62 protein-coding genes and 1 pseudogene (1 of these 63 running past the window's edge) are annotated in these 55,271 nt (G+C 64.2%); 37 read left to right on the forward strand and 26 right to left on the reverse strand.

What is annotated here, in order from left to right:
* Positions 1–262 precede the first annotated feature (262 nt).
* From G6N73_RS10970 to fliQ, 15 genes and pseudogenes are all read left to right on the forward strand, one after another.
* Positions 263–1,261: a flagellin N-terminal helical domain-containing protein gene (locus tag G6N73_RS10970; protein ID WP_165027491.1), complete on the forward strand. Its 999-nt coding sequence runs from the start codon at positions 263–265 to the stop codon at positions 1,259–1,261.
* 121 nt (positions 1,262–1,382) lie between these two features.
* Positions 1,383–3,029, forward strand: a complete 1,647-nt coding sequence (fliF, locus tag G6N73_RS10975; RefSeq protein WP_165027492.1) for a flagellar basal-body MS-ring/collar protein FliF — start codon at positions 1,383–1,385, stop codon at positions 3,027–3,029.
* Complete coding sequence (locus G6N73_RS10980) at positions 3,029–3,673, forward strand: hypothetical protein (RefSeq protein ID WP_165027494.1); 645 nt, start codon at positions 3,029–3,031, stop codon at positions 3,671–3,673. The genes fliF and G6N73_RS10980 overlap by 1 nt, the downstream gene beginning before the upstream one ends.
* Positions 3,670–4,911, forward strand: a complete 1,242-nt coding sequence (locus G6N73_RS10985) for a MotB family protein (RefSeq protein ID WP_246251899.1) — start codon at positions 3,670–3,672, stop codon at positions 4,909–4,911. Before G6N73_RS10980 ends, G6N73_RS10985 begins: the two co-directional genes overlap by 4 nt.
* Positions 4,908–6,203, forward strand: coding sequence for a chemotaxis protein MotC (locus G6N73_RS10990; protein ID WP_165027498.1), 1,296 nt, complete (start codon positions 4,908–4,910; stop codon positions 6,201–6,203). The genes G6N73_RS10985 and G6N73_RS10990 overlap by 4 nt, the downstream gene beginning before the upstream one ends.
* Positions 6,200–7,684 carry a flagellar hook-length control protein FliK gene (gene fliK / locus G6N73_RS10995; RefSeq protein WP_165027500.1) on the forward strand — a complete coding sequence of 495 codons (1,485 nt, stop codon included), beginning with the start codon at positions 6,200–6,202 and terminating at the stop codon, positions 7,682–7,684. The genes G6N73_RS10990 and fliK overlap by 4 nt, the downstream gene beginning before the upstream one ends.
* Positions 7,614–8,203: pseudogene (locus tag G6N73_RS11000) on the forward strand (transglycosylase SLT domain-containing protein). The gene fliK and the pseudogene G6N73_RS11000 overlap by 71 nt, the downstream one beginning before the upstream one ends.
* 179 nt (positions 8,204–8,382) lie before the next feature.
* Positions 8,383–9,051 carry a response regulator transcription factor gene (locus G6N73_RS11005; RefSeq protein ID WP_165027502.1) on the forward strand — a complete coding sequence of 223 codons (669 nt, stop codon included), beginning with the start codon at positions 8,383–8,385 and terminating at the stop codon, positions 9,049–9,051.
* 97 nt (positions 9,052–9,148) lie between these two features.
* Positions 9,149–10,408, forward strand: a complete 1,260-nt coding sequence (locus G6N73_RS11010; protein ID WP_165027504.1) for a flagellar hook protein FlgE — start codon at positions 9,149–9,151, stop codon at positions 10,406–10,408.
* A gap of 32 nt (positions 10,409–10,440) precedes the next feature.
* Positions 10,441–11,904: a flagellar hook-associated protein FlgK gene (gene flgK, locus G6N73_RS11015; protein WP_165027506.1), complete on the forward strand. Its 1,464-nt coding sequence runs from the start codon at positions 10,441–10,443 to the stop codon at positions 11,902–11,904.
* Positions 11,905–11,908: 4 nt separating this feature from the next.
* Positions 11,909–12,955, forward strand: coding sequence for a flagellar hook-associated family protein (locus tag G6N73_RS11020; protein ID WP_165027508.1), 1,047 nt, complete (start codon positions 11,909–11,911; stop codon positions 12,953–12,955).
* 5 nt (positions 12,956–12,960) lie between these two features.
* Positions 12,961–13,308 (forward strand): flagellar biosynthesis regulator FlaF, encoded by a 348-nt coding sequence (gene flaF, locus G6N73_RS11025; RefSeq protein ID WP_165027509.1) that lies wholly within the window; start codon positions 12,961–12,963, stop codon positions 13,306–13,308.
* A complete protein-coding gene (gene flbT / locus G6N73_RS11030; RefSeq protein WP_165027511.1) occupies positions 13,305–13,745 on the forward strand; it encodes a flagellar biosynthesis repressor FlbT in 441 nt (146 codons plus the stop codon). The genes flaF and flbT overlap by 4 nt, the downstream gene beginning before the upstream one ends.
* Entirely contained in the window at positions 13,745–14,152 is a 408-nt protein-coding gene (gene flgD, locus G6N73_RS11035) for a flagellar hook assembly protein FlgD (protein ID WP_165027513.1), read from the forward strand. The genes flbT and flgD overlap by 1 nt, the downstream gene beginning before the upstream one ends.
* 190 nt (positions 14,153–14,342) lie before the next feature.
* Complete coding sequence (gene fliQ / locus G6N73_RS11040; protein WP_165027515.1) at positions 14,343–14,609, forward strand: flagellar biosynthesis protein FliQ; 267 nt, start codon at positions 14,343–14,345, stop codon at positions 14,607–14,609.
* A gap of 47 nt (positions 14,610–14,656) precedes the next feature.
* Here the strand turns inward: fliQ and G6N73_RS11045 are convergent, their stop codons facing one another.
* From G6N73_RS11045 to G6N73_RS11055, 3 genes are all read right to left on the reverse strand, one after another.
* Entirely contained in the window at positions 14,657–15,457 is an 801-nt protein-coding gene (locus G6N73_RS11045; protein WP_165027517.1) for an SDR family NAD(P)-dependent oxidoreductase, read from the reverse strand.
* A complete protein-coding gene (locus G6N73_RS11050; protein ID WP_165027519.1) occupies positions 15,454–15,960 on the reverse strand; it encodes a carboxymuconolactone decarboxylase family protein in 507 nt (168 codons plus the stop codon). Before G6N73_RS11050 ends, G6N73_RS11045 begins: the two co-directional genes overlap by 4 nt.
* A 192-nt stretch (positions 15,961–16,152) precedes the next feature.
* Positions 16,153–16,563 carry an MAPEG family protein gene (locus G6N73_RS11055; RefSeq protein ID WP_165027521.1) on the reverse strand — a complete coding sequence of 137 codons (411 nt, stop codon included), beginning with the start codon at positions 16,561–16,563 and terminating at the stop codon, positions 16,153–16,155.
* Positions 16,564–16,968: 405 nt separating this feature from the next.
* Here G6N73_RS11055 and G6N73_RS11060 point away from each other — a divergent pair, with 405 nt between their 5' ends.
* Positions 16,969–17,532 carry a TetR/AcrR family transcriptional regulator gene (locus G6N73_RS11060; RefSeq protein ID WP_165027523.1) on the forward strand — a complete coding sequence of 188 codons (564 nt, stop codon included), beginning with the start codon at positions 16,969–16,971 and terminating at the stop codon, positions 17,530–17,532.
* A gap of 149 nt (positions 17,533–17,681) precedes the next feature.
* Here the strand turns inward: G6N73_RS11060 and G6N73_RS11065 are convergent, their stop codons facing one another.
* Entirely contained in the window at positions 17,682–18,782 is a 1,101-nt protein-coding gene (locus G6N73_RS11065; protein WP_165027525.1) for an adenylate/guanylate cyclase domain-containing protein, read from the reverse strand.
* Positions 18,783–18,912: 130 nt separating this feature from the next.
* Between G6N73_RS11065 and G6N73_RS11070 the strand changes: the two genes are divergently transcribed.
* The 8 genes from G6N73_RS11070 to G6N73_RS11105 all read left to right on the forward strand — a co-directional run bounded on the left by G6N73_RS11070 (position 18,913) and on the right by G6N73_RS11105 (position 25,818).
* The gene (locus G6N73_RS11070; RefSeq protein ID WP_165027527.1) at positions 18,913–19,350 is read left to right on the forward strand and encodes an SRPBCC family protein; all 438 of its coding nucleotides are present in this window, start codon (positions 18,913–18,915) and stop codon (positions 19,348–19,350) included.
* Between the two features lie 189 nt (positions 19,351–19,539).
* A complete protein-coding gene (gene flhA / locus G6N73_RS11075) occupies positions 19,540–21,627 on the forward strand; it encodes a flagellar biosynthesis protein FlhA (RefSeq protein ID WP_165027530.1) in 2,088 nt (695 codons plus the stop codon).
* Positions 21,624–22,376: a flagellar biosynthetic protein FliR gene (gene fliR / locus G6N73_RS11080; protein WP_165027532.1), complete on the forward strand. Its 753-nt coding sequence runs from the start codon at positions 21,624–21,626 to the stop codon at positions 22,374–22,376. Before flhA ends, fliR begins: the two co-directional genes overlap by 4 nt.
* Before the next feature lie 2 nt (positions 22,377–22,378).
* A complete protein-coding gene (locus G6N73_RS11085) occupies positions 22,379–22,762 on the forward strand; it encodes a hypothetical protein (protein WP_165027534.1) in 384 nt (127 codons plus the stop codon).
* Between the two features lie 204 nt (positions 22,763–22,966).
* Complete coding sequence (locus G6N73_RS11090; RefSeq protein WP_165027536.1) at positions 22,967–23,758, forward strand: transporter substrate-binding domain-containing protein; 792 nt, start codon at positions 22,967–22,969, stop codon at positions 23,756–23,758.
* A gap of 25 nt (positions 23,759–23,783) precedes the next feature.
* Positions 23,784–24,452, forward strand: a complete 669-nt coding sequence (locus tag G6N73_RS11095) for an ABC transporter permease subunit (RefSeq protein WP_165027538.1) — start codon at positions 23,784–23,786, stop codon at positions 24,450–24,452.
* Positions 24,453–24,455: 3 nt separating this feature from the next.
* The gene (locus tag G6N73_RS11100; RefSeq protein WP_165027540.1) at positions 24,456–25,115 is read left to right on the forward strand and encodes an amino acid ABC transporter permease; all 660 of its coding nucleotides are present in this window, start codon (positions 24,456–24,458) and stop codon (positions 25,113–25,115) included.
* Positions 25,093–25,818, forward strand: a complete 726-nt coding sequence (locus G6N73_RS11105; RefSeq protein ID WP_165027542.1) for an amino acid ABC transporter ATP-binding protein — start codon at positions 25,093–25,095, stop codon at positions 25,816–25,818. Before G6N73_RS11100 ends, G6N73_RS11105 begins: the two co-directional genes overlap by 23 nt.
* Positions 25,819–25,843: 25 nt before the next feature.
* On the opposite strand, the gene blaOXA is transcribed toward G6N73_RS11105, so the two are convergent.
* Both blaOXA and G6N73_RS11115 read right to left on the reverse strand, forming a co-directional pair.
* Positions 25,844–26,653: a class D beta-lactamase gene (gene blaOXA, locus G6N73_RS11110; protein ID WP_165027544.1), complete on the reverse strand. Its 810-nt coding sequence runs from the start codon at positions 26,651–26,653 to the stop codon at positions 25,844–25,846.
* Positions 26,654–26,850: 197 nt separating this feature from the next.
* Positions 26,851–27,222, reverse strand: coding sequence for a VOC family protein (locus G6N73_RS11115; RefSeq protein WP_246251901.1), 372 nt, complete (start codon positions 27,220–27,222; stop codon positions 26,851–26,853).
* Between the two features lie 153 nt (positions 27,223–27,375).
* On the opposite strand from G6N73_RS11115, the gene G6N73_RS11120 reads away from it, so the two are divergent.
* The 4 genes from G6N73_RS11120 (at position 27,376) to G6N73_RS11135 (ending at position 29,317) form a co-directional block, all read left to right on the forward strand.
* Positions 27,376–27,924: a rod-binding protein gene (locus tag G6N73_RS11120; protein ID WP_343044595.1), complete on the forward strand. Its 549-nt coding sequence runs from the start codon at positions 27,376–27,378 to the stop codon at positions 27,922–27,924.
* A gap of 14 nt (positions 27,925–27,938) precedes the next feature.
* On the forward strand, positions 27,939–28,355 hold the full coding sequence (locus G6N73_RS11125; protein ID WP_165027548.1) for a tellurite resistance TerB family protein: 417 nt from the start codon (positions 27,939–27,941) through the stop codon (positions 28,353–28,355).
* Positions 28,352–28,873 (forward strand): hypothetical protein, encoded by a 522-nt coding sequence (locus tag G6N73_RS11130; RefSeq protein WP_343044596.1) that lies wholly within the window; start codon positions 28,352–28,354, stop codon positions 28,871–28,873. The genes G6N73_RS11125 and G6N73_RS11130 overlap by 4 nt, the downstream gene beginning before the upstream one ends.
* 162 nt (positions 28,874–29,035) lie before the next feature.
* A complete protein-coding gene (locus tag G6N73_RS11135) occupies positions 29,036–29,317 on the forward strand; it encodes an SCP2 sterol-binding domain-containing protein (RefSeq protein WP_165027552.1) in 282 nt (93 codons plus the stop codon).
* Between the two features lie 44 nt (positions 29,318–29,361).
* Here G6N73_RS11135 and G6N73_RS11140 read toward each other — a convergent pair whose 3' ends face one another.
* Positions 29,362–29,976 (reverse strand): GNAT family N-acetyltransferase, encoded by a 615-nt coding sequence (locus G6N73_RS11140; protein ID WP_165027554.1) that lies wholly within the window; start codon positions 29,974–29,976, stop codon positions 29,362–29,364.
* 95 nt (positions 29,977–30,071) lie between these two features.
* Positions 30,072–31,205: an ornithine/lysine decarboxylase gene (gene odc2, locus G6N73_RS11145; protein WP_165027556.1), complete on the reverse strand. Its 1,134-nt coding sequence runs from the start codon at positions 31,203–31,205 to the stop codon at positions 30,072–30,074.
* 546 nt (positions 31,206–31,751) lie between these two features.
* On the opposite strand from odc2, the gene G6N73_RS11150 reads away from it, so the two are divergent.
* From G6N73_RS11150 to G6N73_RS11165, 4 genes are all read left to right on the forward strand, one after another.
* On the forward strand, positions 31,752–33,047 hold the full coding sequence (locus tag G6N73_RS11150) for an amidase family protein (protein ID WP_165027558.1): 1,296 nt from the start codon (positions 31,752–31,754) through the stop codon (positions 33,045–33,047).
* Between the two features lie 4 nt (positions 33,048–33,051).
* A complete protein-coding gene (locus G6N73_RS11155; RefSeq protein ID WP_165027560.1) occupies positions 33,052–33,951 on the forward strand; it encodes a LysR family transcriptional regulator in 900 nt (299 codons plus the stop codon).
* Between the two features lie 77 nt (positions 33,952–34,028).
* Positions 34,029–34,694: a DUF1007 family protein gene (locus G6N73_RS11160; protein WP_165027562.1), complete on the forward strand. Its 666-nt coding sequence runs from the start codon at positions 34,029–34,031 to the stop codon at positions 34,692–34,694.
* 4 nt (positions 34,695–34,698) lie between these two features.
* Positions 34,699–35,823 (forward strand): HoxN/HupN/NixA family nickel/cobalt transporter, encoded by a 1,125-nt coding sequence (locus tag G6N73_RS11165; RefSeq protein WP_165027564.1) that lies wholly within the window; start codon positions 34,699–34,701, stop codon positions 35,821–35,823.
* Between the two features lie 30 nt (positions 35,824–35,853).
* Here G6N73_RS11165 and denD read toward each other — a convergent pair whose 3' ends face one another.
* Genes denD through G6N73_RS11185 form a run of 4 tightly spaced genes read right to left on the reverse strand, consistent with a single transcriptional unit; the run spans position 35,854 to position 38,669 of the window.
* Positions 35,854–36,819, reverse strand: coding sequence for a D-erythronate dehydrogenase (gene denD, locus G6N73_RS11170; protein WP_165027566.1), 966 nt, complete (start codon positions 36,817–36,819; stop codon positions 35,854–35,856).
* Entirely contained in the window at positions 36,820–37,029 is a 210-nt protein-coding gene (locus G6N73_RS11175) for a hypothetical protein (protein ID WP_206078795.1), read from the reverse strand.
* Positions 37,026–37,967, reverse strand: a complete 942-nt coding sequence (locus G6N73_RS11180) for a cation diffusion facilitator family transporter (protein WP_165027568.1) — start codon at positions 37,965–37,967, stop codon at positions 37,026–37,028. The genes G6N73_RS11175 and G6N73_RS11180 overlap by 4 nt, the downstream gene beginning before the upstream one ends.
* 15 nt (positions 37,968–37,982) lie before the next feature.
* Positions 37,983–38,669: a GNAT family N-acetyltransferase gene (locus G6N73_RS11185; RefSeq protein WP_165027570.1), complete on the reverse strand. Its 687-nt coding sequence runs from the start codon at positions 38,667–38,669 to the stop codon at positions 37,983–37,985.
* Between the two features lie 82 nt (positions 38,670–38,751).
* Here G6N73_RS11185 and G6N73_RS11190 point away from each other — a divergent pair, with 82 nt between their 5' ends.
* Positions 38,752–39,951: a pyridoxal phosphate-dependent aminotransferase gene (locus tag G6N73_RS11190; RefSeq protein WP_165027572.1), complete on the forward strand. Its 1,200-nt coding sequence runs from the start codon at positions 38,752–38,754 to the stop codon at positions 39,949–39,951.
* A 5-nt stretch (positions 39,952–39,956) separates the two neighbouring features.
* On the opposite strand, the gene G6N73_RS11195 is transcribed toward G6N73_RS11190, so the two are convergent.
* The 10 genes from G6N73_RS11195 to trhO form a co-directional block, all read right to left on the reverse strand.
* On the reverse strand, positions 39,957–40,367 hold the full coding sequence (locus G6N73_RS11195; RefSeq protein ID WP_165027574.1) for a RidA family protein: 411 nt from the start codon (positions 40,365–40,367) through the stop codon (positions 39,957–39,959).
* Positions 40,368–40,397: 30 nt separating this feature from the next.
* Positions 40,398–41,084 carry an ATP-binding cassette domain-containing protein gene (locus G6N73_RS11200; RefSeq protein ID WP_165027575.1) on the reverse strand — a complete coding sequence of 229 codons (687 nt, stop codon included), beginning with the start codon at positions 41,082–41,084 and terminating at the stop codon, positions 40,398–40,400.
* Positions 41,081–41,830, reverse strand: a complete 750-nt coding sequence (locus G6N73_RS11205; RefSeq protein ID WP_165027577.1) for an ABC transporter ATP-binding protein — start codon at positions 41,828–41,830, stop codon at positions 41,081–41,083. Before G6N73_RS11205 ends, G6N73_RS11200 begins: the two co-directional genes overlap by 4 nt.
* Positions 41,823–42,803: a branched-chain amino acid ABC transporter permease gene (locus G6N73_RS11210; protein ID WP_165027579.1), complete on the reverse strand. Its 981-nt coding sequence runs from the start codon at positions 42,801–42,803 to the stop codon at positions 41,823–41,825. Before G6N73_RS11210 ends, G6N73_RS11205 begins: the two co-directional genes overlap by 8 nt.
* Positions 42,804–42,811: 8 nt before the next feature.
* Positions 42,812–43,732 (reverse strand): branched-chain amino acid ABC transporter permease, encoded by a 921-nt coding sequence (locus G6N73_RS11215; RefSeq protein WP_165027580.1) that lies wholly within the window; start codon positions 43,730–43,732, stop codon positions 42,812–42,814.
* 206 nt (positions 43,733–43,938) lie between these two features.
* Positions 43,939–45,078, reverse strand: a complete 1,140-nt coding sequence (locus tag G6N73_RS11220) for an ABC transporter substrate-binding protein (protein WP_165027582.1) — start codon at positions 45,076–45,078, stop codon at positions 43,939–43,941.
* 35 nt (positions 45,079–45,113) lie between these two features.
* Positions 45,114–45,959, reverse strand: a complete 846-nt coding sequence (gene kynA / locus G6N73_RS11225) for a tryptophan 2,3-dioxygenase (RefSeq protein ID WP_165027584.1) — start codon at positions 45,957–45,959, stop codon at positions 45,114–45,116.
* A gap of 293 nt (positions 45,960–46,252) precedes the next feature.
* Positions 46,253–47,008 (reverse strand): SDR family oxidoreductase, encoded by a 756-nt coding sequence (locus G6N73_RS11230; RefSeq protein WP_165027586.1) that lies wholly within the window; start codon positions 47,006–47,008, stop codon positions 46,253–46,255.
* A gap of 178 nt (positions 47,009–47,186) precedes the next feature.
* Complete coding sequence (locus tag G6N73_RS11235) at positions 47,187–47,921, reverse strand: tellurite resistance TerB family protein (RefSeq protein ID WP_165027588.1); 735 nt, start codon at positions 47,919–47,921, stop codon at positions 47,187–47,189.
* A gap of 105 nt (positions 47,922–48,026) precedes the next feature.
* Positions 48,027–48,953 carry an oxygen-dependent tRNA uridine(34) hydroxylase TrhO gene (trhO, locus tag G6N73_RS11240; protein WP_165027590.1) on the reverse strand — a complete coding sequence of 309 codons (927 nt, stop codon included), beginning with the start codon at positions 48,951–48,953 and terminating at the stop codon, positions 48,027–48,029.
* Between the two features lie 169 nt (positions 48,954–49,122).
* Between trhO and G6N73_RS11245 the strand changes: the two genes are divergently transcribed.
* Positions 49,123–49,896, forward strand: coding sequence for an N-acetylmuramidase family protein (locus tag G6N73_RS11245; protein WP_165027592.1), 774 nt, complete (start codon positions 49,123–49,125; stop codon positions 49,894–49,896).
* 76 nt (positions 49,897–49,972) lie between these two features.
* Positions 49,973–50,614, forward strand: coding sequence for a 2-dehydro-3-deoxy-phosphogluconate aldolase (locus G6N73_RS11250; protein WP_165027594.1), 642 nt, complete (start codon positions 49,973–49,975; stop codon positions 50,612–50,614).
* 25 nt (positions 50,615–50,639) lie between these two features.
* Here G6N73_RS11250 and G6N73_RS11255 read toward each other — a convergent pair whose 3' ends face one another.
* On the reverse strand, positions 50,640–51,176 hold the full coding sequence (locus tag G6N73_RS11255; RefSeq protein ID WP_165027597.1) for a GFA family protein: 537 nt from the start codon (positions 51,174–51,176) through the stop codon (positions 50,640–50,642).
* Positions 51,177–51,240: 64 nt separating this feature from the next.
* Positions 51,241–51,606: a VOC family protein gene (locus tag G6N73_RS11260; protein ID WP_165027598.1), complete on the reverse strand. Its 366-nt coding sequence runs from the start codon at positions 51,604–51,606 to the stop codon at positions 51,241–51,243.
* A gap of 179 nt (positions 51,607–51,785) precedes the next feature.
* On the opposite strand from G6N73_RS11260, the gene G6N73_RS11265 reads away from it, so the two are divergent.
* A complete protein-coding gene (locus tag G6N73_RS11265) occupies positions 51,786–52,445 on the forward strand; it encodes a TetR/AcrR family transcriptional regulator (protein WP_343044598.1) in 660 nt (219 codons plus the stop codon).
* 2 nt (positions 52,446–52,447) lie between these two features.
* On the forward strand, positions 52,448–53,011 hold the full coding sequence (locus G6N73_RS11270) for a GNAT family N-acetyltransferase (protein ID WP_165027600.1): 564 nt from the start codon (positions 52,448–52,450) through the stop codon (positions 53,009–53,011).
* 99 nt (positions 53,012–53,110) lie between these two features.
* On the opposite strand, the gene G6N73_RS11275 is transcribed toward G6N73_RS11270, so the two are convergent.
* Positions 53,111–54,949, reverse strand: coding sequence for a peptidoglycan L,D-endopeptidase MepK (locus G6N73_RS11275; protein ID WP_165027602.1), 1,839 nt, complete (start codon positions 54,947–54,949; stop codon positions 53,111–53,113).
* A gap of 281 nt (positions 54,950–55,230) precedes the next feature.
* Positions 55,231–55,271, reverse strand: partial view of a sigma-54-dependent transcriptional regulator gene (locus G6N73_RS11280; RefSeq protein ID WP_165027604.1) — the final stretch only. The gene runs 1,474 nt beyond the window's last position; the window shows 41 of its 1,515 coding nt (coding positions 1,475–1,515); its start codon lies off the right edge, out of view; it ends in the stop codon at positions 55,231–55,233.

Genomic DNA, 55,271 nt, shown 5'->3' on the forward strand with positions numbered 1-55,271 from the left:
CGTAAAGACGCCCTAACCTATTGAATCTCCGCATCATTGTTTTCGAAAATCGACTACGATTTTCGGGCTGAAGCGCCGCGACGCCCCTCCTCCCAGGATTAATGCCTCCCCAGCCGGCTTAACACAGCGTTAACCATAGCTCTGTATCTATTGTTAACCATACGCTATGGCGGAGGACCGTTCGGTCTCAGGCATGACGCCGATCCGCCGGCCGGTCAGATCGGGCATGCGCCAGCATGCCAATTCAAAGGGGATGAGTTTCGTGGCAAGCATAATGACCAACGCCTCGGCACTGACGGCACTGCAGAGCCTGAGCGCCACCAACCGCGCTATGGAAACCACGCAAGCGCGCATTTCGACGGGTTATCGCGTAGCGGAAGCAAGCGACAATGCCGCTTACTGGTCGATCGCCACGACGATGCGCTCCGACAACGCCGCTCTCTCGACCGTGCAGGATGCTCTCGGTCTCGGCGCCTCCAAGGTCGACACCGCCTATACCGCCATGAGCAAGGCGGTAGAAACCGTCAACGACATTAAGGTCAAGGTCGTCGCCGCCTATGGCGCCAGCCCGGCCGACAAGGAAAAGATCCAGACCGAAATTTCCGCCCTGCAGGTCCAGCTCAAGAGCTACGCCGACTCGGCCACCTTCAGCGGCTCGAACTGGATGTCGGTCAACGCCACCGTCGCCGGCGGGCACGTCGCGGCGGGCGTGCACAATGACGCGAAGATCGTTTCCTCCTTCAACCGCGATGCCTCGGGCACGGTAACGCTCGGCACGATCTCCATCAACGTCCAGTCAATCAAGCTTTACGACGCCGGCGCCACCACCAACGAGACCAAGGGCATCCTCGAAGGTGTCCGGCTGGGCACCACCGGTTTGCGCGAAGACACCGCCGTCACACCCGCCGCCAACGCCGCAATCGCCGCCACCGACGGTTATGCGGTCTCGACATTGACCGTGAAGGGCTATTCGGACGCGCAGATCGAGCAGATGCTGAAAGTCGTCGATATTGCCTTGGCGGAACTGACCACTGCAGCCACCCAGCTCGGCTCGGCCAAGAAGCAGGTCGACCTGCAGAAGCAGTTCACCACCAGCCTGATGGACTCGATCGATCGCGGCGTTGGACAGCTCGTCGACGCCGACATGAACAAGGAATCGACCCGCCTCCAGGCGCTGCAGGTGCAGCAGCAGCTCGGCATCCAGTCGCTGTCGATCGCCAACAGCAATTCGCAGAGCATTCTGGCCCTCTTCCAGAACTGACGCCGCAAAGCCACGGATTTTTCATTCGAAACCGGGCCGCGTAATCGCGGCCCGGTTTCATTTTCGCACAAGCTTCGCCGTCTAGTGTTCCTGCGGACCATCATGCGGGAGCGCTCGATCCGTGCCGGAGCAGATCCAGAACATCATCTCGAACCTGCAGAGCTTCGGCCCGCGCCGGCTGGCGATCATGGCCGGCGTCGCCGCGCTCGTCCTTGCCATCATCGGCGTCGCTTCCGTCTATTTGAACCGCCCCGCCTACGAGACGCTCTATGTCGGGCTGGAACGCTCCGACGTGAACCAGATCGGCCTGGTGCTCGGCGAGGCCGGCATCGGCTTCGATGTGGCCTCCGACGGCACCACGGTGCTGGTGCCGGCCGGGAACACGGCCGCGGCGCGCATGCTGCTTGCCGAAAAGGGCCTGCCGACCAGCGCCAATGCAGGCTACGAGCTGTTCGACAATGTCGGCTCGCTCGGCCTCACCTCCTTCATGCAGCAGGTGACCCGCGTGCGCGCACTGGAAGGCGAAATCGCCCGCACCATCCAGTCGATCAACGGCATCAAGGCGGCGCGCGTCCACCTCGTCATGTCCGAGCGCGCCAATTTCCGGCGCGACGAGCAGCAGCCTTCTGCGTCGGTCGTCATCCGCGCCTCGGGCATCGACGCGGTCAAGAGCGCCATGTCGATCCGCTATCTGGTCGCCGCCGCCGTTCCCGGCCTCGACGCCGGCAAGGTCACGGTGCTCGATTCCTCCGGCGCGCTTCTCGCCGCTGGCGACGACCCAGCCAACACCAGCGCCAGCCGCTCCTTCGGCGTCGAGCGCACAGTCGAGACCGAAATCGAGGAAAACATCCGCCGCGCGCTGACCCCCTATCTCGGCCCGGAGAACTTCCGCGCCAGCGTCAGGGCCGAGGTCAACACCGACACCAGGCAGACCGAGGAGACCATCTTCGATCCGGAATCGCGGGTCGAGCGCTCGGTCCAGATCGTGCGCGCCAACGAGAACGCCAACCGCCAGTCGGCAGCGGCGCCCGCAACCGTCGAACAGAACCTTCCCGAGGCCGTGGACGCGCCGGCCGAGGGCGGTCCGCAATCTTCCGAGCAGAGCGAGCGTAAGGAGGAAACCACCAACTACGAGATGAACTCCAAGCGCATCGCCACCGTCAGCAATGGCTACACCCTGACCAAGATGTCGATCGCCGTCGTGGTCAACCAGCAGCGGCTCGCAGCCATCCTTGGCGAAGGCGCGACGCCCGAGCAGATGACGGCGCGCATCGAGGAGATCCGGAAAGTGGTCGCCTCCGCCACGGGCCTGAACGAGGCGCGCGGCGACGTGATCAACGTTTCGGCCGTGGAGTTCATCGACGGTCTGGACGGCGTCGAGGTCGCCGAACCCGGCCTGCTCGACAAGGCCGGCCAGCATGTCGGCACCATGATCAATGCCGGCGCCTTCGTCGCCGTCGTTTTCCTCGTCATCTTCTTCGGGCTGCGACCGCTCGCAGCCTCGCTCGGCAAGCCCGCGCAGGCGGCGATCGCCGGGCCGAGCTTCGAAGAAGTGCAGCGCTCGCTGCCGGTGCCGGAGGGTGAGCAGGCGGCCCAGGCGGCGTCGGCAAGCGCCCTGCCCGGCGGCCGCGTGCAAAACCCGCTCGACGATCTTCGCCAGAAGATTCGCCCCGCGCCGCAGGAGCGGCTCGCCCGCATGGTCGACCTGAATGAGGAGCGCACCGCGCAGATACTGCGCAAATGGGCGCACCAGGAAGCGGTCGGCTGATGGCTGCGCTGGCGCTCTTCGACGTTCTCACCGATTTCGGCAAGCGGCCGCAACGCGCTGGCGCGCCGCAGCCTTCGGCCGAGCAGAGGCAGGACGCCTCCCCGGCCGCATTTTCCGCTCCCGGCGCACCGACGCCCGACCTTTCCGAGATCATCGCCGCCGAAGTCGCCCGCGCCGAACTAGCCCTCGAGCAGCGGCTTTCGCTGGCGCATGAGGCCGCGCTCGAAGCGGAGCGCCAGGTGCATGCAGCCGAGGTCGAGACGCTGATGCGCCGCTTCGGCGAAGAGGCAAGCGGGGCCATAACCGCGCGGATCGCCGAGATGGAAGGCCGCCTCGGCGAACTGACGACCTCCGCCACCGCGCGCATACTCAGCGGGTTCCTGAGCGAGGAACTCGCCAGGCGCTCGCTGGACGCGCTCGCCCGCTCGATCCGCGCCGCGGTCGGCGACGCCGAGGCGGTGCGCATCCAGGTGCGCGGCCCGCAATCGCTGTTCGAGACGCTGCAGGCGGCGCTCGGCGACCGCGCCGGCAGCTTCGACTACATCGAGGCGCCCGGCCTCGATTTGACCGTGTCGATCGACGGCAATTTGTTCGAGACGCGGCTTTCGGAATGGTCCGGCGTGATGCAGGAGATATTGTCTTGAGTTCGGTGGAAATCGGCGACGTCAAGCACGAGATCGTCATCGTCCGGCGCATGCACAGCGACGAGGGGGACGCCCATCACGGCGGCGTCTGGAAGATCGCCTTCGCGGATTTCATGACCGCGATGATGTGCTTCTTCCTGGTCATGTGGCTGATCAACGCTTCCAACGAGCAGATCAGGGCCTCCGTCGCCAGCTATTTCAATCCGGTCAAGCTGATCGACCGCAATTCCAGCCGCAAGGGGCTGGAGGACATCGGCGACGGCCCGCATTTTTCCGGCAACGCGCCCGAGAGCCCGGAAGTCTCCGCCGAGAAGGCCGGCAATGGCGGCCAGGCGACGGCCGGGCAGAACGACAAGCTCCACTCGGCCAAGGAGCAGGAAGAAACAGCCGCCCATTCCGACCAGAATCTTTTCGCCGATCCCTATGCCGTGCTGGCCGAGATCGCGACCAACACCGATGCCAGGCAGAACATCAGCGCCAAGGGCGACGGCGGCGCCGAGGAAGCCGGGCCGGCGACGGGCGCCTCGGGCGGCGAATCCTATCGCGATCCGTTCGCGCCTGATTTCTGGTCGCAGCAGATGGCGACGCCAACTCCCGCCGAGGCCAGCGCCGAGCGCGCGAAGGCCGAAGGCGAGGTCGAGACGACGGATCCAGCCGCCGAACTGACCGCGCCGAGCGTCAACGCGCCGCTGGCGCCCGATGCAGGCGAGAACGCGGCGGCGGCGCTTCAGGAGAAGGCGGAGCCGGAACCCGCGTCCGCCCCGCCGAGCGAGACGGCCGTGGAAGCGGCCGACGCGATAAGGCAGGAGCTTGCCACGGCCTTCGAACCCGGCGACCCCTTGCTGGAAGGCATTTCGGTCACCGCGACCGACGAGGGCATCGTGATTTCGGTCACCGACCAACTCGAATTCGGCATGTTCGAGATCGGCTCGGCCGTGCCCCGGCGCGAACTGGTGCTGGCCATGGAAAAGATCAGCAAGGCGATCAGCACCCAGAAGGGCGCGCTGGTCATCAGCGGCCACACCGACGGCCGGCCGTTCAAAAGCGAGACCTACGACAATTGGCGGCTTTCGACCGCCCGCGCCCACTCCGCCTACTACATGCTGGTGCGCGGCGGGCTGGACGAGCGGCGCGTGACGGAAGTCGCCGGCTATGCCGACCGCAAGCTGAAGGAGCCGGCCGAGCCGCTTGCCGCCGCCAACCGGCGCATCGAGATTCTGCTGAAAGGCGGCGAATGAGGCTGGCTGCCGCAGTCGGCGTCGTCGGGCTGGCGCTTATTGCGGGCCTGCCGCCCGCAATCGCGCATGCAGCCGGCGGCAGCGGTCTGCAGCCTTTCCAGATGGTGCGTTCGCTTCAGCTCGTGCAGGACCGCATCGCCAGCGGCGATCACGCCGCCCTTCCCATGCAGCGCAAGCTGCTCGAGATGATCGACGCCAAACTGCGCGAAGGCGACAGCGCGGAGCTCGGCGAACCGCACAATTTCCGGGCGATGCTCGTTTACGCCATGAGCGGCGGCAACCCCACGACGATCGAGGCCGCTATGGCGCGCCTAGACATCGACTCCGAAAACAGAGGCATCGGCGCCGGCATACTGAACTATCTGACCGGCCGTCCGAAGGAGGCGCAAACCGCGCTGGCGGCCGTCGACCCGATGCTGGCCCCGCCGGAGCTCGGCGCTTTCCTGGCGCTGGTCAAGGGCTCGCTCGTCGCGCTCGAACAACCCAAGTCGGCGCTGACTTTGTTCGACCAGGCCCGCCTGCTCGGACCGGGCACGCTGGTCGAGGAGGCGGCGCTGCGCCGCATCGTCGGCATATGCGGCACGACCGGCGATGCCGAGCGTTTCGTGGCCGCCTCGTCGCAATATGTCAGAAATTACCTCCGCTCGCCCTATGCCAGCCAGTTCGCCGATTCCTTCGTTTCCGGCATTGTCACGCTCAACGCGTCGCTCGGGCTGGACCGGATAGAGAAGATCGTGGCCATGATGGATGGCGAGCAGCAGCAGGTCATCTATCTGCGCGTCGCGCGCCGCGCAGCAATTGACGGGCTGAACGAGCTTTCGGCTTTCGCCTCGGAAAAGGCGGAGCGCAAGGCCATGGGCCGCAAACAGGAGGAAGATCCTCGCGCGCTCCTCTATTCCAGCCTTGCGTCGGTCACCTCGGGCTCGATCGAGGAGGTGCAGGCCAAGATCGACCGGATAGACCGGTCCAAATTGTCCGACAGCGACCGCAGGCTGCTCGATGCCGTACAGGCGGTCGCGGCCGAAGTCATCGCCGAGCCGCCCGTGCCCAATCCCAAGGCTATCGTGTCACCGGCGGGTGAAACCGCAAAGCCGGGCGTTGCGCCTGTCGCGGGAGCCGATCCCGCCCGCGCCGGCGGGGTTTTGGTCGCGGCGCCGCGCGAGACCCCGGCCATCGAAACGGCCAAGGCCGACGAAACGACCGCAGCGCCCGATCCTGCCACGGCCCTCGTCGCCGAAACGCGCAAGAAACTCGAGGCGATCGACAAACTTCTCGGAGAAGCCGCCAAATGACGACCAGCGTCAACCAAGCCTGGGCGGCGGTGTTGCCTGATCGGGCGAAAGCCGACGCGCCGCGCCAGAACGGCAAGGGCGGCGAAACCGGCTTTGCCGAGGCGGTGAAGCTCGGCGCACCCGGCAAACAGGCGCGCCCTTCCACCACGGACGCGTCCGGCGATACACGGCGGCCTCGTTGGAACATCGAGCTCAACCTCGCGGACCGGACCGCTGGCGAACTGCACGCCGCCGGAGCAAACGACGCGCGCCATCAACGGGAACTCCCGCCCGGCCTGCCTGACATTGCTGCCGGTCACAAAGATGCCGATGGTCGTGAAAACCCCGAAGCAGAGTCAGTGGAAGAAAAGGCAGCTCCAGAAGAGCGAGCCACGAGCGCATCGGAGACGATGCCGATCGCGTTCTGGTCGCCGGTTCCGCCGTTGACTTTGCTGGGCGGCTTTGGCCGGCCTGAAGCCAATAGCGATTCTGCCTCGCCAACCGCACCTGCTTCCTTGCAGGCAGACATAGCACCGCCGCCCGGCGAACCGGCCAAGGCTGACCCCACACAGGCCAAAGCTGCGGTGATCACGCCGCCAGCGTTGGCAGCCGCGGCCGTCGCCGTGCCGTCGCAAGGCAATACAAAGACCGCCTCCGCCGAAACCGCTGCGCCACCCACCGCCGCACCGGCGGCAAGAGTTGCCGGCAGCGAAGGCGAATCCAGGTCCATGCCGACACTCGGCGAACTCGCCATGAAGCCGGCGGCCGGCACTCAGTCCGGCGCCGCCTCGACCAACGAAACCACCAGGCCGGTAGCTGCCGAATCCGCCGCACGCCTGGACCCCACCGCCGCAAGCGCAATGATCGCCCGTGATTCGCTGCGGGAAAGTGCTCCTGATGCGCCGAGCCAGGCAGCCCACGTCACCGTCCTTGCCCAGCAGAACGTCCCCGCGCCCGCGATCCCCTTCCCCGGCTTGACGGCTGCGCCCCTGCTGACCGCCGTCGCGGCCGACGGGTCGTGGCGCGAGCTCGCCGCCGCCGATTCGCGTGGTCTGCCTTCGCAAAACGCCGTCGTTTCGACGCATTCCCTGAAGGTGCAACTGCACCCGGCCGAGCTTGGCATGGTCACCGCCAGCCTGCGTTTCGCCGGCGAGCAGCTTACGGTCGAACTGCAGGTGGAATCCATCGAAGCGCAGCAGCGGCTGAATGCCGACGCCGATACGATCGTCAGGTCGTTGCGCGCGCTCGGACTGGAGGTCGACCGCGTCACCATTCAGCAATCATCGGTTGTACAAACGTCGAATGCCCGGGCCGATGCGAACGCGGGCCAGAACGGCCAGCCGGCTCCCGATCGTCAATCTTTCAACGCGGCGGGTTCCGGCGGCGGCAACGGCGAGGCCGGCGGCCAGCACTCCGGAAGGGACACCTCGAATGGCGCGCAAGCCTCCCAGAACATCGCTCCTGGTAGCGCGGATCGTGCTGGCGGCGGGCTTTATATCTAGCGCCGCAAGCGTCTTGCCGGCGGCCGCCCAGAACCCGTGTGAACCCGAAATCCTGCGCGCCGCCGACCGCTACGGCGTGCCTGCCGGCATCCTCTATGCAGTCGGCCTGACTGAGACCGGGCGGAAAGGCAGCCTTCAACCTAATGCCTTGAACATAGAAGGAAAAGCTGTCTTCCTGCCAGCGCCGGGGAGGCCGTTGCAACTTTCGAAAGCGCGCGCCGGGGCGGCGCCAGGCTGATCGATCTCGGCTGCATGCAGATCAACCATCACTATCATTCGGAGAATTTCCGCAGCGTCGAAGAGATGCTCGACCCGCGCCGCAATGTCGACTATGCAGCCCGCTTTCTGGCGCGGCTGCATCAGCGCCACCAGACCTGGTCGATGGCGGTCGCGCGCTATCACGCCGGCCCTGACAACGACCCGGCGCAGAAGCGCTATGTCTGCCGGGTCATCGCCAACATGGTCGCGTCCGGCTTCGGAAAGTGGACCGAAAACGCTAGAAGTTTCTGCAACCCATGACTGAATTCTGAGTCACGCCGGCGGCAATCGGCGTGTAGATTGCCCGCCACTTCCGGCGCAACCTCCGGCTGAGCCAGACTCCCAAGAAACTAGCTACAAGAAATGACGGTTGTTCAGGAATAACGTCAACCGCTACCCCTTTCCTCACTGAAATTGCAGATGATTCGGAGGGCGGGCCGATGATTGTTATCGTGGACGAGCGAAAGCTCGTCACTGACGGATACAACTCACTTTTCGACCGGGAAGGCGTCGCAAGCGCAGGCTTTGCGTCGGGCGAATTCGACGAGTGGGTCGAAAGCGCGGCCGATGAGGACGTCAAATCAGTCAGGGCGTTTCTGATCGGAGATTGTGGCGAAGATGCGGTCTCTCCGCGCAAAATTCGTGGCAGGACCGGGGCGCCTGTCATCGCGCTCAGCGAACACCACTCGCTCGAAAACACGCTCAGGCTGTTCGAATCCGGTGTCGACGACGTCATCCGCAAGCCGGTCCACATCCGTGAGATCCTGGCGCGCATCTCGGCGATCAGCCGCCGCGCGCAGGAAGAAACGAGCTTCACCGAAATCGGCGCGATGCGCATTTTCCTCGACGGCCGCGACCCCGAAATCGAGGGTCAGCCGCTGCCGCTGCCGCGCCGCGAACGCCGCATCCTCGAATATCTGGCGAGCAATCGCGGACGCCGCGTCACCAAGACCCAGGTGTTCAACGCCATCTACGGCATCTTCGACGAAGAGGTCGAGGAGAACGTCGTCGAGAGCCACATCAGCAAGCTGCGCAAGAAGCTGCGCGAGAAGCTCGGCTTCGATCCGATCGATTCGAAGCGCTTCCTCGGCTACCGGCTGGTCGGCTGATGCCGCTGGCGGCTGCGGTCTCGCGCCGCGCCAGCCTCGCGCAAGTCATGGCAGCTAGCCTCATGACCTGCGGCCTGGAAATCGAGGAGATGGTTCGATGAGCCTTTATGGAATGATGCGCACCGGCGTTTCTGGCATGAACGCCCAGGCCAACCGGCTCTCCGCCGTCGCCGACAACATCGCCAATTCGAGTACCACCGGCTACAAGCGCGCCACCACCGAGTTCGCTTCGCTGGTCCTGCCGAGCACCAATGGCAACTATTCTTCCGGCGGCGTCACCACCTCGATCCGCAATTCGATCAGCCAGCAGGGCGACCTGAAATTCACCACGTCGGGCAGCGATCTGGCGATCAACGGCAACGGCTTCTTCGTGGTCCAGGGCCCCGGCGGCACGCCGGTGCTGACCAGGGCCGGCTCCTTCGTTCCGGACGGCGAAGGCCGTCTCGTCAACGCCGCCGGCTACCAGCTCCTCGGCTACAGCTTCGCCAACGGCGTGCCGAGCGCAGCCGCAAACGGCTTCGGCGGGCTCGAACCCGTAACCCTCGCGCAGAACGAGCTCGTCGCCTCGCCGACCACCACCGGTGTATTTACCGCCAATCTGCCGGCCGGCGCTACGGTTGTTCCCGCGGCCAACCTGCCCTCGGCCAATGCGGCGACGGCCACCTATTCGGCCAAGTCCTCGCTGATCACCTACGACAATCTCGGCGGCGAGGTTCTGCTCGACGTCTACTTCACCAAGACCGGCGCAAACACCTGGGAGGTTGCCGTCTACAATCAGGCGAATGCGGCACCCAACACCTCGTTCCCCTATACCGCGCCGGCGCTCGCTACCCAGACGCTGACCTTCAGCGCCACGGATGGCAAGCTTGCGGGAGCAAGCGCCACCGACATCACCATTCCGATCCCCGGCGGCCTGTCGCTCGACCTCGACCTCGCCAAGACAACGCAACTTGCCGAGACCTACACGCTGCTCGACGCCAAGGTGAACGGCAACGCGCCGAGCGCCATCGACGGCATCGAGATCAGCCAGGACGGCACGGTCTTTGCGAATTACGAGAACGGTTCGTCGCGCGCGCTCTACCGCATCCCGATCGCCAATGTCGCCAGCCCCGACCAGCTTCTAGTCATGCCGGGCAACGTCTTCGCCGAAAGCCCCGAATCCGGTGCTGTGCAGATCGGCTTCGCCAACGAGGCCGGGCGCGGCAGCGTCATGTCGGGCGCGCTGGAGAATTCCAACGTCGACGTCGCCGAGGAACTGACCAACATGATCGAGTCGCAGCGCAGCTACACGGCCAACTCGAAAGTGTTCCAGACCGGCGCCGACCTCATGGACATCCTGGTTAACCTGAAGAGGTAAGCCGCAAGGCGAGAGCCTGATTGAGATAAAGCATGTCGCTGTCTACCGCACTGAGCATCGCACAATCGTCGATTCTGAATACCGGGCGTCAGACCAGCGTCGTTTCCCGCAATGTCCTGGAGAGCCAGAACCCCGATTACGCGCGCCGCTCGGCCGTTGTGTCGAGTTCGGCGCCCGGCGCCCGCGTCGTCGAAATCCATCGCGCGACCAACGAGCAGCTGTTTCGCCAGAACCTTTCGGCGCAGTCCGCCTGGAGCGGTCAGGGCGCGCTCTATTACGGCATGGAGCAACTCGGCCTGGCGGTGAACGGCGTCGATAACGCCACCTCGCCGGCCAACGCGATCGGCGAATTGCAAAAGGCGCTGCAGCTTTATTCGGCCTCGCCTTCAAACGGCAATCTCGCCGCTAACGCGGTCAACGCCGCCCGCCAGGTCGTGCGTGGCCTCAACGACGCCTCCACCTCCATCCAGACCTTCCGCGTCCAGACCGACCAGGAGATCGCCACCGCCGTCAACGAGCTGAACACGCTGCTCGCCGATTTTGAGGCTGCCAACAACAGCGTCATCAACGGCACCCGCGCCGGCCGTAACACTTCGGACGCGCTCGACCAGCGCGACGCCATACTGAAGAAGATCGCCGATTATGTTCCGGTGTCGAGCTTCAAGCGCGGCGACAACGACATGGTGCTGATGACCATGGACGGCACGACCCTGTTCGAGGCCGTGCCGCGCACCGTCAGCTTTCAGCCCTCGACCGCCTATGCCGCGGGCATGACCGGCAATGCCGTCTATGTCGACGGCGTGCCCATCGCCACTGCAACCGGCGGCAATACCAATGCCTCCGGTAAGATCGCCGGCCTGGTGCAGCTGCGCGACAGCGTCTCCTCGACGATGCAGAGCCAGCTCGACGAGATCGCGCGCGGCCTGATCACCGCCTTCGCCGAGACCGACCAGACCGGCGGCGCGGCTCCCGATGCGCCGGGCCTCTTCACCTGGACGGGCGCGCCAGGCATGCCGCCTGCGGGAACGCTGGTCGACGGTCTCGCCGCAACCATCCGCCTCAACGCCGCGATGGACCCGAGCGTCGGCGGCAATCCGCAATTGCTGCGCGACGGCGGCGCCAATGGCGCGGCCTATGTCGCCAACACCACCGGCGGCGCCTCCTACGCCGAGCTGCTGATCGCCTATGGCGACCGTCTCGAACAGCCCATGGCCTTCGACAACGCCGCCGGCAATGGCGCCAATTCCAGCCTGGTCAACTATTCAACCAGCGCCATCGGCTGGTTCGAGGGCCTGCGCCAGGAGGCCTTCCGCGCCGCCGAATCCAAGGAAGCGCTGGCGGTGCGCACCGCCGAGGCGCTGTCCAACGAGACCGGCGTCAATGTCGACATGGAAATGTCGCTGCTGCTCGATCTCGAACATTCCTACGAGGCCTCCGCCCGCCTGATCAAGGCGGTCGACGACATGCTGGCCTCGCTCCTGGCGGCGGTGAGGTAGCGCCATGAAGACCTCCTTCGTCTCCTCCGCCGCCGTATCGCAGGCGATGCGCTATTCGCTGGTCCGCTCGCAGGGCGACCTCGTCAAGGCGCAGAAGGAAGTCTCGACCGGCAAGGTCGCCGACGCCGGCCTGGCGCTCGGCGCGCGCACCGCTTCGTCCATCTCGTTCGCCCGCGACTTTGAGCGGCTGAACGGCATCGTCGATTCCAACGGCCTGGTCTCGTCCCGCCTTTCGGCCACGCAAAAAGCGCTCGACCAGATCACCCTGGCCGCGCAGGATTTCCTCGCCACGCTCACCTCCGCCTCGTCCGGCGACGCGCTTTCCGACGTCACCCAGGCGAGCGGCGAGGCGACGCTCGAGGCACTGACCGCGCTCCTGAACAGCAGCTTCAACGGAGAGCACCTCTTCGCCGGCACCAACACCGACGTGAAGCCGCTCGACGATTTCACCGCCGCCGGCTCCACCGCCAAGGCGGCGTTCGATGCGGCCTTCCTCGCGCATTTCGGCGTCGCGCAGAACGATCCGGCAGCAAGCGCCATCACCAAGCCGGACATGGAGGCGTTCCTCACCGCCGTCGAGCCGCAATTCACCGGCCCCGGCTGGCAGGCCAACTGGTCCAACGCCACCGACCAGGCGATCGTCAGCCGCATCGCGCTCAACGAGACTGCGGTCACCTCGGTCAGCGCCAACAATGACGGCGTGCGCAAGCTTGCGATGGCCGCCGCCACGATCAGCGATCTCCTGTCGAGCGAAGTCAGCATCGCCGGCCAGTCGGCCGCGATAGCGCGGGCGGTCACCCTGGTCGGCGAGGCGATCGCCGATCTCGGCACGCTGCGGGCAGAGACCGGCATCACCGAAAAGCGCGTCACCGACGCCAGCCAGCGCATAAAGCTGCAGTCGGACCTGTTCGAGCGGCAGATCCTCGACCTCGAAGGCGTCGATCCCTACGAGGCCTCGACCCGGGTCGCCGACCTGCTCTCCCACATCGAGACCTCATACGCGCTCACCGCGCGCATACAGCAACTGAGCTTCCTGAGATTCCTGGGGTAAGGGCAATGTACCAATTTTCCTATGCCGACATTCAGACCGACTCGGTGGCCGACGCCAAGGACCGCGAGCGGCAGTTGCTGACCCGGTCGATCGATCTCCTGACCACCGCCAGTTCGGTCGGCACGAATTCCATGGAAGCGATCGAGGCTCTCCATTTCACCAACCGCGTCTGGACCTCCTTCGTCGAGGATCTCGGCAATCCCGAAAACGCTTTGCCCAAGGAGCTGCGCGCCAACCTCATCTCCATCGGCCTTTGGCTGCTGCGCGAGGCCGAGGAGGTCCGCCAGGGCCGCTCCGACAATTTCGAGGGGCTGATCGAGGTCTCGCAGATCATTCGGGACGGCATCCAATGAAGAACACGCTGAAGATCTCGCTGAAGCCCAACGAGAAGATCTATCTCAACGGCGCCGTCATCAGTGTCGACCGCAAGGTGACGATCGAGCTCTTGAACGACGTGCAGTTCCTGCTGCAGAACCATGTGCTGCAGCCCGGCGAGGCGTCGACGCCGCTGCGCCAGCTCTATTTCATGCTGCAGGTGATGCTGATGGACCCGAACGGCGCGGCCGAGGCGCGCGCCATGTTCCGCAGGTCGCTGCCGCTGCTTCTGGCGAGCTTCGACGACGCGCATATCTGCGCCACGCTGAAGCAGGTCGACCGCCTGGTCGGCGAAGGCCATGTCTACGACGCGCTGAAGGCGATCCGCGGGCTCTATCCGCTGGAAGCCCAGGCGCTCGGCTTTCCCGAGGCCGCGCCGCAGCAGCCCCGTCCGATCGCGGTTGGAGAAAACTGATGAACGTCCAGATGAACACGGCGCAGACGTCGACTGCCAATTCGACCGACCAGACCTCCAAGACGGCGGTCGACTACCAGTCCTTCCTGAAGCTGCTGGTCGCCGAGATGAAGAACCAGGATCCGACCAATCCGATGGATTCGACGCAGTATGTGGCGCAGCTCGCCGCCTTTTCGCAGGTCGAGCAGTCCGTGCAGATCAACACCAAGCTCGACCAGCTATTGCAGTCCTCGACCCTGGCGCAGGCCGACGCGCTGATCGGGCGCACCGTCACCTCGGCCGACGGCAAGATCACCGGCAAGGTGGCCGAAGTGCGGCTCCTGTCGGACGGCATCGTCGCGGTGCTGGAAGGCGGCAAGGAGATCACTATGGGCCCCGGCGTCAAGATCGCTCCCAGCGCGTCATGAACGGCGGACCAATTGTAGGCATTATAGGCGCATTGTCTCGCCGCCCGGCGCGTGTTGAGATTCAGGTCAGGCCGAGCCGAAAATGGCGAGTTTCGAGAACCGGAACGGAGCGTACGTTTAAGTACGTGAGTACCGGAAGCGCAGAAATCGCCATTTGCAGGCCGGCATCACCTGAATATAAACACGCGCCATGAACGAGGCCGACGCCCTCGACATAGTCCAGTTCGCCATCTGGACGGTACTAACCGCGTCGGGTCCGGCGGTCGCGGTCGCCATGCTGGTCGGCGTCGCCATCGCGCTGGTCCAGGCGCTGACGCAGATCCAGGAAATCACGCTCACCTTCGTCCCGAAGATCGTCGCCATCATGCTGGTGGTTGCGTTCACCGGTCCGTTCATCGGCAGCCAGATCTCGGCCTTCACCAATGTGATCTTCGAGCGGATCGAAACGGGGTTTTAGTGCGAGTAGCGGGCTGCACCGTCTTCCGGCGTTTGCGCAGGTCAAGATCACACAACGAAATTTGTGCTTTTCTTCATCATTTCGCCGGTCATCTTGCGCGCCATCGATGCCGGCATGAGCGCGTGCATGAGGCGATAAAGACGGCCGGGCATGATGCTTGGCTTGTTCGCGCTCAACGCCGCAAGCGCTTCGCTGACGCATTGCTGGACGGACAAGGGCTTTATTGGCATATCCGCCCTGGCGAAGCCCAGTTTCTCAAATATCGGGGTATCCGTCGGGCTCACCACGAGCACGGTCAAGTTGAGCCCCAATTTTTGGAACTCGACATGGAGCCCGCGCCCCAGGGTGGACACCATTGCCTTGGTGGCCGCTGCCGTCGCGGAGTAGGGGATGCCCTCGTCCGCTCCCATGGCGGAAACCAGTAAAACCCCGCCCTTTCCGCGGCGGGCCAGTCGCGCCCCAAAGTGGTGGGTGAGGACCAGATAGGACATCGCATTCAGTTGTGTTATCCACCTCAAGTCCTCCTCTTTGAAGGATAAGAAGTTTCCTATTCTGCCGGCGCCGGCATTCGATACCAGGAGACCAACGTCAAGATCGGCGGTCATGTCGGCGACGACCTTTGGTCCTGCGTCATTTGCCAGGTCGGCTTCAATGACACGATAGGAAACGCCGAATTCCTGCATCAGGCTGACCCCGATTTCCTCGAGGATCTTCGGGCGCCTTGAAACCAACACGACGTTGATGCCGCTCGCGGCAAGCCGGCGAGCGAATTCGAGGCCGATGCCGGACGACGCGCCCGTCACGACCGCCCACGGGCCGAATCTGTCCTTGTCGAGCAACGCCCTCATGACTGCGATTCCGTGGCTGGCACGCTTGCGGTCGTGCGTGAGGGTTTGCGACGGCGCTGCCACACGTCCTCGCCGAACTCTGCGTTGGGTGGGGCTCCGGCCAATGCGTTGGTGTAGTTCGTGATGACTTTGAGCGCGAGGCCCAATACGACCTCAAGTGCTTGGCGCGGCGAATATCCGGCTGCGAAGAAGAGTGCCTTGTCGGCGTCCGTAACCGCGCCGCGCGCATTCACCATCGCGGCAACGAAATTTCGCAGCGCGTCAAGTTTGACGTCGGGAAGCGATTGGCCGGCTTGCAGCGCCCCGACGATTTTGGGATCGATGTTCTGGCGGCGGGCACCCCAACTGTGGGCGCTCATACAGAAGTCGCAGTCGTGCATGTAGCTGGCTGTCATCAACACGACAAATCGCTCGGTGGGTGTGAGTGAAGTTGTGTCAAACTCCGGCGCTACCGCCCGATAGCCTCTGAGTAGCGCCGGCGCTTCGGCGAACTTCGCCAGCATGCTCGGGAGGAAGCCAATTTTTGCGATAGTCGCAGTCAGCGCGTCCCTGACCTCCTCGGGTGCAGTCTCGACGGTATGCGCAGGGAATGGGTCTGTCATTGTTGGCTCCTTGAGAATGCGGGAATGAGGACAGGATTCGCGAGGGGGCGGAGGGCCCGAGAGGCAGGGCAGTCATGCCCCAGTGGGAAGCGATCACAGGCTGATGCGGAACGCCTCGATCACCAACACCGCACCAAGGACAAGCCCGCCCAGATAAGTGCCGGCGGCCCCGAGAAGGCGAAGCGGGTGCGGACCGCGGTCGAATGAGCGCGTCATCATCAAGCCGATCGGATGAATGACCCGGGCGACGGTCGCAGCAATAGCAACCCACATTACCCAAAGCGGCGCGCCGGTCGCATGGAAAAACAGAAAAAGCGCCACAAAGAGCGGGACATACTCACTGGCATTGCCCTGCGCACGGACTGCCTTGCTGAGCGGCGCCGTCGGATCCGCGGCCGGCCCGATGCCGATCTTGGTTGCGCCGCGCAAGCGCGACACATTGATAGAGAGGATGATCAACAATATCACCAGCACGGCGGCGCAGATCAGGAAGGGGTCCGTCATCGTTGGCTCCTTGAGATGCGGGAATGGGAACAGGATTCGCGAGGGCGGGCGAAGGGCCGAAGAGGCAAAGACAATCACGCCGATGCCGACGGGCAGCGCAATTTTCAGGGGATCGTGTCCCACGGCGGCGCGCGAGAGGGTTCCAGTAGGGAAAGCCGTGCCGAGACATGGGAAATCCGTTAGTCAGTTAGTTGACTGACTCATACACGAACGCGACCGGCCGTCAAGCCGGGTCGCGGGCCGGCGGCGCCTTGACGATAGTTGCTGATTGGCGCGCAAAGACGCGGTCAGGATTCAAGTGTCGTCGCGGAAGGCAGAGCGAAGTCTGCCTTGTTTAGGCAGCTCTTGACGGCTTGCTCACGGCCGACTACCGTTTATGAGTTGGATAACTGACATATAGCGGTCATGCCTAAACTCAAAACGGATAAACGGTCGCGCCTGATCGAAACGGCGGCCAACCTCACTTACCAGTACGGCTTTGGGAAGACCGCGCTCGCTGATATTGCCCGCGAGGCGAAGGTTCCTCTGGGAAACGTCTACTATTACTTCAAGACCAAGACCGAGATCGGCGAGGCGATTATCGCGCAACGCGTCATGGAGTTCCGAATGATGCGTCAAGAGTGGGAGAAATCGGATGCGCCTAAGGATCGGCTCTTAGCCTTTATCCAAATGACCGTCGACAACCGCTGCGCGCTGGCGCGTAGCGGTTGTCCCATCGGCTCGCTCTGCTCCGAACTCGACAAAAGCGGAGGCGATCTCGCCAGGGAGGCGAACCGTCCCTTCAATGAGCTTTTGAGCTGGATCGAGGCGCAATTCGCCACGCTCGGCAAAGGACGCGAAAAGAAAGCGCTCGCCTTGCATCTTCTTTCGGCGCTTCAGGGTGTCTCGCTTCTCGCAAATTCCTTTGACGATCCGGATTTGGTTGTGATCGAGACCGATCAGCTCAAGAAGTGGATCCGCGCACTATGAAACTGAATTCGAATGCAACCAAGAGAATCGGTGCCTGGGCACCGCTCAAGATGTTTCAGAAATCGCGCGAGTAGTGATGGGCAAAAGTGACTAAGCGGGAGCACGTCAGCGCCCCTACCTCCCCCATCGAAGAAGGTAAGGACGGCGCTTCACTCCGGGAGCGCAAACACCGGGCACGGCGCGGCAATGCCGCGCAGCTTGTGCTCGCCGAGCGGGACCAGCGGCTGCGTCGTTTCCGCCGCGAAGGCGCCGGACAGCAGCACCGTGCGGCCGAGCGGCCGGCACAGGCCCTCCAGCCGGCTCACCAGATTCACCGCGCGGCCGATCGCGGTGAAATCCAGCCGGTCGGCGGTGCCGATATTGCCCCACAGCATCTCGCCGACATGCAGCGCCGTGCCGAACGGCAGCGGCGGCAGGCCTTGCGAGGCGCGGCTACGGTCGAGGTGGTCCATGCCGGCGCGCGCGGCGGCGACGGCGCGCAGCGCCGCATCGCATGCAGCGGCGGCATCGCGCTCTCCGATCGGGAAGATCGCCAGCACGCCGTCGCCGATGAACTTCAGCACCTCGCCGCCGAAGGCGTGGACGGCGCCGGCGACGCGGTCGAACCAGTTGTCGAGCGCTGCCACCACCTCCTGCGGCGCGGTGGACTCCGACAGTTCGGTGAAGCCGCGCAGATCGGCAAAGAGCAGCGCCGCCTGGATGGTCTCGCCCGGTTCGCGCCGCAACCGGCCGGCCAGCACCTGCGACGCGCTACGCCGGCCGAGATAGGTCTCGAGCAGCGCGGCCAGTGTCGAGCGGGCGGCGAGCACGGCAAGCGGCGCGGCCGCATATCGCGCTGCCTCATGCAGCAGCTCCGATTCGGGGCTGCTGAACGGCCGCGTCGCAGCCCAGGCGAGCACTGCACCGTCCGGGGCATCGCCGCCGGCCGGGTTCGGGGCGCCGACGAAATCCTCCTGCACAGCGCCGGCGCTAAGCCCTGCCAGCCAGTCGCGACCGACGTTGCCATGCTCGGGACCGGCTGGTCCGGCGAAGCCGAAGCCCAGCGCCTCGATCACTCTGTCGGTGTCGGCGCGCCACAACCATGTGCGCCGCGCTATGATCGGGTGCGGCGCCGCCTGGGTGAGCGCGCCGCCGGCGAGCGGCAGACCGTCCGCGACGAGCCTTGCGCCGAGCGTCATCAGGAATGCATCGGCGCCAGGCGAACAGATCGCCTCGTCGAGCAGGAAGGAGAGAGAGGAGGGCAGTCGCATGCCCCATCATGAAGCGGCGTTGGCCTTCTGTCATGAGGATGTCGGGAGGATTCTTGCGTCGGGCGGCGACTGGCCTACATTGCCGGCAATGCCGGAATGACATTGCGTCCCTAAACGGAGGAGGCCGCCCATGACCGAGACGCTTCGCAGCGAGATCGAGATATCAGCCCCGCAGGCAACGGTCTTCGCATTCCTTACCGATCCAGACAAGATCATGCGCTGGATGGGCACGGAAGCGAACGTGGAGGCGCGTCCCGGCGGCATCTATCTGGTCAGCGTGGGCGACAAGTACATCGCCCGCGGCCAGTTCACGGAAGTGATCCCGGTCCACCGCCTCGCCTACAGCTTCGGCTGGGAAGGACGCGAGGACATGCCGCCCGGATCGAGCCTGGTCGAGATCGACCTAGAGGAGAAGGCCGGCGGCACCCTGGTGCGCTTCACCCATAGCGGGCTGCCGGACGAAAAGGAGCGCGCCAGCCACGAAAAGGGCTGGAACCACTATCTGCGCAGGCTGGCGATAGCCGCGGCCGGCGGCGATCCGGGACCGGATACGCCAATCAAGGAGTGAGGGCGCGCCTCAACGGGCCGCGCACCGCCTACGGCATGCAGTATTTGCCGACATCGCGCGCGGTGAATGCGGCCGCCCTCCGCCAGGCCGGCCGGCGCCTCACCCACCTTCGCGCAAGCTTGACCACCTACCCTGACATCGCCGGGCTGCGCATTGCTGCCCGGCGAGCAGACTGGCGTGAACGGAAAAATGGCGATTTCGGAAACCTTTCCCGCAGGGAGCCCGGTCAAGAACGGCCGCGACATCTTCTTCGCGCTCGGCATCGTCGTCATTCTGGCGGTGCTGTTCCTGCCGATCCCGGCCTTCATGATCGACATCGGCCTTGCCTTTTCGATAGCACTGTCGGTGCTGATCCTGATGGTGGCGCTGTGGATCCAGCGGCCGCTCGATTTCTCGTCTTTCCCGACGATCCTGCTGATCGCGACAATGCTGCGCCTGTCGCTCAACATCGCAACCACGCGGCAGATCCTGTCGGAGGGCAGTGAGGGCACGCACGCTGCCGGCTACGTCATCAGCGGCTTCGCCCGCCTGGTGATGTCGGGCGATTTCGTCATCGGCCTGATCGTCTTCCTGATCCTGATCGTGGTGAATTTCATCGTCATCACCAAGGGCGCGAGCCGCATCGCCGAGGTCGGCGCGCGCTTCACGCTCGACGCCATTCCAGGCAAGCAGATGTCGATCGACGCCGACCTGTCTGCCGGCATGATCGACGACAAGACCGCGCAGCTGCGCCGGCGCGAACTGGAGGAGGAGAGCTCCTTCTTCGGCTCCATGGACGGCGCCTCCAAATTCGTGCGCGGCGACGCCATCGCCGGCATCATCATCACCGCCATCAACATCGTCGGCGGCATCGCCATCGGCTATTTCCGCCACGACATGGGCATGGCCGAAGCCTCCGACGTGTTCATAAAACTCTCGGTCGGCGACGGCCTCGTCACCCAGATCCCGGCGCTGATCGTCTCGCTCGCCGCCGGCCTTCTGGTGTCGAAGGGCGGCACGCGCGGCTCCACCAACCAGGCGGTGTTCGGCCAGCTCGGCGCCTATCCGCGCGCGCTCTATGTCGCGGCGGTGCTGCTCATCGTGCTCGGGCTGATGCCCGGCCTACCGATGTTCCCATTCGTGGCGCTCGCCGCCGCGATGGCCGCGGTCGGCTACATCATCCCGATGCAGCACAACCGGCGGATCGCCGAGGCAAAGGCCGCCGACGAACAGGACAAGGCGACCAAGGAGCACGAGGAGAAAAACTCGGTCAAGGCGTCGCTCAAGACCGCCGAGATCGAGCTTCTGATCGGCAAGCAGTTGTCGACCAAGCTGCTCGTCTCGCATCAGGAACTCGCCTTCCGTATGGGCAAGATGCGCCGCAAATTCGCGTCGCAATACGGCTTCGTCGTGCCCGAGGTGCGCCTGACCGACGACCTGACCATCCCGTCGAAGAGCTACCAGATCAAGATCCACGGCACCGTCGTCGCCGAATACCAGATGCGCGTCGGCGAGATCATGGTGCTGCTCGGCACGCGCGAAGTGCCCGCCATCCCCGGCGAGGAAGTGCGCGAGCCAGCCTTTGGCATGCGCGCCTATTCCGTCCCCGAAATGTTCGGCGAAGATCTGAAACGCGAGCAGTTTACCTTCGCCGACAACATGTCGGTGCTGTTAACTCACCTCTCGGAAGTCATCCGCAACAACCTGCCGCAGCTTCTGTCCTACAAGGACATGAAGGCGCTGCTGGAGCGCCAGGACGCCGAATACCGCAAGCTCGCCGACGAGATCTGCACCTCGCACATCTCCTATCCCGGGCTGCAGGCGGTGCTGAAGCTGCTCTTGGCCGAGCGCGTGTCGATCCGCAACCTGCACCTGATCATCGAGGCGATCGCCGAGATCGCGCCGCATGTGCGCCGCACCGAACAGATCGTCGAGCATGTCCGCATCCGCATGGCGCAGCAGATCTGCGGCGATCTTTCCGAAGGCGGCGTGCTCAAGGTGCTGCGCCTCGGCAACCGCTGGGATCTTGCCTTCCACCAGAGCCTCAAGCGCGACGCCAAGGGCGAGATCCGCGAATTCGACATCGATCCGCGCCAGCTGGAGGAATTCGGCCAGGACGCCACCAAGGCGATCCGCAGCTACCTCGACGCCGGCGAGCGCTTCGTCATCGTCACCGCGCCCGACGCCCGCCCCTATGTCCGCATGATCATCGAGCGGCTGTTTTCCACGCTGCCGGTGCTCAGCCATGTCGAGATCGCCAAGGGTGTGGAAATCCGCGTCCTCGGGACGATTTCGTGAGCACAACGGCCGAGGCGATCGTGCTCGCCGCCTTCGTCGCCTTCTGCCGCGTCGGCGGCTGCTTTCTGCTGATGCCGGGGCTCGCCAGCGTCCGCGTTCCGGTGCAGATCAGACTGTTCGTCGCCATCGCCGCGACCGGCGCGCTGCTCGTCCACCTCTGGGACCAGATCCTGCCGCTCATCGACCGCCGCCCGCAGATCCTTGCCCCGATGATTGTCTCCGAACTGATGATCGGCGCGCTGATCGGGCTGATGGCGCGCCTCTACATGATGGCGCTGCAATTCATCGGCGCCGGCGTCGCCATGCTGATCGGCTATGGCGGCATGGCCGGACCAGGCATCGAGGAGGCGGAACCGCAGGCCGCCCTCGCCTCGATCATCTCGTTCTCCGCGCTACTCCTGCTGTTCGTGTTCGATTTCCACCACGAGATCGTCCGCGCGCTCGTCGCCTCCTATACGGTCGCGCCGCTCAACGTCTTTTTCAACCCGCAGGCCGCCCTCGTCGACATCGCCGACACGCTGTCGGAAGCGTTCTTCATGGTGCTGAGGCTCGGCAGCCCCTTCGTCGCCTATGCGATCCTGGTCAACCTGACGATCGGCTTCGTCAACAAGCTGGTGCCGCAGATTCCGGTCTATTTCATCTCGCTGCCCTTCGTCATCGCCGGCGGGCTGATCATCATCTATTTCGGAGCCGGCTCCATGCTCTCTCTGTTCGCCGATGGCTTCATGGCAACCGCACTGGGACGCTGAGCATGACTACCCGCAAGGAAAGGCTGCGCAAGCTGGTGACGGTGCAGGAGCAACTGAAGGCGCTGCACGAGACCCGCCATGCCGGCTTTGTCTCCGCCGCCGCGGCTGCCGGTCAGGAGGCGGCGGAACTAGCCGCCCGCTTCGACGCTCGGGAATCGATGTCCGTCCTGTTTCCGGAAGTCTACAACCGCCGCATCGGCCAGGCGCTCGCCCGCCAGGAGAAGAACCTCCAGCTCACCCGCGAGGAAGCCGACCGCATCGCAACCGCCACCGCCCGCACCAACATGGTCGAGCGCGCCTACCGCGACATCCGCCGCCAGGACGACCGCGATCACGCCGACCGCGAGCGGCTCGAAATGATCGAGCGCAAGCGGCAAGGCGAGTAGGTTGCCACAGATGTCCTAAGTTCCGGCCGCCCGTCACGACGCTGCACATTATTTAGGCAAATGCACAGTCGCGATGAAGAATAGGCGCAGGCGCACCCTTGCGTAAGTCGATTGCGCCCTATGAACCGGACCCACGCCTTTTGGCACGTCCGTTGCATTCATACGGCGAGGCCATGGACGGCGAACCAACAAAGGGAAATCATCATGAACCGCAGAATCTTCATCGCGACCGTAGGCGCGGCCATTGTCGGACTGGCGCTGTCCGACGCCACCGTCGCCCGCGCCGACGCCTTGGCCGACATTGCCGCGCGCGGCACTGTCCGCATCGCCGTGCCGCAGGACTTTCCGCCTTTCGGCAGCGTCGGCACCGACATGGCGCCGCGCGGCTATGACATCGACATGGCCAATCTGATCGGCGAAAAGCTTGGCGCCAAGGTCGAGATCGTGCCGGTCACCAGCGCCAACCGCATTCCCTACCTCCAGACCAACAAGGTCGATCTCGTCATCTCCAGCCTCGGCAAGAACGCCGAGCGCGAGGCGGTGATCGATTTCTCGGACGCCTACGCGCCCTTCTTCAACGGCGTGTTCGCGCCCGCCGACGTCGCGGTCGCAAAGGCCGAAGATCTCAGCGGCAAGACGGTCGGCGTCACCCGCGGCGCCATCGAGGATCTGGAGCTGACCAAGATCGCGCCCGCCGATGCCGACATCAAGCGCTACGAGGACAATAACGGCACCATCTCCGCCTTCCTGTCGGGCCAGGTCGAGGTCGTCGCCACAGGCAATGTCGTTGCCGCCGCAATCCTCGAGAAGAACCCGCCCAAGCGCCCGGAGATGAAGTTCCTCATCAAGAACTCGCCCTGCTACATCGGCATGAACAAGAACGAGCCGGCGCTGATGGCCAAGGTCAACGAGATCATCGCCGCCGCCAAGGCCGACGGCAGCCTCAACGCGATCTCGCAGACATGGCTGAAGCTCGACCTGCCGGCCGAGATGTAGGACCGGCGGCAGGAACCCCCCGCCGGTGACATACCAGTTCGATTTCGGCTGGCTTCTGCCCTATATGACGGTGCTCCTGAAGGGCATCGGCATCACGCTGCAGCTCATCCTCGTCGGCGCGGTGCTGGGCGTCGCGCTCGGCACGGCCTGCGCCTGGGTCAGGGCGCTAGGTCCCGTCTGGCTGAAACCGGTCGTGGCGGGCTATGTCGAGCTGATCCGCAACACGCCCTTCCTGATCCAGCTCTTCTTCATCTTCTTCGGCCTGCCTTCGCTCGGCGTCCAGATGTCGGAGCTGACCGCCGCCAACCTCGCCATGATTGTCAATCTCGGCGCCTATAGCTGCGAGATCGTCCGCGCCGGGATCCAGGCCACCCCGCGCGGCCAGTTCGAGGCCGGCGCCAGCCTCGCCATGACGCCGTTCGAAACCTTTTGGCATGTAGTGCTGATCCCGGCGCTGCAGCGCATCTGGCCGGCGCTCTCTTCGCAGATCGTCATCGTCATGCTGGGCTCGGCGGTCGTGTCGCAGATCGCGGCGGAGGATTTGACTTTCGCCGCCAACTTCATCCAGTCGCGCAATTTCCGCGCGTTCGAGACCTATTTCGTCTCGACACTCATCTATCTCGCGCTCGCCATCCTGCTCCGCCAGGCGCTGTCCGGCCTCGGTTGGGCGTTGTTCCCGAAGAAGAAGGCCTGATCGATGGTCGAATTCACTCTCTGGGACATATTGCGAAATCTGCTTCTGGCCACACGCTGGACGATCGCGCTTTCGCTGGTCTCCTTCATCGGCGGCGGCATCGTCGGGGCGCTGCTCCTGTTCGTCAGGATCGGTGGCAGCCGCGTCGCCCGCCTGTTCGCCAAGGGCTATGTCGAGCTGTTCCAGGGCGCACCGCTTTTGATGCAGCTCTTTCTCGCCTTCTTCGGCCTCGGCCTGTTCGGCATCGACGTGCCCGCCTGGCTCGCCGCCGGGGTGGCGCTGGTGCTCTGGACCGCGGCCTTTCTCGCAGAAATCTGGCGCGGCTGCGTCGAATCGATCGCCAGGGGTCAGTGGGAAGCGTCATCCTCGCTCGGCATGGGCTACATCCAGCAGATGCGCTGGGTGATCCTGCCGCAAGCGCTAAAGGTCGCCGTGCCGCCAACCGTCGGTTTCTCCGTCCAGGTCGTAAAGGGAACCGCGCTAACCTCCATCATCGGCTTCGTCGAACTCTCCAAGGCTGGCTCCGTCGTCACCAACGCCACCTTCCAGCCCTTCACCGTCTACGGTCTCGTCGCGCTGATCTATTTCGCGCTGTGCTGGCCTTTATCGAAGTCGAGCCAGATGCTGGAAAGGAAGCTCAATGTCGCTCATCGCGATCACTGAGGTGAAAAAGCGCTTCGGCGACAACGAGGTGCTGAAGGGTATCTCGATCGACGTCGAGCCGGGCGAGGTCATCGCCATCATCGGCAAGTCGGGCTCCGGCAAGTCGACCTTGCTTCGTTGCATCAACGGGCTGGAGACCATCGACGGCGGCTCGATCATGGTCGCCGGCGCGCAGCTCCTGCCCGACGAGGTCCATCTGAAGGCGCTGCGCCTCAAGGTCGGCACGATCTTCCAGCAGTTCAACCTGTTCCCGCATCTGACCGCGGGCGGCAACGTCATGCTGTCGCAGATGGTGGTGAAGAAGACGCCCAAGCCCGAAGCCGAAGCCATGGCGAGAAAAATGCTGGATCGCGTCGGGCTCGCCCACAAGTTCGACGCCTTTCCCGAACAGCTCTCCGGCGGTCAGCAGCAGCGCGTGGCGATCGCACGCGCGCTCGCCATGCAGCCGATCGCGCTTCTGTGCGACGAGATCACCTCGGCGCTCGATCCCGAACTCGTCGCCGAGGTGCTGGCCGTGGTCAAGGAACTCGCCGCCGACGGCATGACGCTGCTGATGGTCACCCACGAGATGCGCTTTGCCCGCGATGTCTGCTCGCGCGTCGTCTTCATGCATCAGGGCCGCGTCCACGAAATCGGCCATCCGGAGGACGTCTTCACCGCGCCAAAGACGCCGGAACTGCGCCAGTTCATCGGCGCGCAGTGACTTCTCGGCAGATTGCGGTCGGGCGCTACCGCAACAGGGAATCTGCAAGCGAAGGCAATTCCTTCAGGAAGGATTCGCGAACGCGGTTTCCTCCGCCGCCAGATCCCTCTTTATCGTTCTGTTCAAGGCGAACGAAGACAATGGTGCGGTCGCCTTTCGATGCCCATCCGACAAACCAGCCATAGGCACGCGCGCGATCGAAGCTGCCATCGGCCTTCCTGGGAAAGGCCGAGCCCGTCTTGCCTTGAACATTCAAGCCATTGGGCAGCGATGTCATCTCGACGGATTCGTAGACTTTGTCGAAGACGTCCGGTGCGACCGGCAGCGTCCGGTTGACGAGCTTTCGAAGAAAAGTCACCTGCTCCTCGGGTGAGATCTTCAGCGATGAAGATATCCAGGCGCGATCCAGGCCATTGTCTTTGCCCGGGTCGCCCGTGAAGTCGGCATTGCCGAATCCGAACTCCGACGCGTAGCGCTCAAGACGTTTTTCACCAAGCTCATGCGCAAGCACTTGGGAGAACCACACGACCGAATATTTCAACCACCTTGCGGGGTCGGTCGGTTGCCTCCACACATCGCCGCGCCAATCGACGTAGCCTTCCTTGAAAGGCAACGTCGGCGAATGCGCATCCTTCAGAAAACCCGAGTCGAAACCCATTGCCGCAAAGGCGATCTTGGTTGTCGAAGCAGGCGTCACGCGGGTCTTGCAATCACCTGTTTCCAGCAGAATCCTGCCATCGGCTGCATCCGCAACGATCGTGCAGATCGTTTTCGCATGAACCGGATTGGACATAGCCAATGTCAGAAAAAACAGGCCAGCCAAAACGAGCTTCATCAAAATCGATACCTTCTACCGAACGACCAGGGCATCCATTGATGTCGTGTAACTTAACAAGCTGTAAACGACAGTGGTTCAAAGGCGCCGCCTTCCCCTCGCAAACGCGGCGAGTAAACCGGCGAACAGGCGAGCGCCGTTTTGCAAGCACTCCGGAATTCGCCTTTCGACCCCAAAAGCGGGCTTTCGAGTCCCGGCTAAAGCTGATTGCTCACCTCAACCAGATTGCCGTCCGGATCATTGAAATAGACCGACAGGATCTTCCCCGTCGCCCCGGCCCGCTCGCCCGGTCCATCGACAATCTCAACATCCTGGCGCTTGAGGTGCAGGACGACCGCATCCAGAGGAGTATCGGTAAGCAAGCAAAAATTTCCACTGCCCGGGGCGGTACGGCGGGCGATATTTGGCGATAGGCTGGCGTCCTGAAGGCTGATTTTGTGCGTGCCAAAATGCAACGACCACTTGCCAGGCCGCTCTTCCCGCGCCTCCAAGTTCAGCACGCGCTCGTAGAAGCGGCGAGTGACCGCAACGTCGTTAACGCAGAGCACGATATGGTCAAGTGCGCGCATTTTCATGTTGCCATTATAGGTTTCTGCGGACCAAGCGCGAGACGTCGCACATAGTCCGCTCCACCATCACGATAGCAGCCCCTTCCCCTCGTAAGCCTGCCACAAGCTTGTTGAGCCATCCTGCGGGTCAGGAAACCTATAAAAGGTCGGCTCGTGGCGATTTCTCCACCCAGCGACATCGTTCTGGACGTTGCGCGTGCCGTAGAGCCTTCCAGCGTCGAGGCGGCGCGCGCGCAACTGGCGCGGCGCGGCGGCGCGGTCGGTGGAGCGGCGGCGGCCTTTTCGCTGGGAGACATGAGGAATTCAGCCGCGCAGGAGGCGGATCAGACCAAATCTCCGGACACGTTCAAGCGCTTCGAGGCGATGGTGCTCGAAACCTTCATCCAGAACATGCTGCCGAAGACCGCCGAAAACGTCTACGGCAAGGGCGTCGCCGGCGATATGTGGAAGTCCATGCTGGCGGGAAAACTGGCCGACGCCATGGCCGAGCGCGGCGGCATCGGCATTTCCGACCGCATCCTCGGCGACCACTATGTCGAGGACGAAAAAACGCTGCCGGTCGGCCCCGTATCGGGCGGACCGGACCAGGCCGAAGCCGACCAGCAGACGATGCTGTCGACGGCGCTGGTGCAGGAAATGCAGCGCAACGTCGCCCGCTCGCTCTTTGAAGACCAGGCGGACGCCGCCGAAACGAAATCCTGAACACGGGACCAACGATGTCGGATTACACGCAATTCGTTCAGAACCTGCCGGCCCGCGCCGCGGCGCCGGAGCCTGCCCCCGCGCGGCCGGGAAATTTCTCCGCGCTCATCGGACGCATCGAGGAGGCTGTCGAGGAAGAGACGGTGGCGATCCGCACCGATCTCGGCTTCGACATCAAGTCGTCAAACGCCCGCAAGAGCCGCTATCTCTACGAACTCACGCGCGCCATGAAGGGCGTCGGCGAGAGCAATTTCCTGGCCGAGCACCGCGACGGCATCAAGCGGCTGCGTGAAAAGCTCGCAACCAACGAGGCCGCCATCCGCGCGCATCTGAACGCGGTCAGCGAGGTCGCCAATCTGATGCAGAACGCCATCCAGCGCTCCGAGGCCGACGGCACCTACTCGGCCGGCGAATTCGGGTGGGCACGGTGATAAAATTCATCGCCGCGGCGATCTGGATCTGCATCGTCACCATCGGCGCCGTCATCTATTCGTTCCAGACATCCGGCGCCAATGCCGAGGCCAAGGGTCCAGCGCTTTTCGGCGGTCTCGACTACATCAAGACTGACGTTATCTCGGTTCCCATCCTCAGGAACGCCCGGGTCGACGGCTATTTCCTCGCCCGCCTGGTCTATGTGGTGGACCCCGCCAAGCTTAAGCTGCTTACGGTCCCGGTAGAGGCGATCCTGGTCGACGAGGTCTATTCCTATCTCTATTCCAATCCCCAGCTCGATTTCTCGGCCAACGAGACGTTGGATCTCGAAATATTTCGGGCCGGCATTCGCGACGCCATCAACGCCCGCGTGCAGGATGCGCTGATCGACGACATATTGGTCGAGCAGATCGATTTCCTGTCCAAGGACGATATACGCGACAATTCGGTGCGCCGGCGGACCAAGGCTATCGAGGCGGGGAACAAAGCCGCCGGGTTGCCGGCCCCTGCCCACTAACGCCGATCGAATTGTGCTGGCCCCGTCTCAGCTTGCGTTGACGTAAACGTAAACGCAGCGCTATAGGGAGGCGATTGCCGGTCGCGTTGGCTTGTGCCGCGCGTGGCCCTGGCGCACAACCGGAACAGGCGCGTCGCGCGCACCGCAAACAAGGAGCAGATCATGGGCGTTAAGGAAATTGCCGACACGATGAAGTCGCGTGTCGAAGCCTCGGGCTTCGACCGCTCGGTCAAGTTCGACACCGGCTCGGACGGCGTGATCGTTATCGACGGCGCAACCATTTCGACGACTGACGCGCCGACCGACTGCACCATCAAGCTGGCGTTGGAAGATCTGGAATCGCTGGTTTCCGGCGATCTGAACCCGACTTCGGCCTTCATGACCGGCAAGATCAAGGTCGAAGGCGACATGTCGGTGGCAATGGCGCTCAGCCAGTTGTTGTAATCCGGATTGCGGGAGAACCGGCCCAGCCGGTTCTCCCAATACGCTTAGGCCGCGAGCAGCGTCCGGCCGGCTTTGAGCTTCCGGCCTGCTGCCTGCAAGGTTCCGGCCGCCCCTTCCAGCGTCCCTTCGCAAAGTTCGAGCGCCAGCAAGCGATGCTGCTCGTACGGGCCGGGCATTGCCAACCGGCCGGTCTTTTCCGTCGAAAAGCCGAACCGTCCGTAATAGGGCGCATCGCCGACCAGCAGGATGGCGCGGTGGCCGAGATGACGGGCTTCAGCGATCGCATGCCGCATCAGCGCGGAACCAATGCCGGCGCTTTTCTGCGACGGGCAGACGGCAAGCGGCCCGAGCAGCAGGGCAGCGGCTTCGCTCTCTCCCACCGCCACGTCCCACAACCGGACCGTGCCGACCACAGCTCCCGCCATATCGCGCGCAACAAAGGCCAGCCCTTCCGACGGGCGCCGGCCGCGGCGCAGCGTTTCCGACGACTTTTTCCGCCGCTTCGGGCCCATGGCGCGGTCGAGCAACGCCTCGCGCGCGGGGATGTCGACGGCGGTTTCGGCAATGATGGTGAAAGCCAGAGCGCCACCAATCTCTTCCCTTGAGCGGGAGATCGGCAAATCGCCGAGACCGGCTTCAACAAAAGGAGAAAAGTCCATTTCCACAATCCTCACAAGCGGAGTCTGTTCCACAAGCAAACCGTTTCAGGCGTATGTCGTCGCCTGAAACGGGTGATCCGACGGGCGCGAGCCCGTCAGATCACGTAGGATCGGAGAGGCTCGAAGCCGTTGAAGGCGACCGAGGCGTAGGTCGTGGTGTAGGCCCCGGTTCCCTCGATCAGCACCTCGTCGCCGATGGTCAGCGACAGCGGCAGCGGATAGGGCGTCTTCTCGTACATCACGTCGGCCGAATCGCAGGTCGGGCCGGCAAGCACGCACGGCGCGGTCTCGCTGCCGTCATGCGCCGTCACGATCGGGTAGCGGATCGCTTCGTCCATCGTCTCGGCAAGGCCGCCGAACTTGCCGATGTCGAGAAACACCCAGCGCACATTATCGTTGTCGGCCTTCTTCGAGATCAGCACGACTTCCGACTTGATGACGCCGGCATTCCCCACCATGCCGCGGCCCGGCTCGATGATCGTCTCGGGGATGTTGTTGCCGAAATGCTTCCTGAGCGCGGAGAAAATCGCCTCTCCATAGGCGCGTGCCGCGGGCACGTCCTTCAGATAGCGGGTCGGAAAACCGCCGCCCATATTGACCATCTTCAACACGATGCCTTCGGCGGCGAGCGTTGCGAATACCTGCTTGGCGTCGCCAAGCGCGCGGTCCCAGGCCGTCAGGTCAGTCTGCTGCGAGCCGACATGGAACGACACGCCATAGGCCTCGAGGCCGAGCTCGCGGGCGCGGCGCAGCACGTCGACCGCCATCGCCGGCACGCAGCCGAACTTGCGCGACAGCGGCCATTCAGCGCCCTCGCCGTCGGTCAGCACGCGGCAGAACACCCGTGCGCCCGGCGCGACGCGGGCGATCTTCTCGACCTCCTCGACGCAGTCCACGGCGAACAGCCGAATGCCCAGCTCATAGGCGCGTAGGATGTCGCGCTCCTTCTTGATGGTGTTGCCGAAGGAGATGCGGTCCGCTGGAGCCCCCGCGTCCATGGCCATCTCGACCTCGGCAACTGACGCGGTGTCGAAGGACGAGCCCATCGAGGCAAGCAGGCGCAGGATCTCCGGCGCCGGGTTTGCCTTCACCGCGTAATAAATCTTGGAATCGGGAAGCGCCTTCTCGAAGGCGCGGAAGTTGTCGCGCACGACGTCGAGGTCGACGACGAGGCAGGGGCCGTTCGGACGTCGGGTGGCGAGAAAGTCGAGGATGCGCTGCGTGGCCATAAGTCTCTCCAATCGCGCCTTCCGGCGCGTGCAAGGGCTGCGGGACGCGGGCCATCAGCCTCGCGAACACGCTGGTCAAACAAAGGCGGGACAGAAATTCATGGAACCAGCCGGTGGAGACCCCGGAACCATGAAGCGCCGTCTCGCGGCGATGAACTTTTGGCCTTGCCCGGCCAAAAATTCGCTTTGTCTGCCTTGGCTTGGATTGGGGAGACCCGTTCCGCACTGCCGGCAATGAAGGTGTGCCTCTTCAGTAACCCCGGTCTTTGGACAACCGGAAGAGAACCAGAAAGGCCCGCACCGTCGTTGCTTCAAGGTGTCCTCGGTTTGGCGGTTGGCCGCTGAACCGACTGGAGGGGTTAGCTCCAGTTACCTTACCGACATCCCTCGCCATTCGAGGATCGGCGGACACCCACAGGCACGTGCGACTTTGGGCAAGCGCGATATATGAAACGCGACTGTCACAATCAATAAAAAACCGCATTGCAGCTTGTAAAAATTTGAGGGTCGAACAATGCTGAACGGATTGTATCCCCACGGTGAACGATGACTGCCGCGCCCGATCCCTTCAACGCTATCCTCGATCTGCCGCAAGTTCCTGTTCTGCATGCGAAATCCGGCCCCTTGGCGGGATTGCGGCTGGCGGTGAAGGACATTTTCGACGTCGCCGGCTACCGGACCGGCTGCGGCAACCCTCAGCTGTATCAGGAGGCCAAGCCGGCGGAAAAAACCGCGCCCGCCGTGCAGGTGATTCTCGACGCCGGCGCGGAGTTCGTCGGCAAGACGCAGACCGACGAACTCGCCTTCTCGCTGATGGGCCAGAATGCGCATTTCCCTTTTCCTGTGAACCCGGCCGCGCCCGATCGCGTCACCGGCGGCTCGTCCTCGGGCTCGGCGGCAGCGGTTGCCGGCGGCCTCGCCGATATCGCGACCGGCTCCGATACGGGCGGCTCGATCCGCGCGCCGGCGAGCTTTTGCGGGCTGATCGGCCTGCGCACCACGCATGGCCGCATCCCGCTTGACGGCACGATGCCGCTTGCCCCCAGCCTCGACACGTTCGGCTGGTTCGCGCGCGACATCTCGACCTATGAGAAGGTGGCGGAGGTGGCGCTGGGCGCGGCTCCTTCCTCCCCCCTTGCGGGGGAGGTGTCCGCGAGGCGGACGGAGGGTGGAGACGAGGTGCTCGGTTCTGGACCACCCGTCGGCTCCGCCGACACCCTCCCCGCAAGGGGGAGGGAGAGCGTCGCACTCCGCCTCTCCGCCCTCGACTCTCTCGTCCTTGGCCCCGGCGAAGCCGCCGAATACCGCCGCATGGTGGGGATCGTCGCGGCCGTCATCGGTGAGCCGGCGACCGCCCCTGCCCTCTCCCACTCCGTCGACGACCTCTACTGGTGCTTCCGCAAGCTGCAGGCATATGAAGCCTGGGCTGTCCATGGCGACTGGATTTCGCGGAAGGATCGCGGCCTCGGTCCCGGCGTCAGGGAACGCTTCGAGTTCGGCGCGACGCTAGGGCGCGAAGTCGCCGCCTCCGAGACGCAGCGGCGGACCGCCTTTCGCGCCGAACTGGCCGGCCTGCTCGGCAACGACGGATTTTTGGTCCTCCCGACGGTCCCAAGCGCGGCACCCCCGAAAGATTTGCCTGCGGAAGATTTGCAAGCCTATCGCGAACGCGCGCTGAGACTGCTCTGCCTCTCCGGCCTCTCCGGCTTCCCGCAGATCACGCTGCCGATCGGCGAGGTGCACGGCGCACCGTTCGGCATTTCCCTGCTCGGGCCTGCAGAAAGCGATCTTGCGCTGATCAGGCTCGGCCGCGAAATCCTCGCCGCCACCGGAAAGGCTTGAGCCCATGGACACGCTGACCCGTATGCGCGCCTTCATCGACGTGGTCGAGGCCGAGGGTTTTTCGGCCGCCGGCCGCAAGATCGGCCGTTCCAAGGCGCTGCTGTCGAAATATGTCCGCGAACTCGAAGACGAACTCGGCGCGTTGCTGCTCAACCGCACGACCAGGCAGTTTTCGCTGACCGAAGCCGGCCACACCTATTACAAGCGCGCTTCCGAGATCGTCCGCGAGATCGACAATCTGGCCGATGTGGTGCGCGAATCGTCGGGCGACGTGCGCGGCCGCATAAAACTCTCTGCGCCGCGCACCTTCGCCGACGCGCCGATCGGCCAGTCGCTCATCGACTTCGCCAAAGAGCATCCGGACATCGTGCTGGATATCAATCTGGACGACCGCTTCGTCGACCTCGTCGAGGAAGGCTTCGACCTGGCGGTCCGCATCACGCGGCTGGAAAGTTCGTCGCTGATCGCGCGCCGGTTGGCGCCTTTTTCGGTGTGTCTCTGCGCCTCGCCCGAGCTGATCGAGAAGTGCGGCAAGCCGCGCCGGCCGCAGGACCTGGCCAACCTGCCCTGCATCATCGACACCAACGGCCGCTGGCTGTCGAACTGGCCGTTCCTGGGCGATGGCGGCGAAGTGATAAGTGTTTCGGTTTCCGGGCCGATCGAGGTCAACAGCCCCATGGCGGCGCGCGCGGCCGCCGTCGCCGGCCTTGGTTTCGTGATCCTGCCCGACTTCATCGCCGAGCCCGACATCGCCGACGGCAAGCTGGTGGCCATGCTCGGCGACCGGATCCTGCCGGGCGGCGGCATTTTCGCCGTCTATCCGCATCGCCGCTATCTCCCGGCCAAGGTGCGCGTCTTCGTGGATTTCCTGGTGCAGTGGTTCAAGATACGGGATCGCGACTGAGGATTGTGCCGGCGCCGGTCCCAATTTCGCCGGGTTTATGATAACTCTCCGTGGCTCTATCTTCACAGGAACAGGCAATGCATCTGAAAAAGCGAGCAGCGATTCTGGCTTCGGCGCTTGCCATGGTTCTCGGCTCTTCGGCGCCCGTCCGCGTCCATCCGCACGTCTTCGCCGAAGCGCGACTGGATGTGATGTTGAACCCCGACAAGACCGTCAAGTCGCTGCGCCATCTCTGGCGCTTCGACGACCTGTTCTCCTCGACCGTGCTGATGGAGTTCGACAAGAACGCCGATCTGAAGCTCGACGATGCCGAGCTGCAGGACGTTTCCAACACGGTCTACTCCTCGCTGGCCGAATACGACTACTTCCAGCTCGTCACCGCCGACGGCAAGGACGTCTCGATGAAGCCGCCGCCCATGCTGATCGCCAATTACGAGGCCGACCAGTTGATCATCCTGTTCGAATCTGAGCCGAAGGAACCTCTGAAGCTCGAGGGCAAGGTGGATTTCGGCATCTACGATCCGACCTTCTACACCGCGATCGATTTCGTGGAGGACGAGAACATGGCGGTGAACGATCTGCCGGCGACCTGCAAGCGCAGCGTCATCCGCCCCGACCCGGACGAGGCGATTGCGCAGAACCAGAGCAATCTCACAGACGCATTCTTCAACGATCCATCCGGCACCGATCTGAGCAAGATCTTCGCCACAAGGCTCGAACTCGACTGCCAGGCTGAAGGATGATCTCGTGAACAAGACCGCGACGCGCATCGTTTTCGCAATCCTCGCTCTGACCTATGTGCTCACCCATTTCCTCGGCCATGCCCATGCGCAAAGCTCGCTCGGCATTGGCGCCAATGAAGCCGTTGCGCCCTCCACCGGCCTGTTCGCCGGCTGGATGAACTGGATCAACGTCCAGCAGCAGGGTTTTTACCGCTCGCTGACCGGCGCGCTGAAGGGAATGCGCGAGGATGGCGGCCAGGTCTGGCTGCTCGTCGGCCTGTCCTTCGCATACGGCATTTTCCACGCCGCCGGCCCCGGCCACGGCAAGGCGGTGATTTCGTCCTACATGCTGGCCAATGAAGTGGCGCTCAGGCGCGGCATCATGCTGTCCTTCGTGTCAGCCTTCCTGCAGGCGCTGACCGCAATCGTGGTGATGGCGCTGGTGTTCCTGGTGTTGCGCGGCACGGCGGTTTCGATGACCGACGCAACCTGGTTCCTGGAGGTCGCCAGCTACGCGCTGATCACGCTCTTCGGCGCATGGCTCCTGTGGCGGAAAGCAGGGCCGCGGATTGTCGGCCTGTTCCGCGGCAATCCGGTGCGCAGCCTTTCAGCGGCCCATGCGCATGGGCATTCCGGGCATGATCACGTCCACGATCACACCTGCTCGCACGATCATGCACATCACGATCATTCTCACGATCACGCTGCCGATTCGCACGCCGCCCATTCTCACGATCACGCAGCTCATTCGCATTCCCACTCGGCGGGCGAGGTCTGCGCCACCTGCGGCCATTCTCATGCGCCCGACCCCGCGATGATCTCGGGCGACCGCTTCAACTGGAAGACCGCCTGGTCGGCCGTCGCCGCGGTGGGCCTCCGCCCCTGCTCAGGCGCGCTGATCGTGCTCTCCTTCGCCTTCCTGAACGGGCTTTGGGCCGGCGGGGTGTTGTCGGTGTTCGCCATGGCGCTCGGCACGGCAATCACCGTCTCCGTGCTCGCCACCATCGCCGTGACCGCCAAGAACTGGGCTGTCGCCATCGCCGGCGACGGCCGCGCCGGAAATCGCGTCCACGCCACGATCGAGATCGCCGGCGCGGCCATGGTGTTCCTGCTCGGCCTGGCCCTGCTCGGCGCCAGCCTGAACGCGTAGCGCCTTTCCCCAAGGGAAGAAAAAAGAAGATCAGCCGCCCAGTTCGTCCTCTATATGCGCGCGGATGATCTCGTCGAAACTCTGCTCGGCGGTAAAGCCGAGTTCGCGCGCCCGCCTAGCTTCGAAGCGGGTCGGCCAGTTCTGGACGATTGCCCAGGTCGCTGCGTCCGGCACTTCGCGGATGAGCTTCACGACATCTGCACCCGCCACGCGCTCCAGCGCCTCGATCTGCTCGCCGACGGTCACGCCGACCCCCGGCATGGTTAGGTTGCGGCGCGGGCCGACCAGCGCGCCGTCGATGCCGGCCGCGCGGATCAGGAACCCCACAGCCGAGCGCGGGCTGGCATGGGTGTGCACCACCGAGCGCGGCACCGGCAGCACCGCCTCCTGCCCGCTTAGCGGCTCGCGAATGATGCTGGAGAAGAAGCCGGAAGCGGCCTTGTTGGGCTTGCCGGGGCGAACGCAGATTGTCGGCAACCGGATGCCGACGCCGTCGAAAAAGCCGCGTCGCGTATAATCGGCGAGCAGCGCCTCGGCCATCAGCTTCTGCGTCCCGTAGGAGGTCATCGGCGTCGGGTGGAACTCGTCGGGAATGACCTCCGGGAACGGCGCGCCGAAGACGGCGATCGACGAGGTGAAGACCACGCGCGGCTTGTAGTTGGCCAGCCGGATGGCGTCGAACAAAGCGCGCGAGCCGTCCAGATTGACCCGGTAGCCGAGATCGAAATTCGTCTCCGCCTCGCCCGAAACGACGCCGGCCAGATGGAAGATCATGTCCGGACGATCTGCGATCAACGCTTCCGAAGCGCCCGCCGCGGCTAGGTCGCCGGTGAAGGCGCGGACGGAAATTCCGTCCGCCCGCGGCGTTTCCGGCGCGACGATGTCGTGAAGGTCGATCGCCGCGATCGCCCGGCCTGCGAGCTGCCGGTCTTGTAAAAGCCGTGCCACGAGCTTGCGCCCGACCATGCCGGCCGCTCCGGTAATCAATATGCGCATTCAGTCACCCTTTCCTTGCTGGCTGCGGCCGCGCAGCCAGAACACCATGAAGAAAGCGGCGACGAACAGGATCGCCACCGCCCCCGCCGCGATCGTCGACACTTCGCCCACCGCCAGCATGATCACCGGCAGGTAGAACGCCGTCAGACCGAAGGCGAGCATAATGATTGCCGCCGCGACCAGCGTATTACGGTTCTTGCGGTCCATCATCGCGAAACCGCCTGACCATGATGGTGCTTGTGCCCATCATGGTCGTGATGATCGTCGGCGCAGCGGCCATATTCCGGCTCGACCGTTGCGTGGCTGATGCCGTGACTGCCGGCGAGGCGCTGCTTGATGGCGCTGACCGCCGCATGCGCATCCGCCCCTTCGTCGAGGCAGGCGTGCAGCGTCGCCATGTTCTTTGCGCCGTCGAGCGACCAGACATGCATGTGATGGATTTCGCGGACCCCCGCGACATGCGCCGCGATATCCCTGGCGATGCCGTCGCGGTCGAGGCTGGCCGGAACGCCTTCGAGGAGCACGTGGGCAGCTTCGCGCATCAACCTCCAGGCGGTGGCAAGGATCAGCAATGCAACAAAAACCGAAAGGATCGGATCGATCGGGGTCCATCCGGTCGCCAGGATAACGACCGCCGCGGCGATGGCGGCCGCCGACCCCAGTAGATCGCCGAGCACGTGCAGAATGGCGCCGCGCATGTTGAGGCTGTTCCGGTCGCCGCCGCTCAATACGACGAAACCGGCAATGTTGACCGCCAGTCCTGCGATCGCAATTACCAGCATCGGTCCGCCAAGAATCGGCGGCGGCTCGAGAAATCGCTGCCAGGCCTCGTAGATGATCCAGACGGCCACAGCGAATATAGCCATTCCGTTGGTGTAGGCGACCAGGGTTTTCACGCGCCCGAAACCATAGGTGAGCCGCTCGGTCGCCGGCCGGTCGGCGAGATGGAAGGCGTACCAGGCAAGTCCCAGCGCCACCGAATCGGCGAGCATGTGGCCGGCATCGGCGAGCAGCGCTAGCGAACCGGTGAGCACGCCGCCCACCGCTTCGGCAACCATGAAGCCGCCGGTCAGACAGGCTGCGATCAGGACGCGCTTTTTATCGCTTCCGCCATGAACGTGGCCCGCTTGGCTGTGATCGTGACTCATCTACCCAATCGTCTGCTATGCGACCGCTTTGGCGCGAAGCTCTTCGAGCCGCCGCATCTGCCGGCCTTCGCTGTCGAAATTAGCCGGATCGAGCCATTCCTGATAGGCGCGTTTCAGCGCAGGCCATTCCTTGTCGATGATAGAATACCACGCCGTGTCGCGGTTTTGCCCTTTCACGACCAGGTTCTGCCGGAAAACCCCTTCGAACTGGAAGCCGAAGCGTTCGGCCGCGCGCTTCGACGGCTCGTTGGCGTTGTTGCATTTCCATTCGTAGCGCCGATAGCCGAGATCGTCGAATGCGTATTTCATGAACAGGAACTGCGCCTCCGTCGCAGCCGGCTTGCGTGAGACAAGCGGTCCCCAATAGATGTTGCCGATCTCGATCACGCCATGGGCTGGCTCGATGCGCATCAGCGTCTGCCGCCCGGCGACCCTGCCGCTGGCTTTGTCGATGACTGCGAAGAACAGCGGGTCTTCGCTCGCTGCCGATTTTTCCAGCCAGGGCTGGAAGGCGGCGCGGCTTTCCGGCGGATAATCGAACAGCCAGCGGAAGCGCTCCGCCACATCCGGCACCGACGACGCCTCGTAGAGCCCGTCGCCGTGCCTGGCCACATCGAGCGGCTCAAGCCGGACATAGCGGCCCTCCAGCGCCACCCGCGCGGGTCGCGGTCGCGGCTGCCAATTCTTCAGATCGTCCGACAAGGGCTGCTCCATTCCGTTGACATTTCCGGCGGGACGTTCACAAAAGCCCATTCGCGGCATAAGCACCAGATGGATGTGAAACATGCTCCAAACGATTGCGGCCTTCGACCGTCTCGGCGAGGAAAACGCCTTCGCCGTGCTGGCGCGAGCGACGGCGCTGGCGAGCCAGGGCCGCGACATCATCAATCTCGGCATCGGCCAGCCTGACTTCCGCACGCCGGAGCATATCGTCGAGGCGGCGATCAAGGCGCTGCGCGACGGCCATCACGGCTACACGCCGGCCAACGGGCTGCTGGCGACGCGCGAAGCTGTGGTACGCCGCACCCTGGCGATGACCGGCGTCGAGGTCTCGCCGGACTCGGTGATGATCCTGCCGGGCGGCAAGCCGACCATGTTTGCGGCGATCATGATGTTCGGCGAACCGGGCGGCGACATTCTCTACCCGGATCCCGGATTTCCGATTTATCGCTCGATGATCGAATTCACCGGCGCCCAGCCTATTCCCGTTCCGATGCGCGAGGCCAACGGTTTTGCGTTCTCAGCCGAGGAGACGCTGGCGCTTATCACGCCCCGGACGCGGCTCCTGATCCTCAACTCGCCGGCCAACCCGACCGGCGGCGTGACGCCGCGCGCCGAAATCGAGAAGCTGGTGAGAGGGCTGGCGGCGCATCCGAATGTCACGATCCTCTCCGACGAGATCTACGACGTCATGACCTATGACGGAGAGAAGCACTGCTCGCTGCTGCAGTTCCCGGAAATCCGCAACCGTCTGATCGTGCTGAACGGCTGGTCGAAGACCTGGGCGATGACCGGTTGGCGCATGGGCTGGTCGATCTGGCCGAACTCGGCCGAGAGCGGCCATCTCTACGACAAGGTGCGCAAGCTGGCGGTGAATTGCTGGTCCTGCGTCAACGCGCCGGGCCAGTACGCCGGCATCGCCGCGATCGACGGGCCGCAGGACGAGGTCGAAAAAATGATGCGGGCCTTCGACCGGCGGCGAAAGGTCGTCGTCGAAGGGCTGAACCGCCTGCCTGGCGTCTCGTGCATCACGCCAAAGGGCGCGTTCTATGCCTTTCCGAATATCTCAGCGACCGGGTGGAAAGCCAAGAAGCTCGCATCCGCACTGCTCGAGGAAGCCGGCGTGGCGCTGATCGGCGGGCCGGATTTCGGCGTGCTCGGCGAAGGCTATGTCCGCCTGTCCTACGCCAATTCGGAAGAAAACATTTTGCGCGCGCTGGACAGGATGGCGGATTTCCTGAAGGCGCGGCCCGCGGCAGCTTAGGCGAGCTATCGGGGCAGAACCGCCGTCGCTTCGATCTCGACCTTGGCGGCATCTTCCATCAGCGCCACCACCTGCACCATGGCCATCGCCGGATAGTGCTTGCCCATGACCGAGCGGTAGGCCTCGCCGATCTCGCGCAGATTGGCGAGATATTCCGTCTTGCTGGTCACGTACCAGGTCATCTTGACGATGTGTTCAGGCCGCCCCCCGGCCTCCGCGACGATGTCGACTATGTTCTGCAGGGTCTGCCGCGTCTGCCCGGCGAGATCATGCGCCTCGAACACCTGGTCGACGGTCCAGCCGATCTGACCGCCGAGATAGACGGTCCGGCCTTCCGCGACAACACCGTTGGCATAGCCCTTGGCGGCTTTCCAACTGGCCGGGTGGAGCACCTGGTGGACGGGATCGGCGGTCATCGAATGTCTCCAACGTCAGCTTGCGGCGTCTCAGACGCCGAGATAGCGATCCTGCAGTTCCGGCGTAAGCTCGTCCGGCTTGCCGGAAAACACGGTCCTGCCCTTTTCCAGCACGAAGCAGCGGTCGGCCACCGGCAGGAGTTCGGCGAGCGTCTTGTCGACCACGAGGATCGACTGGCCGTCCGCCTTCAGCCGCCGGATCGCCGCCCAGATGTCCTGCCGAATGACGGGCGCCAAGCCTTCGGTGGCTTCGTCGAGGATGAGCAGTTGCGGATTGGTCATCAGCGCGCGGCCGATCGCCAGCATCTGCTGCTCGCCTCCGGAAAGCGAATGCGCATACTGGTCCTGCCGCTCCTCCAGCCGTGGGAAAAGCGTGTTTAGGCGTGTCAGCGTCCATGGCCCCTGCCGAGCCGCCGCGACCAGATTCTCGCGCACTGTCAGGTTGGGAAAGCAGCGCCGCCCCTCGGGAACAAGCCCGATGCCGAGCCGCGCGATCCGATAGGACTGCATGCCGGCAATGTCCTTGCCGATGAAGCGCACCCTGCCCCCGCGCGGCCGGATCAGCCCGAGCACCGAGCTGATCGCCGTGGTCTTGCCCATGCCGTTGCGCCCCATCAACGCCACGACCTCGCTTTGGCCGACCGAGAAGTCGACGCCGAACAGCGCCTGCGAGGCGCCGTAGAAGCTTTCCAGCCCGCTGACCTGAAGCAACGTCACGGCCGCTCTCCGAGATAGGCGCGGCGCACCTCCGCGTCGCCGCGGACTTCGTCGACGGTGCCGGTGGCGATGACGCGGCCATAGACCAGCACCGAAATGCGATCGGCGAGCGCGAAGACAGCGTCCATGTCGTGCTCGACCAGAAGGATCGGCGCTTCGTGCCGCAATCCGTCGAGAAAGGCGGTCAGCGCCCGGGAGCCTTCCGGGCCCATGCCGGCCATCGGCTCGTCGAGCAGGAATGCCCTCGGCCCGAGCGCCAACGCGATGGCGATCTCCAACTGCCTGCGCTCGCCATGCGACAGCTCGGCCGCCGGCACATTGGCGCGGGCGGCAAGCCCGGTACGTTCCAGCATCGCCATTGCCGGCTCGGTCAGGCTTCGGTCCTTCATCACCGGGCGGAAAAAGCGGAAGCTCGATCCCTGCCGCGACTGGACCGCGAGCATGACGTTGCGCAGCGCAGAAAATTCCGGCGCGAGCGAGGAAATCTGAAAGCTGCGGCCGAGACCGCGGCGGGCGCGGGCGGCGACGCCCAGCGCGCCGATGTCCTCGCCAAGGAAAACGACCTCGCCGCTGTCCGGCGTAATGCCGCCAGCGATCTGGTGGATCAGCGTCGTCTTGCCCGCGCCATTGGGGCCGATCAGCGCGTGAATCTCGCCTGGCCGCAGATCGAGGCTGACGCCGTCGGTCGCCTTCAGCGCGCCGAACGATTTTCTGAGATCGCGGATGGACAGGACCGGCTCAGCCATGGCGAGCCTTTCCGGCGAGCACCCCGATCAGGCCGCCGCGCGCGAACAGCACGACGCCTAGCAGGATGAGCCCGAGGAAGAACTGCCAGCGTTCGGTCAATCCGCCGAGCACGAATTCGAACAAAACAAACAGCATCGCGCCGGCGACGGGTCCGAACAAGCGTCCCGTACCGCCTAGGATGATCAGCACGATCAGTTCGCCCGACATCTGCCAGGACAGCATGGACGGGCTGACGAAGCGGTTCAAATCGGCCAGCAGCGCGCCGGCAAGCCCGGTGATCGCGGCCGAGATGGTGAAGGCCGCGAGCCTTATCCGGAATGGCGCGATGCCGACGGCGGCAAGGCGCGTCTCGTTCTGCCGTCCGGCCTGGAGCGCCGCTCCAAAGCGCGAATCGCGTACCAGCGCAAACAGCGCCAGCGCCGCCAGGAGCAGGACGTAGCAGACCAGGAAGAAAATCAGCGGAACGGCGGTGTTCACACCGGGAAAGCCGTTGCGGACAACGATCGAAAGCCCGTCCTCGCCGCCATAGGCCGGCCAGGAAATCGCGAAATAGTAGATCATCTGCGCGAAGGCGAGCGTGATCATGATGAAATAGACTCCGGCCGTCCTAAGGCTGATCGCGCCGATAGGCAGCGCTATCAGTGCGGAGATCAGCATCGCCGCCAGCCAGATCGCGGGCATCTGGTCGCTGCCGAAAAACTCGAACGGCCAGGAAAATAGCGGCGTCTGGTTGAAGGCGTGGCTGGAAAAGATGCCGGCGACATAGCCGCCAATGCCGAAGAACGCGGCGTGACCGAAGGAGACCAGGCCGCCGAGGCCAAGCGCGAAATTGAGGCCGACGGCGGCGAGCGCCAGTATCGCCATGCGAGTCGCGAGCGTGATGTAGAACAACTCCCCCAGCGCTAGCGCCGCCAAAGGTACAGAGAGCAGCAGCCCCGCCAGCAGCAGGTTGATTGCCCGTTCGCGGCTCATCCGGCCGCTCATGCCGTTGCCGGGAACAGGCCCTTCGGCCTGAACGCCAGGATGAGCGCCATGACGATGTAGATCAGCATCGAGGCGAGTGCTGCGCCCACCGTCGCGCCTTCGGAAGGGCCGAGGAAAGCGGCGAAAAGCTTGGGCAGCAGGAAGCGGCCGAGCGTGTCGGTCAGGCCGACGAGCACCGCGCCGACGAGCGCGCCCTTTATCGAACCGATGCCGCCGATGACGATGACAACGAAGGCGAGGATCAACACCGGCTCACCCATGCCGACCTGCACTGACTGGAGCGCGCCGACCAGGGCGCCGGCAAGGCCGGCGAGTGCTGCGCCGAGTGCGAAAACCATTGTGTAGAGCGTGCCTATATCGACGCCGAGTGCGGCGATCATTTCACGGTCCGACTGACCGGCGCGTATGCGCATGCCGAGCCGGGTCCGGGCGATAAGATAGTACAGCCCTAACGCCACCAGCACGCCGACGCCGATGATCGCCAGCCGGTAGAGCTGGTAGCGTGCGCCGCCGGGCAGGTCGACCGCGCCCGAAAGCACCTGCGGGATGTCGAGATAGAGTGGAAACGACCCGAACAGCCAGCGCGTGCCTTCCGAAAAGATCAGGATCAGCGCGAATGTGGCGAGCACCTGGTCGAGGTGGTCGCGGTCGTAGAGCCGCCGGATGACGGCGAGTTCGACCAATGCCCCGGCTGCCGCTGCGGCGGCAAGACTTGCTGCCAGTCCGAGCCAGAACGAGCCCGTGGCTGCCGCCACCGCCGCGCAGGCGAAGGCGCCGATCATGTAAAACGAGCCGTGTGCGAGGTTGATCAGCCCCATCACGCCGAAGATCAGCGTCAGCCCCGCCGCCATCAGGAACAGCATGACGCCGAACTGTAGTCCGTTCAGCAATTGCTCGATGATGAGGGCTGTGGACAAGAAGGGGAACCTGTTCGATTTCAGAGGTGGACAAACAGAATTGGCGCGACGAACGCCCCCTCTCCCCGTCCTGAGCCTGTCGAAGGATCACAGGGAGAGGGTAAGGGTGAGGGGCAGCGTCTGCGGTGAAACCAGTTTGCCGGTGTCGCTGCCGCTCCTCATGCGCCTGCCAGCACCTTCTCCCCGCAAGCGGGGAGAAGGTGCTGCTACATCTTACACTCGGCCGCGTAGACGTCCTGATGGTCCTCGAGCGCGACGCCGACGATCTTGTTGGTCAGCACGTCGCCTTCCTTGACCACCTCGCGCACATAGACGTCGTGGATCGGGTGATGGTTGGGCGCGAACTTGAAATCGCCGCGGGTCGACTTGAAGTCGGCCGCCTCGAGCGCCGCGCGGAAGGCGTCGGCGTCCTTGACGCTCGCCTTGGCGGCGGCCGACAGGATCAGGTTCGCGGTGTCGAAGCCCTGGCTGGCGTAGAGCGACGGGATGCGGCCATATTCCGCCTTGAAGCTCTCTACGAAGGCCTTGCTGGTCGCGTTGTCGAGGTCGGGCGACCATTGCGCCGTGTTCTTCACCCCGAGTGCGGCATCGCCCATCGCGCCCAGCACGTCCTGGCTGAAGGAGAACGCCGGTCCGACGACGGGGATGTTCACGCCGGACTGGGCGTACTGCTTCATGAAGGCGATGCCCATGCCGCCCGGCAGGAAGAAATAGACCGCGTCGGCGCCGGAGGCCCTGATCTGCGAGATCTCGGCGGCGTAGTCGGTGGCGCCGAGCTTGGTGTAGACCTCGTTGGCCAGTTCGCCGGTGTAGAAGCGCTTGAAGCCGGTCAGCGCATCGGTGCCCGCCGGATAGTTGGGGGCGAGGATGAAGGGCTTCTTGTAGCCGGCCTTGGTGGCGTAAGCGCCCGCCGCTTCATGCAGCGAATCGTTTTGCCAGGCGACGTTGAAGTAGTTCTTGTGGCACTTGGCGCCGGCGAGCGGCGAGGGACCGGCATTGGGCGACAGATAGAACTTGTCCTGCGCGGTGACGCTCGGCACCACAGCCATGGCGAGGTTCGACCAGATGATGCCGGTCAGGATGTCGACCTGATCGGACTGGATCATCTTGTCGGCCAACTGCACCGCGGTTTCCGGCTTCATCGCGTCGTCTTCGACGACCACCTCGATCTCGGTGTTGCCGGCCTGCTTGAGCGCCAGCAGGAAGCCGTCGCGCACATCGACGCCAAGACCCGCACCGCCGCCCGACAGCGTCGTGATCATGCCGACCTTGACCGGTTCGGCGTAGGCGAGGCCGGATGCCGAGAGCGACAATCCGAGCACGCTAGCGGCAAGTATCTTCTTCATGGTCTTCTCCCTTTGATTTCTTATGTTCCCAAGTTTTACAGCTCGGTGCGAACTTTCCAGAGTTCCGGAAACAGTTCAACCTCAAGCATCTTGCGCAGGTAGGAAACGCCCGACGTTCCGCCGGTGCCGCGCTTCAGGCCGATGATGCGTTCGACCGTGGTGACGTGGTTGAAGCGCCAGCGGCGGAAATAGTCTTCGAAATCGACGAGCTTCTCCGCCAGTTCATAGAGCATCCAGTGCTTTTCGGGCGCGAGATAGACCTGCCGCCAAGCAGCGAGCACGGCGTCGTTCGATGTGCGTGTAGCGCGCCAGTCGGTGCGGGTGGCGTCCGCTCCGACATCGAAGCCCTGGCGTGAAAGCAGAAGCAGCGCTTCGTCATAGAGGCTCGGCTCGGCGAGGATCTGCTCGAGTTCGGCGACCACCTCCGGCCTGTGCGCATGCGGCTTGAGCATGGCGTCGTTGCGGTTGCCGGCCAGGAACTCGATCGCCCGGTACTGGTATGACTGGAAACCCGACGACTGGCCGAGCGAGCCGCGGAACTGGGTGTATTCGGACGGCGTCATGGTCCGGAGCACGTCCCACGCGCCCGTCAGCTGCTCGAATATCCGCGCCACGCGCGACAGCATCTTGAACGCAGGCTGCAGCCGGTCCTCGTGGATAGCCTTGGAAGCCGACCGTATCTCGTGGATGGCGAGTTTCATCCACAGTTCGGAAGTCTGGTGCTGGATGATGAACAGCAATTCGTCATGCGCGCCGGACAGCGGCGACTGCGCATGGAGTATCTTTTCGAGGTGCAGATAGTCGCCATAGGACATGCGCCCGCGAAATTCCATCTGGGCGCCTTCGGGGGCGGCGGGATGGGGGGTGCCTGTCTGCGTCATGCGGCGTATCCCAGATCGGCGGCGCGCGGCCGCCTCGCGTCAGTCATTGCTCCAGAATTGCAGAACGATCATAAAGTTTCAAGCATGAAATTTTATGATTAAAATATCTTGGTGACGTTTGCCCGATGGCGTGTTGAGATTCAGGTCAAGCCGCGCTGGAATCGTAGATGGGCGCGCAGCGACCAAAATGGCGGATTTCGGGTACCGGAACGGAGCGTACGTTTAGGTACGCGAGTACCGGAAGCGCGGAAAGCCGTCATTCGCAAGCCGGCATCACCTGAATATCGACACGCCTACCCGCGGCCGACATACGGCATCTTGGTCGCCATCACGGTCATGAACAGCACATTCGCGTCGAGCGGCAGGCTGGCCATGTGGACGACGGCGGCGGCGACGCGCTGAACATCCATTACCGGTTCCGGAGCCATCGTGCCGTTTGCCTGTGGCACGCCTACCGTCATCGGCCGGGCCATGTCGGTCAGCGCATTGCCGATATCGATCTGGCCGCAGGCTATGTCGAACGGCCTGCCGTCCAGCGCCAGCGTCTTCGTCAGTCCGGTGATCGCGTGCTTTGTCGCCGTATAGGGAACGGAGCCGGGGCGTGGCGCGTAGGCCGAGACCGAGCCGTTGTTGATGATGCGCCCGCCCATCGGCTGCTGCCGCCGCATCGCGCCGAATGCCGCGCGGGCGCAGAGGAACGAGCCGGTCAGATTGACGCCGACGACATCGTTCCAGACTTCGACCGGGATCTCGTCGATGGTGGTCGATTTGTAGCCCATCCCGGCATTGTTAAAGAGCAGGTCGACGCGGCCGAACGTTTCCACAACAGTCGCGAAAAGACTATCCACCTGCTCGGGAATGGTGATGTCGCAGGCGACCGCCAGCGCCTTGGCCTCAGTGGCGCCGGCGTCGGCGACCGCGGCGTCCAGCACGTCCTTGCGGCGGCCGCAGAAAACCGTGTTCCAGCCATTCTTGAGAAGCGCCGTCGCTACCGATTTGCCTATGCCGGTGCCGGCTCCGGTGACAATCGCGGTCTTGCCGTTCTGCATGCGAGAATCCTCCCTGGAAGAGAAGCATGGCATCGCAGATGAAGGATAATGTGGCAACCGACAAAAAGGGCGGTCATTGGCGACCGCCCCTGATCTGGATCGAGCTTGGGAGGAGGAGGAGCCGATCCGACTGATTAAAATGATGCGCTTGACCGGTTAACGAAAAGTTAACGCCGAATCATGCGCCCCAGATGGTTCCGGTCGCTGGCTTGGCCGGCGCTTCGCTTGCCGCTGTAACAGTGGCTTCAACGTGGTCGACCAAGGCATCCGGCAGCTTCAAGCGTCCGGCGAGCATGTCGAGATAGCCGCGCTCTGCCCGCGAATCCGGATCGATCGCCAGGCGCGAAGCCGTGTAGATCTCGACCTTCTGGGCGTCTGTCTTGGCGGCGTCCACCAGCGCGTCGAGGTCGAGCGGCGCTTCGATCTCGGCAAGCAGGAACTCCTCTGCCTCGCTGCCTATGCCCGACAGGCTGAGCTTGTTGGCGATTTTCTTGCGCTCGTCATCATCGATATGGCCGTCGGACTTCGCCGCGGCGATCATGGCGCGCACGAGCGTCAGCGCGAATTCCTGCTCGCCCTGGGGAGCCTGCGAAGGATGGAAGCTCGTATCCTCCGGCGGCGGCAGCAGTTCGGGCTCGGCCGCCGCGTCGGCCGGCTGCTTGCCCTTCTGGTAGTTCTGGTAGGCCTTGTAGGCGAGCCCGCCGATTGCCGCGAGGCCGCCGAGCTTGAGCGCCGACCCCGTAACGGCCCGGCCAGCGCCTGTTCCGAGCAGCACCGCCACAAGCGCGCCGGCGGCCAGCGGATTGTCCTTGGCCATCTGCGTCGCCCTGCCGGCATGGTCGCGGACAGTGGATTCCGTGCCCGGAACTTTCGAGCCGAGCAGATCGTCGAGCAGCTTCTTGGGATCGAACATCAAAGGCCTCCAGCAAAGACACCGGCACATGCCCGGGCCGGTTTCCGGTGCGGCGGAAGTAGGCAGCAAAACGCGACATTACAATGACGCGCGACGAGACCCCGGTCAGCTGCCGATGTGGCGAAGCCCGCGCTTCTCCGCGATTTCCACCTGCCGCTGGCGCTCGGCGTAGCGGGCGCGATCCTCGTCGGAACGCTGGTCATAACAATGCGGACAGGAGACGCCGGCGCTGAATTTCGGCGACACGCGTTCCTCCGCGGTCAGCGGGTGGCGGCAGGCGCGGCAAAGCTCCGACTGCCCCACTTCCAACCCGTGCGAAACCGAGACCCGCTCGTCGAAAACGAAGCACTCGCCCTGCCACAAGCTCTCTTCCGCCGGCACCTCTTCCAGGTATTTCAGGATGCCGCCCTTGAGGTGGAAGACCTCTTCGAGGCCGAGCGATTTCACATAGGCGGTGGCCTTCTCGCAGCGTATGCCGCCGGTGCAGAACATCGCCACCTTGCGGCCTTCGAGCTGATCGCGATGGCGCGCAACCCATTGAGGAAACTCGCGAAAACTCTTCGTCTGCGGATCCATCGCGCCCTGGAAGGTTCCGATCGACACCTCGTAATCATTGCGCGTGTCGATGACGATGGTCTCGGGATCGGCGATCAGCGCGTTCCAGTCGGCCGGTGCGACATAGGCCCCGGCCCCATGTCGCGGGTCGATGCCCTCGACGCCCATGGTGACGATTTCACGCTTCAGCCTGACCTTCATGCGGTGGAACGGCATTTCGGCTGCAACGCTGTACTTTATCTCCAGCCCAGCCAGTTCCGGCATCGCCTCCAGCCAGCCGATGAGTTCGGAAATCGCCTGTTCGCTGCCGGCGACGGTACCGTTGATGCCTTCCGAGGCAAGCAGCAGCGTGCCCTTGATGCCGCGGCCGCAGCAGAAAGCGGCGAGCGGCGCGCGCAGTTCCTCGAACCGCTCAAGCCGGCAGAACCGGTAGAGGGCGGCGACGCGGAAGCCTGGATTTGCGGGCGAAGTGTCCATGGCGTGTGGATAAATCTCTCGTGCGAGCAATTCAAGGCACGGATTTATCCACATGAAATCAGCGGCTTGGCTTCAGCGCGCCAGTGCAACACCGCGGAATTTGTTCACTTCCGCCGGGGCGGGGCGAAAATCACGCGGATTGACGCCAAAAAGGAAGGATACACCGAGCATGTTCACCGACGAAACCAGACGCGAAATCGCCGCCATCGCCAACGACCTCGAACTGGAGCCGGAAGCGCTTCTGGCGATCGCCGAGGTGGAGAGCGGCGGCAAGGGGTTCGCCATTGTCGGCGGCAGGCCCGAGCCGCTTATCCGTTTCGAGGGCCATTATTTCGACCGGCGGCTGTCGCCGGCAAACCGGCAGCGGGCGCGGGCGGACGGTCTCGCCTCGCCGGCGGCCGGCGCGGTCGCCAATCCGAGGACGCAAGCCGGACGCTGGGCACTCCTCGCAAAAGCCTGCGCGATCGACGCAAGCGCCGCAAACGAAAGCGTGTCCTGGGGCATCGGCCAGGTGATGGGCGCGCACTGGGCCTGGCTCGGCTATGCCGATGTCGACGCGCTGGTGGCGGAGGCGCGCTGCGGCGTCGCCGGGCAGGTCCGGCTGATGGCGCGCTACATCGAAAAGGCCGGACTGACGGCGGCGGTGCGACGGCGCGACTGGGAGGCCTTCGCGCGCGGCTATAACGGGCCGCAATACCGGCGCTACGGCTACCACAGGAAGTTAGCAGCGGCTTACCACCGCTTCCGTGCCGAATCCGGGGAGCCCTTGCCGGAGAAAAGAAATACGGCGCTCAGGATCCCGAGAAGCCCTGCCAGGAAAGCGCTTCCGGCGACGGCGATTCCGACGAAGACGCAGACGCAGACGCGGACGGTCAGGCCAGTGAAGCCGCGCTTCTGGAACAGGCTTGCTCGGACATTTTCAAGCTTCCTCGGGCGAGGCTGACCGGCCCGCTTTCGTGGACTTGGCGGGATGCTTCTGCTAATCCCGGCTGAAATCCCGAACGGCACAGAAGGCGCCCATGGCCAGCAAGACTGAAAAACTCCTGTCGCTCCTCGATGGCCAGCCGGTGATCCCGGTGCTGAAGATCGACAGGGTCGCCGATGCCGTGCCGCTGGCGCGGGCGCTTGCCCGCGGCGGCTTGCGCGTCATCGAGATCACGCTGCGAACTGCGGATGCGCTGGAATGCATCCGCCGGGCGGCGGGCGAGGTCGAAGAGGCGATCGTCGGGGCGGGCACCATACTGGATGCGCGCCAGTTCGACGAGGCGGCGGCGGCCGGCTCGAAATTCATCGTCAGCCCGGGCGTCACGCGCGAATTGCTGGCGGCCGCCGGCGGCAGCGAGGTGCCGCTGCTGCCCGGCGCGATCACGCCGGGTGAGATCATGGCCGCGCGGGAAGCCGGGCTGGACTTCCTGAAATTCTTCCCGGCCGAGCAGGCCGGCGGCGCGGCGTTCCTGAAATCGCTGGCCTCGCCTTTCGGCGGCATAAAATTCTGCCCGACCGGCGGCGTCAGCGCCGGCAACGCCAAAGACTATCTTGGCCTGCCCAACGTCACCTGCGTCGGCGGCTCGTGGGTTGCGCCCGACGATCTGGTGAAGGCCGGCAAATGGGACGCCATCGAAGCTTTGGCCCGGGAAGCCGCGACACTGCGCAAGGGCTAACGGGAGGTTCTCGATTTCGACGTCGTCAGGCGTCGATCTTCCCCACCACTTCGATTTTCGGATTCCGGAATCCCATGGCGATCCACGCACGAAGGAGTTTTGCGTAGAAGGATACGGTATGGCTTTTCAGATTGGGGATGTCGTCCGGCAGGTTGGAAGCATCGGACAGGTCGCCTGCCATGGTACGCATCTCCGCTTTCGGCCGCGCCTCAGCCGGCCAGAGATGCAGATAGATGCTCAGCCAGTGCGCGCCCTTCATCTCCAGGAAGACCGGCGTGTTGCAACAGGTCGCGACAACGCGCCGAGAACCCGAATCGGCGGACAGCCGGAATTCACTCATGTGCTCCGCGCCGGACAGGATCCGGACTCGATCCTTGCGATATTCCGCACAAGGCGTCGCGCGGTATGATGTGAGGATATTCCTTGCGCCGGGGAGGGTCGCGAGACGATCCGCAGCAGCCCTGCAGCTGTTGCACAGGCATTCGGATACAAGGATCGGTGCTCCCAGCACCTCCAGGCGTGTCCGTCCGCAGCTACATCCGATAATGGTAGTTCCGCTCATCTCTGTGCCATTCTCCGCGACGTGAAACAGGCGACCATGTCCTCTCGCATGCGTCGAGCAATGGTCATCTGCTGCCGATCACCAGCCGGTTGCCTTCGCTGTCGCGAAATTCCGCAACCGTGCGACCCGGCTGCCACGGAGCCTCCTGCGGCTCGGTGATGATTTCCGCGCCTTTCGATTTCAGGGATTTGACGGTCGCCTCGACATCGTCGTCCACCAGCACCAGGACCGGCTCTGCCGACGGTGCGTCGTCCTTGCGCCTGACGAAATGCAATGCCGTCTCGGCGCCGCGAAATTTTAGCTCGATCCACCGCCAGCCATCCTTGCCCATCGGCGCGTCGGCGGCGACTTCGCAGTCGAAATGGTCGGTGTAGAACTTCCTGGCGCGATCCTGGTCGAATACGGGAAGCTCGGCGAATTGTATGTGCATGGTAGTCCTCCTGCTCGTTTTCTCGGGAAGCCGCGACACGGACTGTCTGCGCGCCCCTCTCCTTGCATCCGGTGTCGGGGCAAGTGCAAACTAGACCGTCCAGTACCGTAGTTGCACAAAACTAGACTGTCCAGTACCATAGAGTCAATCGGAGTTTTGATTCAGGGGTTGGCGGTTTCGTGGCGGATTTGGCTTCAGCAAAAACACAGGAGGGGACCGATGCCCCGAACCGCTCGACGCGCAAGCGCAAGGCGATCCTCGACGCCGCCACCGAGGTGTTTCTGAAGAGCGGTTATCTCGGCGCCAATATGGACGAGATCGCAGCGCTTTCCGGGGTGTCGAAGCAGACCGTCTACAAGCATTTTTCGAGCAAGGAGGCGCTGTTCATCGAGATCGTGACCTCGATGACCGACAACGCGGGAGACGTTGTGCGCAACGAAGTGGCCGAGCTCGACGAAGGCGGCGATGTGGCGGAGTATCTCGTCGACTATGCGTATCGACAGCTGAAGGTGGTGCTGACGCCACGCATCATGCAGTTGCGCCGCCTGGTGATCGGCGAGGTCAGCCGCTTTCCGGAACTGGCCAGGGTCCTCTACGAACGGGGGCCGGCGCGCGCATTGGCGGCGCTCGGGGCGATGTTCGAACGGCTCGCGGCACGCGGTCTGCTCACGATCGAGGACCCTGCGCTCGCCGCTTCCCATTTCAACTGGCTGGTCATGTCCGCCCCGCTGAACCAGGCCATGCTGCTGGGTGACGAGGCGATACCGAAACCGGCCGAGCTTCGCCGGCATGCCGCGGAAGGCGTGCGCGTGTTCCTCGCGGCGTATGGCAGGCGGTGACTGTGGCTGGTGACGGAAGAACGCAAATCGAAACGAAGCGCCTGTTGCTGCGGCCGCATCTTGCCGGTGATTTCGAGGGATACACGGCGCTTTGGGCAGGCGCGCCGGACAGACCCGCGCGGCAGAGCCCGTTGGGAGATTTGAACGCAGAGGAGGCTTGGGCGCGGCTTCTCCGTTTCATCGGGCACTGGAAAGTATTCGGTTATGGTCCTTTCCTGGCGATCGAGCGGACTTCCGGTACAGTCGTCGCGGAGGTAGGCCTCGCCCGATTCCGTCGTGGCGTCGGCGAGGACTTCGACCGGGCGCCTGAAGCGATGTGGAAAATCGATGACCGCCATCAAGGAAAAGGCATAGCTTCGGAAGCCATGGCGGATATCATGCCTTGGTTCGATGCAAGGGGCGAGGAAGGCAGAACCGTATGCATGATCCACGCAACGAACACCGCGTCGATACGGATCGCCGACCGATTGGGATTCCAGCGGTTCGGTCAGGCGATCCACCGCGGAAATCCGGTGCTGCTTTTCGAGCGCATCAGGCCGATCTCCGAGGATTCAGGAAGAAGCTAGCTGCACACGATCGCACCGAAACGTTCCGCGGGTATATTGTCAGCATAGCCAACAAAAAAGCGCCGGAGACCGGCGCTTTTCTTGCAGCTTGCGTTGCCGCTACTGGAAGCGGGCTACCGACAGAAATTTGACGGCCTTGCCGGAGAAGCGGTTGGCGTCGGCGACCTGGTCGCCCTGCTGGAAGCCGGCGGTATAGACGGCGCGCGGCGCGGTCCGCACGATGTTGTAGGCGAAGGACGGCGCGGTCGTGTTCTGCCCGGCCGTGGTGACGTAGTCGCTGTGCAGCACCCAGCGCGCGGCCTGCGGCTGCGCGGCCACCACCACCGGCTTCGGATCGGGCTTGGTGTCGCGGGCGCTTGGTCGCGGCGATTTGCGTGTCGTCTTGACGCCGGAATCCAGCGCCGAAGCCGCGTCGGTTCCGGCCGGACGGCTGGCGACGGCCGCACGCGGCGTAACCGTCGTGGCGAGCGCAGCGACACGGGCGCCGTTGGACTTGATGACCGCTTCAAGCGCGGCTTTCGAATCGGCCGCGACCGTGCCTGTGCTGGCCGGCTCGGGCCGTGTGGCGGGAACCGCCGCGAGATCGAAAACGGCTTCGGCTTCGCTCGGACGGCTGGACGGCAGCGGCGCGAAGGCGCTCATCGGACCCTCGTCAGCCGAGGCCATGGCGAGCAGGACCGGAGCGGCCGCGACATCCGCCTTAGCGAGCACCGCCGCCGGCGGGGCGTAATCGGGACGGCGCGTCGGCAGCGGGATGCCAGGGGCAAGCTCGGCCTCGGCGGCAGGCGCTTCCTCCGGCAGTGGCGCTGCTGCGACTCCGAACGGAACCTGCTCGATCTTGGCGGCAGGCGCTTCCTCCGGCAACGGCTCTGCGGCTGCTCCGAACGGAACCTGCTTGGCTTCGGCCAGTGCGGCGACGGTCGGGCCGACCTCGCTGTCAGGACGCGGCGCGAGCATGGGCACCGGAACGCTGCGCGCGGGCAGCGCGGCGATGATGGTTTCGGGCGTCTCCTCGCGCGGCTCTTCGGCCTCGGCGACCTGCGGAATTTCGGTGCGCTGCGCCTGGTCTGGCGAGACGATCTGTATGCCCGGCAGCTGCTTCTTGTCAGCCTGCTGCGGCTGCGGCTGTTCGGCCACGGCCTTCCTGGCGGCCTGGGGCTTTTCTTCGACCTTCGAACTTGCGGCCGCAACGACGGCGACCTCGCCGCTGCTCTCTTCTTCCTCGTCCGCGCCGCCGCCGAAAATGGCCGCAAAGAGATTGGTGCGCTTGCCGCTGCTGGAGCTGGAGCTGGCAAGCGCCAGCGCCGTTGCGCCGCTCTTGCTGCGCGCCTTGTAGGAAGCCAGCGCCGTCTCGAAGCCGGGCAGCGGCTTGCCGTCGGTCGGCACGTGCAGCGTCTTGCCGTTCGGGAAGACGGAAGCGAGTTCGCTGCGGCTCATGCGCGGCCAGTGGCGGACATTGCCGACATCCATGTGGACGAAGGGCGAGCCCGAGCGCGGATAATAGCCGACGCCGCCACCCTGCGCCCTGAGGCCGGTGTCGCGCAGCTTCTTCAGGCTGACGCCCGGAATGTAGAAGTCCATCGCCTTGCCCAGCATATGCTGGCTCTTGTTGGCGACGCCCTTGGAGCGCTTGCGCAGCATCGAATTGGTGGCGGACGAACGGTAGGCCGAAACGACGTGGATGTAGTCGCGCGCGCCGACCGCCTTGTAGGTCTCCCAGACAAGGTCGAGCAGGCGCGGGTCCATCCGGGTCGGCTCGTTGCGGCGCCAGTCGCGCAGGAAGCGGTTGATCTTGTTGAGGCCGGACTGATCGTAGCGCCCGTTGCGCTTGAAGGTGATCTCGGCCTTTTCCTTGGTGTGGATGAAATAAAGCTTCAGCGTCCGCGTTTCGGCGCTTGCGACGGGCGCTGCCATCAGAAGAAAGCTGAGGGCGAGCATGAAAGCCGCAAGCCATTTCGGCCAGCCGGTCGATACGAGTCGCCGGGTCGTGTGTGGCTCGGTTCTATTCAAATCAAAAGGCCTTCAGCCGTTTGTCCCCGGATTTGAAGCCCGGACGCGTGAATCTGACGTCCGAATATCGATCCTAATGGTTAATCACAGTTTATTGAAGTCGAAATGCGGCAGCCCCATGGCGATATCCCGGCAAAAATGCCGAACGAATTTCATGGTAAACGACGCCTTATAGCGCGAAGCTTACGCCGTGCTGGCCGGGCCTTTTCTCAGGAAGCGAGCTTTTCGGAGCGGCCCGTTTCCGGGTCGA

Source organism: Allomesorhizobium camelthorni (genome assembly GCF_011045125.1).
Taxonomy (GTDB): domain Bacteria; phylum Pseudomonadota; class Alphaproteobacteria; order Rhizobiales; family Rhizobiaceae; genus Allomesorhizobium; species Allomesorhizobium camelthorni.

Bases quoted from the DNA above. Each gene is read 5' to 3' on its own strand.
- G6N73_RS11230 (WP_165027586.1), bottom strand. From the start codon at position 47,008: ATGCAGAACGGCAAGACCGCGATTGTCACCGGAGCCGGCACCGGCATA.
- G6N73_RS11125 (WP_165027548.1), top strand. From the start codon at position 27,939: ATGTCGGATTACACGCAATTCGTTCAGAACCTGCCGGCCCGCGCCGCG.
- G6N73_RS11245 (WP_165027592.1), top strand. From the start codon at position 49,123: ATGTTCACCGACGAAACCAGACGCGAAATCGCCGCCATCGCCAACGAC.
- G6N73_RS11060 (WP_165027523.1), top strand. From the start codon at position 16,969: ATGCCTAAACTCAAAACGGATAAACGGTCGCGCCTGATCGAAACGGCG.
- flgK (WP_165027506.1), top strand. From the start codon at position 10,441: ATGTCGCTGTCTACCGCACTGAGCATCGCACAATCGTCGATTCTGAAT.
- flaF (WP_165027509.1), top strand. From the start codon at position 12,961: ATGTACCAATTTTCCTATGCCGACATTCAGACCGACTCGGTGGCCGAC.
- G6N73_RS11050 (WP_165027519.1), bottom strand. From the start codon at position 15,960: ATGCTGGCGAAGTTCGCCGAAGCGCCGGCGCTACTCAGAGGCTATCGG.
- fliQ (WP_165027515.1), top strand. From the start codon at position 14,343: ATGAACGAGGCCGACGCCCTCGACATAGTCCAGTTCGCCATCTGGACG.
- G6N73_RS11135 (WP_165027552.1), top strand. From the start codon at position 29,036: ATGGGCGTTAAGGAAATTGCCGACACGATGAAGTCGCGTGTCGAAGCC.
- G6N73_RS11255 (WP_165027597.1), bottom strand. From the start codon at position 51,176: ATGAGCGGAACTACCATTATCGGATGTAGCTGCGGACGGACACGCCTG.
- kynA (WP_165027584.1), bottom strand. From the start codon at position 45,959: ATGACGCAGACAGGCACCCCCCATCCCGCCGCCCCCGAAGGCGCCCAG.
- G6N73_RS11090 (WP_165027536.1), top strand. From the start codon at position 22,967: ATGAACCGCAGAATCTTCATCGCGACCGTAGGCGCGGCCATTGTCGGA.
- G6N73_RS11210 (WP_165027579.1), bottom strand. From the start codon at position 42,803: ATGAGCCGCGAACGGGCAATCAACCTGCTGCTGGCGGGGCTGCTGCTC.
- G6N73_RS11235 (WP_165027588.1), bottom strand. From the start codon at position 47,921: ATGTTCGATCCCAAGAAGCTGCTCGACGATCTGCTCGGCTCGAAAGTT.
- blaOXA (WP_165027544.1), bottom strand. From the start codon at position 26,653: ATGAAGCTCGTTTTGGCTGGCCTGTTTTTTCTGACATTGGCTATGTCC.
- G6N73_RS11220 (WP_165027582.1), bottom strand. From the start codon at position 45,078: ATGAAGAAGATACTTGCCGCTAGCGTGCTCGGATTGTCGCTCTCGGCA.
- G6N73_RS11275 (WP_165027602.1), bottom strand. From the start codon at position 54,949: ATGCTCGCCCTCAGCTTTCTTCTGATGGCAGCGCCCGTCGCAAGCGCC.
- flhA (WP_165027530.1), top strand. From the start codon at position 19,540: ATGGCGATTTCGGAAACCTTTCCCGCAGGGAGCCCGGTCAAGAACGGC.
- G6N73_RS11195 (WP_165027574.1), bottom strand. From the start codon at position 40,367: ATGACCGCCGATCCCGTCCACCAGGTGCTCCACCCGGCCAGTTGGAAA.
- G6N73_RS10980 (WP_165027494.1), top strand. From the start codon at position 3,029: ATGGCTGCGCTGGCGCTCTTCGACGTTCTCACCGATTTCGGCAAGCGG.
- G6N73_RS11005 (WP_165027502.1), top strand. From the start codon at position 8,383: ATGATTGTTATCGTGGACGAGCGAAAGCTCGTCACTGACGGATACAAC.
- G6N73_RS11100 (WP_165027540.1), top strand. From the start codon at position 24,456: ATGGTCGAATTCACTCTCTGGGACATATTGCGAAATCTGCTTCTGGCC.
- G6N73_RS11065 (WP_165027525.1), bottom strand. From the start codon at position 18,782: ATGCGACTGCCCTCCTCTCTCTCCTTCCTGCTCGACGAGGCGATCTGT.
- G6N73_RS11085 (WP_165027534.1), top strand. From the start codon at position 22,379: ATGACTACCCGCAAGGAAAGGCTGCGCAAGCTGGTGACGGTGCAGGAG.
- G6N73_RS11150 (WP_165027558.1), top strand. From the start codon at position 31,752: ATGACTGCCGCGCCCGATCCCTTCAACGCTATCCTCGATCTGCCGCAA.
- G6N73_RS10990 (WP_165027498.1), top strand. From the start codon at position 4,908: ATGAGGCTGGCTGCCGCAGTCGGCGTCGTCGGGCTGGCGCTTATTGCG.
- G6N73_RS11045 (WP_165027517.1), bottom strand. From the start codon at position 15,457: ATGAGGGCGTTGCTCGACAAGGACAGATTCGGCCCGTGGGCGGTCGTG.
- G6N73_RS11160 (WP_165027562.1), top strand. From the start codon at position 34,029: ATGCATCTGAAAAAGCGAGCAGCGATTCTGGCTTCGGCGCTTGCCATG.
- denD (WP_165027566.1), bottom strand. From the start codon at position 36,819: ATGCGCATATTGATTACCGGAGCGGCCGGCATGGTCGGGCGCAAGCTC.
- flgD (WP_165027513.1), top strand. From the start codon at position 13,745: ATGAACGTCCAGATGAACACGGCGCAGACGTCGACTGCCAATTCGACC.
- G6N73_RS11020 (WP_165027508.1), top strand. From the start codon at position 11,909: ATGAAGACCTCCTTCGTCTCCTCCGCCGCCGTATCGCAGGCGATGCGC.
- G6N73_RS11105 (WP_165027542.1), top strand. From the start codon at position 25,093: ATGTCGCTCATCGCGATCACTGAGGTGAAAAAGCGCTTCGGCGACAAC.
- G6N73_RS11055 (WP_165027521.1), bottom strand. From the start codon at position 16,563: ATGACGGACCCCTTCCTGATCTGCGCCGCCGTGCTGGTGATATTGTTG.
- G6N73_RS11155 (WP_165027560.1), top strand. From the start codon at position 33,052: ATGGACACGCTGACCCGTATGCGCGCCTTCATCGACGTGGTCGAGGCC.
- G6N73_RS11070 (WP_165027527.1), top strand. From the start codon at position 18,913: ATGACCGAGACGCTTCGCAGCGAGATCGAGATATCAGCCCCGCAGGCA.
- G6N73_RS11260 (WP_165027598.1), bottom strand. From the start codon at position 51,606: ATGCACATACAATTCGCCGAGCTTCCCGTATTCGACCAGGATCGCGCC.
- G6N73_RS11140 (WP_165027554.1), bottom strand. From the start codon at position 29,976: ATGGACTTTTCTCCTTTTGTTGAAGCCGGTCTCGGCGATTTGCCGATC.
- G6N73_RS11010 (WP_165027504.1), top strand. From the start codon at position 9,149: ATGAGCCTTTATGGAATGATGCGCACCGGCGTTTCTGGCATGAACGCC.
- G6N73_RS11175 (WP_206078795.1), bottom strand. From the start codon at position 37,029: ATGATGGACCGCAAGAACCGTAATACGCTGGTCGCGGCGGCAATCATT.
- trhO (WP_165027590.1), bottom strand. From the start codon at position 48,953: ATGGACACTTCGCCCGCAAATCCAGGCTTCCGCGTCGCCGCCCTCTAC.
- fliK (WP_165027500.1), top strand. From the start codon at position 6,200: ATGACGACCAGCGTCAACCAAGCCTGGGCGGCGGTGTTGCCTGATCGG.
- odc2 (WP_165027556.1), bottom strand. From the start codon at position 31,205: ATGGCCACGCAGCGCATCCTCGACTTTCTCGCCACCCGACGTCCGAAC.
- flbT (WP_165027511.1), top strand. From the start codon at position 13,305: ATGAAGAACACGCTGAAGATCTCGCTGAAGCCCAACGAGAAGATCTAT.
- G6N73_RS11205 (WP_165027577.1), bottom strand. From the start codon at position 41,830: ATGGCTGAGCCGGTCCTGTCCATCCGCGATCTCAGAAAATCGTTCGGC.
- G6N73_RS11115 (WP_246251901.1), bottom strand. From the start codon at position 27,222: ATGCGCGCACTTGACCATATCGTGCTCTGCGTTAACGACGTTGCGGTC.
- G6N73_RS11250 (WP_165027594.1), top strand. From the start codon at position 49,973: ATGGCCAGCAAGACTGAAAAACTCCTGTCGCTCCTCGATGGCCAGCCG.
- G6N73_RS11180 (WP_165027568.1), bottom strand. From the start codon at position 37,967: ATGAGTCACGATCACAGCCAAGCGGGCCACGTTCATGGCGGAAGCGAT.
- G6N73_RS11190 (WP_165027572.1), top strand. From the start codon at position 38,752: ATGCTCCAAACGATTGCGGCCTTCGACCGTCTCGGCGAGGAAAACGCC.